Here is a 50,707-nt window from a genome sequence, read left to right on the forward strand (position 1 = left end):
TGGTGCTTGGCATGATCCCGGATGTGCCTTTGGACAAAGTGCAATCAGCTGGCAATGCCGCGGGAACAGGGGCGCGGATTGCCCTCTGTAACCTTGCTGCGCGCCGCGAGGTCGAAGGGTTGGTCCGCGAGATCACCAAGGTCGAAACCGCGATTGAACCAAAGTTTCAAGAACATTTCGTGGCCGCCAACGCCATCCCACATGCCACCGATCCCTTTCCCGAGCTTTCGACCCAAGTCACCCTGCCTCAGGTCAGCTTTAACACCGGTGGTGGCGATGAACCGGGGGGGCGTAAACGGCGTAGACGTCGGGGGTAACCTGATCGCTAATCATTTGATCGAACCCGCCTTAGGGCGGGACGATCCCCGACCAATCCGCTTGCATTTTTCGGCGCGCAAGGGATTGACCACATTTCCCAAATCGCCTAGCACACAGGTCTGAGCGAGCGGGTATGGTGAAAAGGTATCACGGCAGCTTCCCAAGCTTTAGTTACGAGTTCGATTCTCGTTACCCGCTCCAAAATCCCCGGCCTGTGCTTTCGCCGATCCTCAAAGAGATTGTGCATTCTTTTCCAATTGCTTATTGGGCAATTTTAAAGTCGAAACGGAACTATTGCCCCGCTTCGGCCTTCTCTTCAAGCTCAAGCCACTCCTCTTCGGCCGACGCCAAGGCAGTTTGGCGTTCAACCAAAGCCTCCGTGGCCTTTTTGAATTTCAACGGCTCTTTGTGGAACAAATCCGGGTCGGCCATGAACTCTTCAAGCTTGCCGATCTCGGCCTCCAAACGCTCCATTTCACCCGGTAACGCCTCCAAACGATGCTTGTCGGTAAAGGACAACCCTTGTGGTTTATCAACGGGTTCCGAGGACTTGGTGATGTCCTTCTTGGCCTTTGGCTTGTCACCCGCCTTGCTGGCGGCCTCAGGAGTGGGGTGTTTTTGACGCTGGTAGTCGCTCCACCCGCCTGCATAAACAACCGCCTGCCCGCGCCCCTCCATCGCCACGGTGGTTGTTGCGACTCGATCCAGAAAGTCTCGGTCGTGGCTAATCAGAAGCACTGTACCGTCATAGTCATCCAGCAGCTCTTGCAATAAATCCAACGTCTCGACATCAAGGTCATTGGTCGGTTCATCGAGCACTAGTATGTTGCTTTCACGCGCCATCAGTTTGGCCAAAAGCAACCGCGCCTTTTCGCCCCCGGACAAGGATCGAACCGGCGCGCGGACCTGACGTTCATCAAACAAAAAGTCCTTGAGATAACCAACCACATGGCGCGGTTCGCCGCGGACCATGACTTGATCGGCCTTGCCGGACACACCGATTTCCTTGTCGCCAGCCAGACTATCCCAAAGCGAAACGTCGCCATCCAATTGCGCACGCGCCTGATCAAAGACCGCTGGGATCAGGTTTGTGCCAAGTTTGACAGTCCCATCATCCGGGGTCAGCTCGCCCATCAGAATATTGATCAAAGTCGTTTTGCCGACGCCATTAGGCCCGACAAAGGCAATCCGGTCGCCACGTTGAATGGTCAAATCAAGATTGCGCACAATTTGCTTGTCGCCAAATGCGTGCGTTATACCTTTGGCATCAATAACCTTTTTGCCGGATTTGGGCCCCGCCGATAGCGCCATAGCCGCCTGCCCCTGTCGCCGAATCTGACCCGAGCGTTCCTTGCGTAGGTCTTGTAAGGCCCGCACGCGGCCCTGATTTCGCTTGCGTCGGGCCGAGATGCCTTCGACCGCCCAACGCGCCTCGGCCTTGATCTTGCGATCCAGCTTGTGGCGCTGCATGTCCTCGTCATCCCAGGCCTTATCGCGCCACGCCTCAAAGGCGGCAAATCCCTTTTCCTGACGCCTGACTTGACCACGGTCAATCCAAAGGGTCGCACGCGTGAGTTCCGTCAAGAAACGCCGATCGTGCGAGATCAGAACAAAGGCCCGGCGGGTGGATTTCAACTCATCCTCAAGCCAGCCAATCGCCTCAATGTCCAAATGGTTGGTCGGCTCGTCCAAGAGCATCAAATCGGGTTCTTCGGCCATCAAGCGGGCCAAGGCCGCGCGGCGACGTTCCCCGCCCGACGCGGTTTCAACCAAACGATCCGGATCAAATTTCAAACCCTCACCGGCGCGCTCAACTTTGTACATCTCAGATGGGTCGAGCTTGGCAGAAGCAAATTCACCCAATGTGGTGAACCCAGAGATATCCGGATCTTGCTCCATATAGCCAACCGAGGTGCCCAAAGGCACAACGCGGTCACCGCGATCCGGTTCAACAAGGCCTGCCATCACCTTTAAAAGAGTGGATTTTCCTGACCCGTTGCGCCCGACAAGCGCCACACGGTCCCCCGGTTGTACATTGAGGGAAAGATCATCGAAAACCGGTTCGCCGCCAAAGGTCAGGGAAACACCGGAGAGTTGCAGAAGAGGAGATACAGCCATGTCAGAGCGCTAGGCAATGGCGCGCCTAAGGTCAAGGCTTGGCGCACCCAAATTCCATGCATGGAATTTGCAAAACGCGTGCACGCGTTTTCAGTGCGACGCGGCAACCGCGCGCAAGAGCCTTTTTCGCGCTTCCGGGATTGTCGCTATTTCCACCCCAGTAAAGACGTGGAGCGTGTTCATCTCCTGGTCAACAACCGCATGATCACTCACCCAGCCCCCCATTAAAAGGTAGGTCCGCAACAGTGCTGGCATTTGGTGGATCGCGCGTTTCGCATCCGGTTTGACCGAATTTTCCTGAGCTAAAGTCACACTCTTTGGCGATTTGATTTGCGGGTTCAGGTGCCGGGGGGCAATGTGGCGGTCATTCAAAAGAGCAAAGGCATCGACATAGGCCGCTGGGTCTGTGCCAGGAAAAGACACACAGCCAAATAACAGTTCAACCCCGGTGGCATCGACATAGGTCGTCATCGCCCCCCAAGCGACGCGCAAAATATCAGGGTCGCCATGATCCGGGTGGACGCAGAACCGACCCATCTCAACCAGACGACCGTCAAACTCTTTTAGTTGCGCCAGCCCGTAAAACTGGGCGGCATAGCTTTGTCCAATGTCACGTCCGTCACGCAAGGACAAAAAGCGAAAGCAACAGACAAGCGCACCGGTTTCCCGCTCTTCAATCAAAACGTGATCACACAGCGCATCAAAGTGATCGGCATCAAAAGCACCCGGACGGGCAAAGGCCAATCCTCGCAACCGCTGAACCCTGTCTATATCGGCTGCTGTTGCGGCTTGGCGCGCTAAATACCGTCCTTTGATCAAATTGATCATCTTCCGCACCGCCTCGCCTTAGCCTTTGATCGACACCCCTATGGTCGCAGGAAAGTAGCGCCGGGGCTTATCGCCTCTCAACCACTTCTGCTATCGAACAACCGAACACGCGCGATTAGCCGCCAAAGAGCTGATCGGTGCTTAGGCCACCAATATTGCCAAACAATTTGCGAATAAAGCCGATGTCACCGTCGCCCGATTGCGTCACACGCCGGTTCAACGGCACAACCTGCCCGTCTTCAAGGCCATAGGTGACGAGGTTATCAACCACCCCCGCCTCATCAAACGTGATGGCAAGAACCTCACGGGTGACCACCTCTGGGCGTTTCCAGGCAAAGTGGCGCACTTCGGATTCAATGTAATAATAGCCGCTGTCGCGAAGAACCCCCGACGCTGTGGGCACCCCAATGACATCCTCAACAGACGCGCGCGTGTCGATCCCCGGCACGATTTGCTGAAGGTCTTCTTCGGGAGGCATATAGCCATGGGACCGATACCGCGAGGTGCATGATGCAAGCGCCAAAAGCACCAACCCTGCGATCGCGAGTTTCGCTGTTCTCTTCGTCCCGTGCATTCCGCCCCCTTGCTTTGGCCTGCTACGCCTCCTATTCCGCTTACATAAGGAATGCCCGTCATTCAAGCACAGGAAAACCCGACCAGATGCCGCCAAAGCACCCAACAGCCCCACAAATACCTGTTTCTGACCTCCGGCAGACAGGCTCCACCCCGTTTTTGTTGGAGCCAAATGCCGACGAACGCAGCGCTTTGGCTGAGGATTTGAATGCTCTGTCTTTGCGAAAGCTGCGCTTTGTGGGCGAAATCACGCCACACGGTCGCAATGCTTGGCAACTTAAGGCCGACCTTGGGGCCACGGTTGTCCAATCCTGCATTGTGACGCTTGAGCCGGTGACAACGCGAATCGACACAGAGGTCACGCGCCGTTTCGTTCCCGCCCATAAACTGAACACTCCAGAACCGGGCACCGAAACCGAAATGACCGACGAAGATGATATCGAGGAATTGGGTGAAACCATCGACCTCGACGCGATTCTCGCCGAGGCGCTTTCGCTGGCGATGCCGGCCTACCCTCGCAAAGACGGGGCCGAGGTCGCAAACGCGCAGTTTTCCGCCGATGGCGTGACCCCAATACAGGACGAAGAGATGCGTCCCTTTGCTGGATTGGCCTCATTGCGCGATAAATTACAGAAAGATGACAGTGAAAGCTGAGAATCATCTTGCTCTTTCAGGCGTTCTGCGTATTTTCGCGCCTTCATGAGAACACAACGCTTGTGTCTGCCCTACGCTTAGCGCTATGAGGCCGAACACATCGGGATAATCAGGGCAGGCCACAGCCTCCCCTCTTACGGTAAAGAAGGTTGAGACATGGCTGTCCAGCAGAACAAAGTATCCAAATCGCGTCGCAACAACCGCCGTGCGCATGATGCGCTGGTTGCTGCAAACCCTAACGAATGCGACAACTGTGGTGAGCTTAAGCGCCCACACCACGTTTGCCCCTCTTGCGGCCACTACGCTGAGCGCGAAGTGATTGCCCAGGCCGACGAAGTCGAACTGGACGAAGACGCAGCATAAACAACCTGTCAGGCCACCCTGTATGACCTCTCTGAAGGATCATAGCGTTTTGCAAAACGGGGCTGGCTCGGACCGGATCGTTATTTCGGTTGACGCCATGGGCGGCGACCGTGGGCCGGCGGCAGTTGTCGCCGGCATTGCACAATCTGCGCAAAAGAACCCGACGCTGGATTTCATCCTGCACGGACCTGAGCAAGAGCTCCAAAAACTGGTCAAGAAAAAGCGCGACCTTGATGGTCGCTGCGTCATTCGTGATGCCGAAGGCGTCGTGAAAATGACCGACAAGCCAAGCCAAGTGATGCGCAATGGCAAAGGCACCTCGATGTGGTCCGCCCTGGAGGCCGTCAAACAGAAAGAGGCGACTGTTGCCGTCAGCTGTGGCAACACCGGTGCGTTGATGGCACTGTCGATGATCCGACTGCGCAAGTTGCCCGGCATCAATCGCCCCGCTATCGCGATACTTTGGCCGTCGCGCAATCCATCCGGGTTTAACGTAATGTTGGACGTGGGGGCCGATATCCGCGCCGATGCTCAGGATTTGCTGCAATATGCGCTGATGGGCACGTCTTATGCGCGCAACGGTCTCGATCTAGAACGCCCACGCGTTGGGCTTTTGAACGTCGGCACCGAAGAAAACAAAGGGTTTCCTGAGCTCAAAGAAGCCTTCAACCTGATCGCGGCCAACGCAGATCGCGCCCAGTTTGAATTTGTCGGCTATGTCGAAGGCGGGGACATTCCAGGTGAGCGCTGTGACGTGATTGTCACCGATGGATTTACCGGAAATATCGCCCTGAAAACCGGCGAAGGCACCGCCAAGCTGATTGGTGACAACCTCAAAAACTCCTTTTCACATTCGCCGCTGTCCCGATTGGCTGGTCTCATCGCCCTCCCCGCTTTGAAACGGTTCCAGAAAAAAATTGATCCGCGACGCGTCAACGGTGGAGTGTTTTTGGGCCTAAACGGCACTGTGGTGAAATCCCATGGGTCGGCCGATGCCACTGGTGTGTCCGCGGCGGTAAAACTGGCCTTTGAGCTGGCACAAGCCGGTTTTGGCGACAGGTTGGCGGCACGGGTTGCGTCTGCTGCCGAGCTCGCCCAAAATGACGCGGCGGCAGACGACCGCGACGCAGAGGACAAGAGCAAGACATGACAATTCGCGCCACCGTGATCGGGGTTGGGCATTACCTGCCGGACCGCATTGTAGAAAATGCGGAGTTTGAGAAAACACTCGACACAACGGACGAATGGATCAAAAGCCGATCTGGCATTGAACGGCGCCATTTTGCCGCCGAAGGTCAAACCACATCCGATCTTGGCACCCGCGCCGCACAGGCGGCGTTGGATGATGCCGGGCTGGCGGCCAACGACATCGACGCCATCATTCTTGCCACTTCCACCGCTGATTTAACCTTTCCGTCGGCGGCAACGATGATTCAGACCAGCCTTGGTATGACACGCGGCTTTGCTTTTGACGTCCAAGCCGTTTGCGCCGGGTTTGCCTATGCTTTGGCCAATGCCAACGCTTTAATTGTCTCGGGTCAGGCCAAACGAGTTTTGGTCATCGGCGCGGAAACCTTTTCACGTCTGATGGATTGGACCGATCGCGGCACGTGTGTGCTATTTGGTGACGGGGCCGGTGCTTTGGTGCTTGAGGCACAAGACGGCCAAGGGTCCAACGCTGACCGCGGCATCCTGTCGACCGATCTAAACTCTGACGGGCGCTACAAAGACATTCTTTATGTCGACGGCGGTGTCAGCACCCATAGCACCGGTCATTTGCGCATGCAGGGCAAAGAAGTCTTCCGCCACGCGGTGGAAAAGCTGGCTTCGACGGCCAATGCCGCGATGGACAAGATCGGCATGACAGCGGATGAAATAGATTGGATTGTCCCCCATCAGGCCAATATTCGCATCATCAACGGCACCGCCAAAAAGCTTGGTCTAAGCCGGGACAAGGTTGTTGTAACGGTGCAGGACCACGGCAATACCTCGGCGGCATCGATTCCCTTGGCGCTCTCGGTTGGCAAAGAACGCGGTCAGATCAAGCCCGGCGACCTCATTGTGACCGAAGCGATTGGCGGCGGATTGGCCTGGGGGGCCGTTGTTTTACGCTGGTGACGCTTTACGTGCCTGATAAAGCACTGCTTTCAACCTATTGATATTGACTTGGCTTTTATGCCTCGCCTAATCTCCTGTGAAAACCGGGAGGGATGAACATGGGCGAAACGACCCTGACACGTATGGATCTTAGCGAAGCTGTCTTTCGCGAAGTTGGTCTGTCACGCAATGAAAGCGCCGATCTTGTCGAAGCAGTGCTTCAACACATGTCGGATTCGCTTGTCGAAGGTGAGCAGGTAAAGATTTCCTCTTTTGGAACCTTTTCCGTGCGCGACAAAGCGGCCCGCGTTGGTCGTAACCCAAAGACCGGGGAAGAAGTGCCGATCCAGCCGCGCCGTGTTTTGACGTTCCGTCCCTCTCATTTGATGAAAGACCGCGTGGCAGCTGGTAACAAGAACTGAGGCCTGACTTATGGCGAAGTCCCGGGACGCGTTTCGCACCATTTCCGAGGTTGCGGAATGGTTGGAAACGCCCGCGCATGTGTTGCGCTTTTGGGAAAGTAAATTCACCCAGATTAAGCCGGTAAAACGGGCTGGCGGGCGGCGATACTACCGCCCCGCCGATATGGAATTACTGGGTGGAATCAAACAGTTGCTGCACGAAGATGGGATGACCATCAAAGGTGTGCAAAAGGTGCTTCGCGAACATGGTGTGCGCCACGTATCGTCATTGAACGCAACCAGCGTCGATGAGGACGGTGTTGTGCCTTCGACGGACATTATCGAAGACGCGCCCTATGTCGAGGTCGAGGTCCCCGATTCCGTGGTGGCCTTTCCTGGTACCGAAGCCGCATCAGAACCGTCGACCCCCGCTCAAACAGCCGATATGTTTGAGACACCCGAGCCTCAAGAGGCAGCGGAGGGTGACGTCGCTGAGGTGGAAGACGCACCCCCTATGTCGGCGGATGCCCTAGCTGGCATTGACGGCACGGCTGTGCAAACGCCCAACGCTCCAGAAGCAGAGCCATCGGTTCCCCAGTCCGAGCCGGAGGAACACCTAGAGGTGCAGGCTGAAAACGCCGACACTTTGGACGAATTCGACCCGGCCCCTGAGACGGAGGTTGATTCGCAAAGCAGCCTACCGGATGAGGAAGCCATTCAGGACGGTGTGGAAGACGAAACACCGCCTGCCCCTCAACAAGAGGATGAACAGGCCGAGTCGCCTGAGGAATCTGAGCCAGAACAAGACGCGCCAATAGATTCGGGCGTTGAAGTAAACAAATATCTCCCGACAGGAGACCAGCCCCCTACTGACCCAGTTGTCTCCGAGCAGACTGTCTTGGACGAGGGGGATGACGAGAACGGCAAAGAGGACATTGACCACACGGAGATGGCGTCGCCTCCTCAGACAGTGGCACAGGATGCCGACGAACCGGAGGTTCCGGCAGAGGACGACACAACGACAAAGTTGGCCAACCCTGATCCAGTTGCAGCAGTGGAGCCCGATGAGGCAGACACCGGCGAGGTCGACAGGCTTGCCGACGTCACGCCAGAAACTTTGATTGGTGCCCCTGACTCTTCGATCCCGAACGTTGAGATACACGCTCGCCCGGCTCTGTTGTCTCTTCTCTCTCAAATTGACTCGCTGTCTCAACAGAAGGCGCAGGCCCTGCTCCCTCACTATGCCGCCTTGCGCGACATAAAGACCAGGCAACAGTCAAACTAACGGCAGTCATGCACAGATTTTCGCAAACAAGGGGTTGCCCCTGCTTGGAAATCCAGTATGACACTCCGACAAGTCGGGCTATGGCGCAGCCTGGTAGCGCGTCCGTCTGGGGGACGGAAGGTCGCAGGTTCGAGTCCTGCTAGCCCGACCAATTTGCTACCAAATCCTCCCTCAACGTGGTCGAAACCGACCAAACTGTTGAGGGGATGGATATTGTGCAAGACAAATGGTGTCCAAGTTTTCACGGGGCAAATAACACTCAACTTTGAATGGTTTTGCATCGTATTCTTGATTGCGATGAAAAACACTGTATCGTCTTGTCATAAAGTGATGGAATTGAAAGCAAAAGGCGGCAAGTGAAATTGCCGATGCATTATATGGGCCATCTCTATATTGCTGATGACAATGAAGAATTCGCAGATTACCTTGCGACTGTGGCCACCCGTGAAGGGTGGAACGTTACCATTTGCAGCAATGGCGTGAAACTGCTGGAAAAACTTCGTTCCGAAAAAGGCGCAGCATTCGCTTTGGTTGATATTAACATGCCAGAAATGAACGGCATTGAGGTCATTGACGATATTGTCGATATTGATCGCCCCTTGCGTATTCGCTTTATCACCGGCGGCAGTGATGTGACGCTCTTGGCGGCAAAAATGATTGCTTCTGCGCGCTCTCTTTCGGTTGGTCGCAGCATTTTCAAACCGGTGACTCTTGATGCCTTCCGCAAGTTGCTTGCCGAAGAAGAGATTGAGCTTGCCTCTCTCTTGACCAAGGCACAATCAACCTAACAACTCAGTCACGTTAACCATTTCGCCTGTTTGGAAACAGTGTGTTAGCTGACATTTTGTTGACGTTAACCTAGCATTTCCTATGATTTGCAACAAGGGTAGCTCAGGTTTTCTGAGCTTTGGGGCTGATCGTGCTGCTTTCGCGGCGCGTCTTTGGATAACTATGGTCTTCAGCCTTTTTGATAACGTCCACGCGCGAGGCCGAGTATGACATCCGAGTTTCAGTTCGAACAAAAGCCAAATTCACCCTCCAATGTGGGCACCCCGTATCAGGATGTAACGGCGCAATATGATCGAATGTTGCAGAGCCCCCGTGGCGGTACTTATGATTTCACCTTACAGGCCAGAGATTTAGCGCGTGTATTGGTCAACGGCACGCTGTTGTTGGATAATCACAACGCGATGAGCAATGGCCATTTGACCAAACAAGTCGATCTCGCCCCCGGAAATCACCATATCCAATTGCGCTATCACGACAATGAAGGCGAGGCGACCCTGCGGTTTTGCATTGGCGACGCCATGGCCAAGACCAACCTTCTAGAAATTTCGCAATCCGGCAGCAAAGCCACGATCAGCTAAACACAATGATTACCGCGCCAAATGCGTTAATCAGACCTGTTGCTTTCGACCTGGGCTTGCTATTCAACTCGCCAAGTCAACGGGAGGCGCGATATGACCGGTGTTTTGGCCAGCCAGCAGATTGAAACTCTGATCACCAGCGGGGCGCTCTCTGCGGAGGTCGATTTTGTCGAAGGACAGGTGCAACCCGCCAGCCTTGATTTGCGGTTGGGAACCCTTGCCTATCGCGTCCGCGCCTCTTTCCTAACCGGCGAAAACCGCAAGGTTGCTGACCGGTTGGGTGAATTTGAAATGCACCGGATCGACCTCTCTAACGGTGCGGTTCTGGAAAAGGGCTGCGTCTACGTGGTTCCATTGATGGAACACTTGGCACTCTCCAGCGACATTCAAGCCATCGCCAATGCCAAAAGCTCTACCGGCCGGTTGGACCTTTTGACCCGTGTTATCACCGACGGCGGCGTTGAGTTTGACCGTATTCCAGCAGGGTATACCGGCCCTCTCTATGCCGAGATTTGCCCGCGCTCTTTCTCCGTCCTTGTTCGGCCCGGAATGCGGCTTAACCAAATCCGTTTTCGCCAAGGCCAATCGGTTCTAAGCGATCAAGAGTTGAGCGACCTTCACAAAAGCGACGTTCTGGTTGCCGGTGGTCCGGCGGTAATCAGCGAAGGGTTGGGTTTTTCCGTCGATCTTGAACCCGGCAATGGCAACCTCGTTGGCTATCGCGCCAAACCGCATACCGGCGTCATCGACCTTGATCGCATTGGCGAATATGACCCCAAGGATTTTTGGGATGAATTGCGCACCGATGGTCGCCAGCTCGTCCTTGATCCCGGTGCTTTTTACATATTGGTAAGCCGCGAAGCCGTCCATATTCCGCCCGGTTATGCGGCGGAAATGGCCCCCTATTTGGCAATGGTTGGGGAATTCCGCGTGCACTACGCTGGCTTCTTTGATCCCGGATTTGGGCATGCTGCGGCCGGCGGAACTGGTGCGCGTGGCGTACTCGAAGTACGTTGCCACGAAGCACCCTTCGTTTTGGAACATGGGCAAACTGTTGGGCGGTTGGTCTATGAACGGATGTCAGAGGTGCCTGAGACACTTTATGGCGCAGGCATTGCCTCGAACTATCAGGGGCAAGGCCTGAAACTTTCCAAACATTTCAAGGCGTAACCCTAGGCCTCTGACTGGTTCTGTTCCTTGCGGGCCCGGCGCGCACGGCGTTTTTCGCGGATCGCTTGCCGTTCCCGGCGCGCCTTGCGGATGTCCTCGCGGCTAGGACCCTCTTCGCCGCTTACCTCTGACACCATGTCGTGCTCAGAATGCGCTGCCTCTGGCATAGCGGCCGGTTTGCGCATCTTTTCCACTTGTTTAAAACCCGCATCCACGCCGGTTTTAACCGCCTTGCGCACAAACATGCGCGTCACCATGTTTACAATCTGGTTGGCATTCATGCTCGGATACCCTCCACGCTTTTCGCCAATATACCATATATAGAAGAAATTTGTAGGAGTTTATCAAGACCTGCACCAAGATTGGCCGTCGGACTTAATCCTCAAACAGCTCGCTTTGACCTTCGTCAGTCTCTTCTTCGGCATCAATATCGCCGTCACCCATTTGTGGCATACCGGAAGAGAGCGGGCGGCTTTCCAAAAGGCCAGCGGCGCGCAGTTCCGCCAAACCGGGAAGGTCGCGCGCACTTTCAAGGCCAAAGTGATCAAGGAACTCTTGTGTCACGACAAATGTCACCGGACGCCCCGGTGTCATACGGCGACGACCAAACCGAATCCATTCCATTTCCAACAGTTGATCAATTGTGCCACGCGACACCCCAACACCGCGAATTTCTTCGATCTCGGCGCGGGTTACCGGTTGATGATAGGAAATAATCGCCAAGGTTTCGATGGCGGCGCGGCTGAGTTTGCGCGTCTCAACCGTTTCGCGTTGCATCAAGAAACCAAGATCAGCGGCCGTGCGCAGCGCCCAAGCGTCACCAACCTTGACCACATGCACCCCCCTACCCTCATAACGTTTGCGCAGATGAACAAGCGCCTCAGCCGCATCGCAGCCATGGGGCATCCGGTCATTCAGCTCTTTGACCGACACGGGATCGGCGCTGGCGAAAAGTATGGCTTCGACCATGCGCTCTTGTTCGCCCATCGGCGGGGCGTCAAAAAGGCTGTCCGTTGCAGGCTCAGGCACGGTGTCACTCACGCGGGGTCTCCCTGCGGCGTAGTTGAATGGGGGCAAAGGTTTCCGATTGCTGTATCTCGGCCTTGCCCTCTTTGACAAGTTCAAGAGAGGCGGCAAAGGTCGCGGCGGTGGCCGAGCGCCATTTAACCGGATCATCATCCCAACCTTCTGGCAAGTAAGACAAAATATCTGTCCACTGACCCGAGAACCCGATCATGCCTCGCATCCGGTCCAATGCCATTTCCATGGTAAACACCTTCTCGCGATCCATGACAAAGGGTCGGAATTCATCCTTGGTTCGGATTCGGGCATAGCCCTGCATCAGGTCGATCAGCGTTGCAGTGTATTTGACTTTGCGCACCCGCTCCATGTGTTCGGGAATGCCGCGTACAAAGAAATCACGCCCCTTTTGATCGCGCGCCATCAACTTGGCGGCGCAATCGCGCATGGCTTGCAAACGTTCCAATTGAAAAGCCAAATGCGCGGCCAAATCCTCACCCGATGGCCCCTCTTCGGTCGGATCAGGCGGCAGTAGCAAGCGTGATTTCAAGAAGGCCAACCACGCCGCCATCACCAAATAATCCGCCGCCAATTCAAGCCGCAAGGCCTTGGCCTCTTCGACAAAAGCCAAGTATTGCCGCGACAGATCGAGAATGGAAATCTTGCGAAGGTCGACCTTTTGGGTACGCGCCATCGACAACAACATGTCCAACGGCCCCTCATAGCCCTCAACATCTATGACAAACGCCTCGGCGGCGAGGCGGTCATCAACGGTGAGCGGAAGCTCTGGCGAGTCGGTTTCTGTCATCTGCGTTCTGGAACCCGGCGATGCGTGGCGTTAAGGGATCAACGCCTCAAAGTCAGCGTGCAGCGCCGCGATGTCAACATCTACGGGGGCTTGACGTGTCGCAAGCGCCGCCTCGGCGCGAGTTTGGGCTGTGTCGGTCATCTGTCCGACCCGATCCATAATTGCGACCATCTCGGCAAGCTTGCCATTGCAGTGTAAAACCGCGTCGCAACCCGCCGCAATCGACGCGGCGCTGCGTTCGGCAACGCTGCCCGACAGGGCCTCCATCGAAATATCATCCGTCATCAGAAAGCCGTCAAATCCCATATCACGGCGGATCAAATTGATCATTTTCGTGGATACGGTCGCGGGTTGCGGATCAATCTGTTCGAACACCAAATGGGCGGTCATGCCAAAGGGCAGATCGGCAAAGGGCGTGAAGGCGGCAAAGTCAACGACGTCCAATTTTGCACGATCTAGGTCAATTCGAGGCAGATCAAGGTGGCTATCAAGCTGCGCCAGCCCGTGACCGGGGATGTGCTTCATCACCGGGAAAACGCCGGCGTCTTGGTGTCCTTGGGTGACGGCCCGACCGATCTCAATGACCGTTTGCACATCAGAGCCATAGCACCGATTGCGTAAAAACTTGTGAGTTCCCGTCCGCGCAACGTCGAGCATCGGGGCGCAGTTGCCGTCGATACCATGGGCGCGTAGTTCGCGACCGATGATATGATAGCGCAGGCGCATGGCCTGTGCAGCATGCGCGCCAAACCGCGCCACGTCATCAAGCGGAGGAAGCCATTCGGTTGCCAAAGGCGCACGAAGCCGTTGCACACGACCGCCTTCTTGATCAATGAAAATCGGGGCATTCCATCCGACACTGTCCCGAATGTCAGACGTCAGGGCCCGAACTTGATCCGAGGTGTCGATATTGCGGGCAAACAGGATGAAGCCCAAAGGAGAAGCCTCTGTGAAGAAACGCTTTTCCTCTGATGATAGGCTTAGACCTTCGCAACCAAAGATGGCCGCGCCGCACCGGTTCATTTAGTCACAACCGGGATGCAATCCACGTTTTGGGCCATAAAGGCGGCGCAGAACCGGCGAGAATCCGACAGATCAGCAAAGCCATGCACGCGCAGGCGATAGAATTCGCGCCCGCCGCGTTTGGCCTTTTCGATCACTCGGTCTTTTCCCGCCAGGTAATCGCCAAAACGCCCATCAAGACGCGACCATTCCTTGCGGGCCCCATCGGGTGAATTGAAAATCCCAACCTGTACAAGACGTGTGCCTGCCGGCAGTGCCGCCGCCTCTAGTTCGCGTGTGCTTCCATTGGTTGCAGACGCCGCCGCCGGGGCGGCATCCGTTGCGACAGCCCCCCTCAGAGCAGCCGTTTTCAAACCAGCAGGGCGCAGGCGCGGACGCAAGGAGCGTTCCAAACCCGGCGGCAATTCTTTTTTGACTGCTGCGGCCAGTTCCTGTTCGACGGTCGAGGGTGCCGGCTCTGTGACCGAGGCGACAATCGGAGCAGCTTCACCCGGTGCCAAAGCACTCAGTGGCGCGGCTTGGGCGGCCAATTGATTGGCCAGCGCTTGGATGGGATCAATATCCTCAGCCGGTTGCGCCAAGGCCGGGGCAGGTTCAATTTCCATGATTTCAGCCTCGCGCGCCAGGGAAGCCTCCATTGGCATCGGGCTTGGATCAGTCTCAACAACCAAGGCACCAGTGGCCACATCCTCAGACGCCAAACCAGCGGGAACAGGTGCCAAAACCAGACGGTCCGCAGGACCTTCGGCGGCCCCCTGCCCGGCGACATTGTTCACGGCAAGCCCCTGATGATCGGCCATTGTGCCACCCGGGTCTTCCGGGGCGACACGCATTGGGCCTGCCATGGCTTGCACGATCGGCACACCGCTAACATCACGCGCCATCACGCGGTAACCCCAAACGCCAACTCCAACGATCAGCGCGATCGACGCTGCTGCGCCCATCCATGTCGCTAGGTTTGCAACTTTGCCAGAAGCGGGGGCCGCATAACCGCCCCCATCATAGGTGTAATCTGCCATTTTGCCTCGTCTTCCCAAGGCGATACATTGTCGCCCCGGTGGTCTGCTGTCGTGTTGATTTGCGTGTTTTGCGGTTCAAAACACGCGGCCTGTGTGACCCGACGAGTGCGTCTTTTAGCGCATTTCTGTTGCCGGGGTTACGCCCAAGATACCAAGACCGGCGGAAATAACAACTGCCACGGCCCGCGCCAGCGCAATTTTGGTCAGTGTGACATTGGAGTCATCCTGCAAAAAGCGCAGTTCGGTTTCTTTGTTGCCGCGATTGTAGTGCCCATGCAGATCCGAGGCCAACTCTTGGAGGTACGTCGCGATGCGGTGCGGTTCGTGGACACGCGCAGCAATTTCGACCTGACGCGGCCAATCCGCAAGCTTTGCAATCAAGGCAATTTCAGCCGGATGCAGGTTGGTTTGATCGACCGCAGCCAATGTCGCGTCATCCGTTGCGACACCCTGTTCGGCGGCGTTGCGCAGCACAGAGCAAATGCGCGAATGGGCGTATTGCACGTAAAACACGGGGTTCTCGCTGCTTTGCTCGACCACTTTGTCGAAATCAAAGTCCAGCGCCGCATCCGATTTGCGGGTCAGCATATGGAAGCGTGCCACATCAGCCCCGACCATTTCGACCAGATCACGCAGGGTGATAAAGGTCCCTGCCCGCTTCGACATTTTGAACGGTTCACCATTTTTGAAAAGCTTCACCAATTGGATCAGCTTGATATCGAGCGGAACCGTACCGCCGGACAGCGCCGAAACCGCCGCCTTCATCCGTTTGACATAGCCCCCATGATCGGCCCCAAAGATGTCGATCAGCAGGTCAAAGCCACGCTCAACCTTGTCGTAGTGATAGGCGATATCAGGCGCGAAATAGGTCCAAGCCCCATCCGATTTCTGGATCGGACGGTCAACATCGTCGCCATGCTCAGTCGATTTGAACAATGTCTGTTCGCGCGGTTCCCAATCTTCGGGCTTTTTGCCCTTTGGTGGCTCCAAAACACCGCGATAAATCAGATCCTTGTCGCGCAAACTATCGATGGCAGCTTCAATCTTGCCGGTGCCATAAAGCGCTTTTTCAGAAAAGAAATGATCCATCTCGACGCCCAACGCTTTGAGATCGGCGCGGATCAACTCCATCATCGCATCGGTTGCATAGACACGTACATCCGCCAACCAGACATCTTCGGGTTGGTTCAAATAGGCATCGCCCACCTTGTCTTTGAGCGCCTGACCAACCGGAACGAGATAATCACCCGGATAGGTTCCGTCTACGAATTCAACCTCTTGGCCGTGGGCCTCAAGGTAGCGGAGGTAAACCGAGCGCGCCAAAACATCGACCTGCGCACCGCCATCGTTGATGTAGTATTCGCGGGTCACGTCATAGCCGGCAAAATCCAGCAAAGACGCCATGGCATCGCCAACAATCGCGCCGCGGGCGTGGCCGACATGCATCGGACCGGTTGGGTTGGCCGAGACGTATTCGACGTTAACCTTTTTACCGTGGCCCATGGATGAGCGGCCAAAATCCGTGCCCGAGGTCAAGATTGCCTTTGGAACCCCCTGCCAGATCGACGTCGCAAGACGCAGGTTCAAAAAGCCCGGCCCGGCCACATCCGCACTGGCGATCCGGTCATCTTCGACCAGTTTCGCGGCCAAAGCCTCGGCAATGTCGCGCGGCTTTTGTTTGGCGGGTTTGGCCAACACCATCGCGGCATTGGTCGCCATGTCACCATGGGCCGCATCGCGAGGTGGCTCAACCGTCACCGGGGCGAGGTTGAGGTCCGCAGGAAGCGCGCCCTCGGCTTGCATCGCATTGATCGAAGCGAGCACCAGCTCGCGAATATCTGTAAAGAGGTTCATCTATCGGCTCCGAAACTTGGGGCTGCTCTATCATGACTGGCGGCGGGGTCAAATGGCTGGTTTTGGGTGTCAGGCCTGACCGTTTGCTAAATCCGGTCGTGGCGGACCAAATGCCAGCACTTGCGCCCCAGTGACATCACGCAAGGTCTCTTTGGGACCAAGCAGGCGCAGGCCACCGCCCTTGCCAAGAACCGCCACCGGGATCGCGTCGGGATGTTCGGCCCGCCAATCATCGGCGCTGAATTCTTCGGTTAGATTGGTGGAGCGGAACACCCAGCCTTCGGCCATTTTGGCGTTGAGTTCAAAGAAGGTCTCATCACCGCAAATGGCGCGCCCGCCCAAGGTTACCGGCAGCGCATGTCGGGAACTGGTTTCCCGGACACGGCGCAGCTGGAAAACGTTAGAACGGCCAAATTCTGGGGCAAGGTCGGTGGCCACAAGCGTGTTGTAGGCATCGTTATCTGTGGCGCTGATCAATGTATCAAAAGCGACCAAATCCAACCGATCTTCGGCAGCCTCAGATAGGATATCTCCATAGTAAACCGGCACCCCCGCCTCGCGGGCGCTGCGCAAATGGGCGTGGTTGGGATCGGCCAACAAGACCTGAAGGTCGAGCTTTTCGAGGGCCTGTGCCAAGGCAACCGACCAACGCGATCCTCCCAAGATCAAGACCCCCGGCGTCGTGCCCGCCGTTAGGCCCAAGGCCCGCGCCACAGGAGTGAGGGTAAAGCCATGCAGAACCACGGTCGCCAAAACCAAGGCAAACGCCAGTGGTGCAATCCGTGCGCCGTCGACAATACCGAGTTCCGCCAATCGTTCACCGAATAACCCGGCGACGGCCACCAAAACCACGCCGCGTGGGCCGGTCATCGCCACCAAAAGCCGCTCTTTCCATGGCACATTGGTAAAGGCCAAAGCGGCCAAAACCGGCAAGAGGCGGGCGATAAAGATCACCGCCAAGACGAACAAGGCCGCGCGCCAATCCAGCGCCGCCAATGTTGCCGCGCTCATATTCGCCGACAAAAGGATGAAAACGCCCGAGACCAACAGGACGGTTGCGTGTTCCTTAAAACGGCGCAGCTCAACGTAGCTTGGCAGGTCCGAATTGGCGATCCAAAGGCCCATAATGGTCACCGCGAGCAATCCGCTTTCGTGTAGCACAGCGTCTGAGGCTGCAAAAACGGCAATAAGAACAACAAAGAGCACCGGGATCTTCATGTACTCCGGCACCCAGCCGCGCCGGAAAGACTTGGCTATCCCCCAGCCGCCCAAAACGCCGAGAATGCTGGCAAATCCGATCCCTAAAACCAACTGCTGCGCTGCATGTCCAGCGCTCTCGGCGGAATTTAAGACAACCACAACCTCAAAGGCGAGAACAGCCGCCAAAGCGCCGACCGGATCATTTACGATCGCCTCCCATTGCAACAAGGCGGCGGGGCGTTTTTGCAATCGCGCTTGGCGTAGCAACGGCGCAATCACGGTAGGACCCGTGACGATCATGATACCGCCAAACACCGCCGAGGAGGCCCAGCCCAAACCGGCGACGTAATGCAGCACCAACGTGGAGGCCAACCACCCAAGCGGCGCGCCAACGATGACCAATCGGCGCACACCTTTGGCAGCATCCGAGAGGCTATGAAGGTTCAAGACTATGCCGCCTTCGAACAGGATAATCGCCACGGCAATGGCGACCATGGGTTGCAACATATCGCCAAATTGTTCCGCCGGGTTCAAAACACCCAGACCCGGGCCAACCGCCAAGCCTGCAGCAAGCATCAAGACAATCGCCGGAAGGCGTAGACGCCACGCAAGCCATTGGCTTCCAACCCCTAAAACGCCAACCAGCGCCAATGCCACCACCGGGTCAAGACCCGTACCTGAGGAAACCGCCATGCTCTGCCCTGTCATTGTTCGCGCTTATGCTTAACGCAGCTCAAGCGCCCAGTCGATCACCATCCCGGATTTGACGCCACGCGACACCGGATGACACAGCATCAAAATGGTGTCTGTGGCCGAAACAAGCCTTTGGCTTGACCAGTCTTGGTTGCCCTGCGGCAACCCAACGCCTAACATACGAACCGGTTTGTTTTCATTGGAAAATCGTTGCAATAGCGCTTCGTATCCTGTGCGGAGACTACGATCTTGGGGCTTCGGGACAGCCATGACACCAAGGGTCCGACCAGCGAGCATTCCCTCCTTTAGGGCCGCCGTTAAGCCGGTGCTCCGCGCAAAGGCATCGGAATTCTCGGTGTCGACTGCCGCCTCCATCAAGGGCAAGACATCTATATAGATATGGATGGGCTGACTTTCCCACGCCTCTTTGAGCAGACGTAAAATATCGCGCCAACCAGAATGCATGGCCAATGGCTCGATCTTGCTGGGATGGCGGCTTGCCAGCGCACGCAGCGCCAAATCGTCCACGCCAATCGCCACCACTGTCGCCCCAAAACCCGCCAACCGCGTGCAAAGCGCCGCGCCCAGAGGATGTTCGGCCCCCGCGATCACAGCAACTTTGTTTTGAAAGCGTGACACCCCTAACACTCACTCTACCTCAAATTGATTTCGACGTGTGTGACACATCGATTAACCTGGGGGAAGAGCGCTTTGACCATCTCGATCAAGAACATGGGTTCCCGTTAGGTCAGCATGTTGTTGCAAGGCAAAACGATCCGTCATCCCGGCGATGTAATCTGCCACCAACCTTGCCCGGCTGGTTTCATCCTCAAGTGCCGCCGCATCCCCCCGCCAACGCTCAGGAAGCATCGTCGGGTCGGCCATATAGGCCGGAAACAGATCATTTAGCGCAATGGTCACTCTGCGACGTTGCTCCATCACAGAGGGCGCGCGATACATATTTGAAAACAAAAAGGTTCGGATCTCTTTTAACTGGCTCCAAAGCCCATCCGAAAAGGCAATAACGGGGCGCCCCAATTCACGAACCTCTTGCGCCGTATCACAGCCCGACGCCTGCAATCTGGTGCGCGACTCGGTCAAGACATCCGTGACCATAACCCCAAACACCCGGCGCAAGGCCTCATGGCGGCGGCGATAGGCATCAATGTTTGGATAGGCCTTGTCGACCTCTGCATAAGCATCGCCAACAATTGGCAAATCTATTATCTGCTCTTCAGTAAAAAGCCCCGCCCGCAAGCCATCATGCAAATCATGATTATTATAGGCAACATCATCAGACAGAGCCGCCACTTGCGCCTCGGCGCTGGCATGGGTGTGCAGCTCAAGATCATGCAAGGCGTTGTATTCGTCCAACGCATAGGGAATGTCTCCCTCAACCGGGCCATTGTGTTTGGCAATCCCCTCAAGCGTGTCCCATGTTAGATTGAGCCCATCGAATTCCGCATAGTGACGTTCAAGCGACGTCACGATCCGTAGGGTTTGCGCGTTGTGATCAAAGCCGCCAAAAGGCGCCATCAAAAGCGCCAAAGCATCTTCGCCGGTATGACCAAAGGGGGTGTGCCCAAGATCGTGGGCCAAGGCGACGGCTTCGGTTAGGTCCGTGTTCAGGTCCAGCGCATTGGCAATTGTGCGCGCCACTTGTGCCACTTCGATCGAATGGGTTAGGCGCGTGCGATAAAAATCGCCCTCATGTTCCACAAAAACTTGGGTTTTATGTTTGAGCCGACGGAAGGCCGAACAATGGATAATCCGGTCGCGATCCCGTTGAAAACAGGAGCGATGGGCGCTCTCTTCTTCGGCATATAGACGTCCCCGGACCCGATTTGGATCACAGGCAAATGTTGCGCGCATGGCGGGCGCTCCTTGTCGCTTGTCCCAAGCCGCCATATATTGCATTCAACGCCCGAGATAAACCACGAGGATTGCAATGCAATTGCCACCAGTAGTGACCCCCCGCGCCTATGAGCGCCTCTCCGAGATCGGTGCCGCAGATGACGGCAAGGCCTTGCGGGTCGCGGTTGAGGGCGGCGGATGTAGTGGATTTCAGTATGAAATCAAACTGGACGAACCGGCGGGCGACGACCTTGTCCTTGAGGCCGATGGCGAAAAGGTCGTTGTTGACCCGGTATCGCTGCCGTTTCTGGCCGGCGCGACGATTGATTTCAGCGACGAGTTGATCGGTGCGCGCTTTACCATAGAAAACCCAAATGCCAGCAGCTCTTGCGGCTGCGGCACGTCTTTCTCTATGTAATCAAAGGCTTGCCTCTATTCTGCCGGGTAAATCCGCGCCTTTCCCATAGACGGTGACGCGCCGGATTGCTCCGACGCGTTTTGTAGGGCGAGTTTTCTGCGAGCCAAGCTTTCTTCGACCACCAGCCAAAGACCTGATGCGATAACCAGCATGACACCCAATATCGTTCCGGTTCCGGGGAACTCGTTGAAGGCCACCATGCCGATCGCAACCATCCAGACAAATTGTAGGTTCATCAGCGGTGTCGCCACATAGGCAGGAAGCAATCGCAGCGCTTCGGCGACCACATAGCGAGCCCCAAACAAAAAGACCGCGTAACCAACAATCCAACCTGCATCAACCAATGTCATTGGCCGCCAGACAAAGGGCAAGGCCACGCCCATGGCAACCATCAGCGCCAGATTGGGCCAGAACACTTGCGCCAAGGGCGCGCGTTCGACTTTGGCAATCACCCGAGCCAACAGCATAGACGCCGTCCCGGAAAGGGCCGCAAGAAACGCCCAAGCATGGCCGGCTTGTGCGCCGCTCACGCCACCTGGGATCAGGAAAAACACACCACAGGCGCCGATGCTTAGGGCGACCCAAGCCAAGGGGCGCGGGCTTTCCCCCAACATCGGCCCGGACATCGCCGCCGCGATCAAAGGCATGAGGCCAATGAACAAAAAGACGTCGGCAAATGGCAATAGCAGGAAGGCTTTGAAAAAGGCCAAAGCGGCGATAACCGTAAGAACAGAGCGCCCCACCATGGCCTTGATAGAACTGATTTTAAGCGTTCCACCGCCCGGCATCCGCGCCGCGCCCGCCGCCATCGCGACAACAAGGGCCGAGGACAGGGCAAAAAGTTGCGGGGCCTCATAGCCACCGGCGATGAATTTTGTGATACCGTCTGCAGCGGCCATCATACCTGTATATATAATGACCAAAATTGCGCCGAGTGTTGTCGCCTTCATGCCCGACCTGCCCGGGCAAACCCTTCGAAAAATGCATCAAAATCAGAACTGCTTTCGGCAGCAATATCAAGAACGTCGCGGGCTTCTGGCGAAAGCTGTGGGGCCATCCGATGGCGCATGACTTCCCAATCCGTGCTACGCGCATCATCAAGCGACAACATCACCTGACTGATTTCACGCAACGCAGTTGGTCGTTGATGGCGCTCAAAACGCATCCGCCCGTCACCAAAGGACTTGCGTAAAATCGGAGCCCCGGCAACGGCCTGATGCCAGTTGCAGACGAGGAATTCATGGTAATCATCGTTCAGCGGCACATGGTCCCCCTCATCGATCTCAAATCCCGCTGTTTCACATGCTAGCCACTCCGTCCAGATGGAGGGCGGAACCACGCCAGCATAGCGCAAAGCAATACATATTTCGGCCAACAAATCAGCATTCTGATCCAGAAAAGCGGTCAGTCCGGCGAAATGCAAGCTTAACTTTCCTTCTACGTCAAGTTTCGGGTCACGTCGACCATACTCGCTCAGGTAGAATGAAATATGTGTCAATTCATACGCAGCTTTCTTGTTGGGAAGCGTAAAAGTACGCGTTCTTGCCGCAAAATTGCGCAATCTATCATCCAAACCAGCATCTTTGACCGATTCAACCCCACGTCGAATCATCAACCGGCGCGCTTCGGCACGTTGCAAATCGGACAGCTCTGCCATGGGCAAGCGTTCGGATTTGGCAAAATCCACCATACGTTGTGCTTTGTCTCCCGGCATTCCCAGATCCTCAAGGTCTAGGGCAAGAGACAACAAAAAGCGGTAATATTGTGGGAAGAATTGTAGCCGTTTTTCGGCCTGTTCATAAAATCCTTCGTAAACCTGAAGGGCCTGGGAGGACACCGGTTGGCCGGTGCATTCCAGAATATTCAAAAGTTCCGCGTTTTCCTTGAGCCAAAACACATCCTCTCCGATGCGGCGAGATTGGGAAAAGCAGCCCAGAAGCGCGGCGACCCGCGCCTCCAGAGGCAGAATCCGGGTCGGTACGTTGAGCGCGACGACATTTGTCATGATAAGAACTCCTCTTGTTCTGAGAGGCAGAGCAGCAAACGCCCTACCCGGATTCTGAAGCCTTTGGCCTAGAAATTAGGCAGTGACCGGGCCGGACCAGGATGTGAACGCTTCGACATTGTCACCGGCTTCGGTGCTGTCACCAACGGGGCCGCTCCAGGATGTGAACATTTCGACGCTGTCACCCGCATCAGAACTGCCGCCTGTGGGGCCGGACCAAGATGTGAACATCTCAACATTGTCACCCGCTTCGGTGTTGCCACCCGCTGGGCCGCTCCAAGAGGTGAACATTTCGACATTGTCACCTGCGTCGGTGTTGCCGTCGGCCGGACCGGACCAAGACGTGTACATTTCAACCGCATCACCGGCGTCTGTGTTGCCTGCGGATGGGCCAGACCACGAGGTAAACATCTCTACGTTGTCACCAGCATCTGTGTTTCCGCTTGCAGGACCGCTCCAAGACGTGAACATTTCAACGGCGTCACCTGCGTCTGTGTTGCCCGCGGATGGGCCGGACCAGGATGTGAACATNNTCGACCGCGTCGCCGGCATCAATGTGACCATCCGCTGGGCCAGACCAAGACGTGAACATCTCAGTTGCATCGCCGGTAAACGCACTTGTTTCAGCTTTGGAAACAGTTTGTTCAGAAATCATGTGCTTGTGTTGAGCTGACATTGGAATTCTCCGTTTTGAGAGTTGCGTGTTGTTGCCCCCCAAACCTGCCACTCTACCGTGTTTGCATAATAGTTAATTCCCGTTAAGGTTGTGCGCAAAATGAGTTATCCACATGAGCTTTGGCATTTAGCTAACTCGTGGAAAATGTTTATAAAAGTTGTCCACATTTTAGTTTTTCTTGTGGATAACTATAAACTTTGCAATGCAACACTTATTTGCAAATTTTACAGATCACGAATCGCATTGATTCCTTGCACCCGCCCCCCGCTTTCAGCGATAGAAAGACAAAGGGAGAGCGCGCATGAAAATCGCCACGTTTAACATCAATGGTATCAAGGCGCGGTTGCCCGCGCTTCTCGATTGGCTGGACGATGCGCAGCCAGATGTGGCACTGCTGCAGGAAATCAAGTCAGTTGATGACGCTTTTCCGCGTCAAGAGTTTGAGGATCGCGGTTATAATGTGGAAACCCATGGGCAGAAGAGCTTCAACGGCGTTGCGATTCTGAGCAAACTGCCGCTAGAGGACGTCACCCGCGGCCTTCCCCACATTAACGAAGATGACGAATCAGACGAACAAGCGCGCTGGATCGAAGCCACGGTAATGGGTGACCGCGAGGCGATCCGGCTTTGCGGATTGTATCTGCCCAACGGCAACCCCTGCCCCGGTCCAAAATATGATTACAAGTTGAGCTGGATGAAACGTCTTGAGGCGCGGGCCCAACAGTTGCTTGATGATGAAATGCCCGCGCTTATGGCCGGGGACTATAATGTCATTCCTCAAGCCGAAGACGCCGCCCGCCCGCAAGACTGGACCGAAGACGCCTTGTTTCGCCCCGAAACCCTCACGGCCTTTCGTCGCATCCTGAATCTTGGCTTTACCGAAGCATTCCGCGCCCGCACCCAAGGACCAGAGCACTATAGCTTTTGGGATTATCAAGCCGGCGCTTGGCAGCGCAACAATGGCATCCGTATCGACCATTTCCTTTTGACCCCACAAGCTGCGGACATGCTTGTTGCGTGCAAAATTGACAGCGCCATTCGCGGCCGTGACAAACCGTCTGACCATGTTCCTGTCTGGGTCGAGCTCGACATTTAAACCGGCACATCGCAATCCGCGACCAAATGCGGGCCAGTCCCAGACCTTGTGTGCCTTGCGCATGGGGGCACATCGCACTACTTCTGTCAGGAAAGCGAAACAAACCGGAGGCCCATGCTCAATGCCGATGCATGCCCAAGAAATCGAAGACCTGCTGCGCGAAAGCTTTCCTGATGCGGAAATCCAGGTTGCTGGCGAAGACGGTGTTCATATGTCTGCCATGGTCGTCGACGAAAGCTTTCGTGGCAAAAACCGAGTTCAGCAACAGCGCGCTGTTTATGCGGCGCTCAAGGGCAAGATGGATGGCGCTGCCGGTGAATTGCACGCGCTGGCTCTAACCACCAAAGCCCCGGAATAACCGATGTCCAGCGTGATGACATATCTGTCCAGTGTCTGGCCAGTTCTGGCCAGTTTGACGATTGTTGGGGTTATCACCTACGGATCCATCATGCCTTATGTTCGCAAGGATCGCCAAAGGCGACTTGAAGAGGAAAACCAAGATGACTGATGCAAAAGCCAAAATTGATGAAACCGTCAAAGCCAATGACGTTGTTCTTTATATGAAGGGCACCAAGGACATGCCGCAGTGTGGCTTTTCCAGCCGCGTTGCCGGTGTGCTTAACTATATGGGTCTGGAATACACCGACGTGAACGTTCTTGCCGACGAGGACATCCGTCAGGGCATCAAAGACTATTCCGACTGGCCCACAATTCCCCAGCTTTACGTCAAAGGCGAATTTGTTGGCGGTTGCGACATCATCACTGAGATGACTCTCTCTGGTGAGCTGGACACGCTTCTGGATGACAATGGCCTTGCCTATAACAAGGAAGCGGCTGACAAAATCCGCGAAGCCAACGCCTAAGGTTTAGAGACAGATCAAAAAAGAAAAGCGCCCCGCAGGTGGGGCGCTTTTTGTTTGAGAGATCAGACCAACAAGCCTGGCAGTTAGGCCAGCTTTTCTTCCACCGAACTGGCCACGGCCTCGGCTTGCGCGGCGAGTTCCGCCAACCCATCGGAAACGTTCGACGGGATCACCGGAACCTCGACTTTTTCGGGCATCGGTGGGGGCGCGCTTTTGAGTTCATCCAGTTCGGACTGAATGGCCGCCATCTTGTCCTCGGCTTCGCGCAGTTTTTCCTCAAGCCCGGCGGTTTTATCCGCCAACATCAGGCCCGACATCAACAACATGCGCGGCTCTGGCATCCGCCCAATCTGACCCACCAAAACGGCGGCCTCTGCATCAAGCAGCTTTGCCGCCGATTGCAGATATTGTTGTTCGCCTTCTTGGCAGGCAACTTCAAACGAGCGGCCACCGATGATGATTTCAACTTCGATCTGAGACATTAGGCGTTCTCCTCACCGGCGGCATCGGCCAAAAGCGGCTCCATCGCCGCCAGAACGGCATTTGTTTCGGCGGCATCGGCGGCCTGCGTCGCCCTCAGGCTTTCCAGCTCGGCCAGCATCGCCTTGTTGATCAAATGCGGTTCACCAACCCCTTGGGCATTGGCCTCACGCAGGGCGGAAACTGTTTCCTCAAGCGCCGCGTTAGAGCTGCGCAAGCGTTGCAATTCTGCGTCCAGCTGCGCCATGCTCTCGCGTTGCGCCTGAATTTGCTGTGCAAGTTCCGCATCATTGCCGCCATCGCCACTTGGTTCGGGGCTCGCTTCGGACTGGCGGGCTGTTAATACTTTGAGCCGCTCTTGCAGCTGGGCATTGGCGATCTTTTCGTCTTCCAACTCTTCACGTAGGGCTTCAAGTTCGGCGTTATCAACGGCGGCCTCTTCGGGCGCGGCAGCCGGTTCTTCGACGGCGGGCGCAACGGGTTCCTCGGTGGCCTTTTCGGCCTCGAGTTGCGAAACCGCAGCTTGCGCCATTTCGGCGGCGTCTTTTGCAGCGGCCAATTGTTCGGTCAAAACCGCCGTTTCATCTTGTGCGACCCTTAGCTTTTCAGCCTCAGCCGCCGCCGCTTCACGAGAGACATTGGCCTCAATCTGAGCCGCCTTGGCATCCTCTTGGGCAGCAACCAAGGCCGCCTCAAGCTCTGCCAGCTTGTTGGCCGCCTCCGGGTCCGCTTCGGCCACCGGGGCGGTATAGCCCTCAACCTGTTGCGAAATCCGCTCTAACGCCCGCGTAATCCGGCCGTGCAATTCATCGATTTGGGTCATCCTGCCCCCCTAGCCTGCTTTGAGCCCTTTTTAGCGCTATCATAAACGAATCGCGCTTTGGCTCGCTTGGCAAAAAGTTTAACAAGCGCTTACGGAAAAAGCGCCCCCTATTAATTCCAATGTCTTAGGCGGAAATAGGCCTGTTTGTCCACATCACCGCGCGACAGGCATGCTTGCACTTTGCCCCAACGCTGTTATTGAGCGCGCAATCCCCTATCTGGCCAAAGGATCGAACCCGGTGGATATCCAAGAGCTCCGTACAAGCAATCCCGAACATTGGATGCGTGCAACTGCTATCCGTGCTCTCGCACTGGATGGGGTTGCTGCTGCAAACTCCGGTCACACAGGTATGCCGATTGGCATGGCTGACGTGGCAACCGTGCTGTTTTCCAAGCACCTAAAGTTTGACGCGCAAAACCCCGAATGGCATGACCGTGACCGGTTTATCCTGTCGGCGGGCCACGGCTCGATGCTGATCTATTCGCTGCTCTATCTCTGTGGCGACCCCGAGGTTACATTGGACGAGATCAAGAATTTCCGTCAGTGGGGCGCGAAAACCGCCGGTCACCCGGAAAACTTCCTTCTCAAGGCTGTTGAAACCACCACCGGCCCCTTGGGTCAGGGTATTGCAAACTCGGTTGGCTTTGCCATGGCCGAAGAAATGCTGCGCGGTCGTTTCTCCAAGAAAATCGTTGATCACCACACCTATGTCATCGCCGGTGACGGTTGCCTCATGGAAGGTGTCAGCCAAGAGGCCATCGCCCTTGCGGGTCGCTATGAGCTTGGCAACCTGATTGTCTTCTGGGACAATAACGACATCACCATCGACGGCAAAGTGTCTCTCTCTGATCGTACCGATCAGGTTCAGCGCTTTAAGGCGTCTGGCTGGCATGTTCAGGAAATCGACGGCCATGATCCTATTGCCATCGACGCCGCCATCATCGCCGCCAAAAAGGCTGGCAAACCGTCGATGATCGCCTGCAAAACCCACATTGCTTTGGGTCACGCCGCACAGGACACGTCAAAAGGTCACGGCGCATTGACCAACGAAGAGCAGAACGTCGCCGCCAAAGCCAACTGGGGTTGGGACGCGGGCGTGTTCGACATTCCGGCCGAGATCAAATCCTGGTGGGAAGGTGTTGGAGCGCGTGGTGCGTCTGAGCGTGAAGCTTGGGAAGCCCGTCTGGCCGAGGCCTCGACCGCCCGTCAAAACGAATTCGAACGTGTGATGACCGGCCAAGCGCCCAAGAAGCTTTCGGCCGTTGTCAAAGCTTTGAAAAAGCAGATCAGCGAAGAGCAGCCCAAAGTCGCCACGCGTAAATCGTCTGAAATGGCACTGAGCGTGATCAACCCAATCATGCCCGAAACCTGTGGCGGCTCGGCTGACCTGACCGGGTCCAACAACACCCTGACCGCAGATCTTGGCACCTTTGACACCGACAACCGCAAAGGTCGTTATGTCTATTGGGGCATCCGGGAACATGGCATGTCGTCGGCAATGAACGGAATGGCGCTGCACGGCGGCATTCGCCCCTACTCCGGCACCTTCATGGCCTTTACCGATTACGCCCGCCCTGCGATGCGTTTGGCGGCTCTGATGAAGGTTCCAACCGTGTTTGTCATGACCCATGACAGCATCGGCCTTGGCGAAGATGGCCCAACCCACCAACCGGTTGAACATCTGGCAATTTCGCGCGCCACGCCAAACACTTTGGTCTTCCGCCCATGTGATACGGTTGAAACCGCCGAAGCCTGGGAAGTTGCCATGCGTCAGACCGGCACGCCGTCGGTTCTATCCTTGACCCGTCAGGGCTTGCCGACGGTTCGCAAAGAGCACAAGAACGCCAACCTTGTCGAAAAAGGAGCCTATGTTCTGGCCGAGGCCGAGGGCAAGCGTCAGGCGATCATCATGGCGACCGGTTCCGAAGTTGAAATCGCCCTTGCTGCGCGTGATCTGCTTCAGGCCGAAGGTATTGGTACCCGCGTGGTGTCCATGCCGTGCTGGGAGCTGTTTGAACAGCAGGACGAAAGCTATCGTCGTCGCGTTCTGCCCCCTGCCGGTCCGGTGCGTGTTGCCGTCGAAGCCGCAAACCGTATGGGTTGGGATCGCTGGCTTTGTGGTGAGCGTGGCAATGCCAAGAAGTCGGCCTTTGTGGGTATGGACGGCTTTGGTGCCTCCGCCCCGGCAGGCACGCTTTATGAAAAATTCGGCATCACAGCCGAAAACGTTGCTGAGCAGGTTAAATCCCTGCTGTAAGCAGATGAGAGACGTTAAAGAAAAGGCCGCCTCTTTAGGCGGCCTTTTTTGTTGTCGTGTCTGGTTTGGGGGTCAATGACGCGTTGCGCCCTGCCCCAGCCCATTCAAAACCGCCCGTGCGGCACGAAGTCCCGGATGTTCGCCCCCAAGGCCGAGCCGCTCCATGGTTAGGCGCATCGCCTCTTGTTGGGTTCCCGATGCGTCAAGCTCGTGCAACACCGCATCGGCGATAGGCCCCGGCAAACAATCCTTGCCGATAAACTCCGGTACGGCGCGGGTTTCAGACACCAGATTGACCAAAGTCACCGTATCGACAAGCATCATTCGCCCGATGATCTGACGGCTGAGCCAGCTCATGTCATAGGCGATCACCATTGGAGTGCCCGCCGCCGCAAGCTCAAGCGACACCGTTCCCGACGCCGCCAAAGCCACATCGGCGGCGCGAAATGCGGCCCGCTTGTCTGATCCATCATCCTGTCGCGGATCGATGACCAAGGGTGCACCCGGCCAATCGCTCACCGCTTCTTGGACCGCGTCAACCACGTTGCCCGCCGCCGGAAGGACCAATCGCAGGTCAGGCCGTTTTTCATGCAGCAACGCCGCCGCTTGCGCGAAAATAGGCATCAAACGCCCGATTTCTGACCTTCGCGACCCAGGTAAGACCAAGGCCATCGGCCCCTTTATTGCGTGTTTAACGCGAAACGCATCGGCCTCGGCCTGTGTGGCAATCTGGTCCGTCACCACCGGGTGACCGACAAAGTCACAATCCATGCCAGCGGCCTGCATGTATGGCGGCTCAAAGGGCAGCAGCGCCAAAACCTGATCCACATGATGTGCCATTTTGCCCGCGCGCTTAGGACGCCACGCCCACACCGTCGGGGCAACATAATGCACCACGCGAACATCGCTCACTTCTTTGACCAACTTGTTCACCCGCAAGGAAAACTCAGGCAAATCAATGGTGATCAAAACATCGGGCTTGTCGGCGATCACTGCATCTGCCGTTTCGCGGATACGCGCCTTGAGATGACGATATTCCTTGAGAATTTCCGAGACCCCCATGACGCTGATCTCATCCATGGGAAAGAGGCTGTCCAAGCCCTCTTTCTCCATCAACGTCCCACCAATGCCGCGAAACTCGACATCAGGCACCAGCTGGCGCAGGCCTTGCATCAGCGCTGCGCCAAGCTTGTCGCCCGAAGCCTCGCCCGCTGTGATGAATACCCGCATTTATTGTGGCCTTTCTCTGATCCAAAGAAACAAGCCTTCGGCATCAAGCCGGCGCAGGGTCTCTTCGAAATTCAACACCATCACGCCGTCCGCTTCGATCACAATACCAGCCAATCCCGCAAGAGCGGTGTTGCGCGCCGTATCCGGGCCGATTGTTGGCAGGTCGGCACGGCGCTCCTGACCGGGTTTGGGGGCCTTGTAAAGAATGCCGCCCTTGGCCTCTTGCCCCGCGGCACGCAGCATCGCATCAGTGCCCGCCTCACCTTCGCGGGCAGGAATACCGCTTCGTGCGACGATACAGGCTTGACCCAAATCGTCACGAGCCTGATCTGTGCTGACATCATCACCAATACGGGCCAAACGTTCGGCATCTGGAGAAGGTTGTGAGAGGCTCGGGACACCGGCATCTGGCAACAGGCTCGGCACGGCCTCATGGGCAGCGAGCACCTCAAAACCAGCATCCTCAAACATCGCGATCACAATGCGCAACGCGCCGTCGTCGCCACGCCGCATGGCCCGAAAAATGCGCGGCACCATCAGCAGAGTGGCCAAGTCCAATTGCCGCCACTCAAACTCTGGGCGGCGGATTGCACCACACATACAGACTTGCGTCACCCCCCGCGCCTTGAGCCAGCGCAGCAGGCCACCAACCTTTTCCAGCCGAAAGACATGGTCCGGAATTAAATCGGTCGGAGCAACATGTTCGAGAGCGCAGACAATAGGACGGGTCGGCAGAGTTTCAGCCACCACCGTTGGCAATGCGCCCCGTCCTGCGATCAATGCCAACATATGTGTTTTAGCCCGGTGTTAAAAAAGAACGATCGCTGTCGCCAAGAATAAAGGCCACGATTTCGGAGACATAGTCGCTGTCGGTTTCTTCGCCCAAACGGCGCGCGCGGTCCTGAAAGGCCCCCTCGCCCTGCGCCAACATCTGAAATGCCGCCCGCAAGGCGGTGATGTCACGACGCGCAACGCCGCGACGTTTCAAACCAACAAGGTTCAAGCCGTCAAGCTGACCGCGCGGCCCTTGAACGAGACCATGCGGAATGACGTCATTTGTAACCATGGTCACCGCGCCGATAATCGCACCACGGCCAATGCGCACAAATTGATGAACGCCAGAGAGGCCGCCAACAATGACCTGATCCTCAAGCACACAGTGCCCGGCCAGCGCGACGTTATTGGCAAGGATCACATTATTGCCGACATGAACGTCATGGGCGACATGACTCGAAGCCATGAAAAGACCGTCATCCCCAACCTTGGTAAGACCGCCGCCCCCCGCCGTGCCGGTGTTCATTGTCACATGTTCACGAATGCGATTGCGCTTGCCAATCACAAGACGCGTGTCTTCACCGTCAAACTTTAAATCCTGAGGGATTTCACCAATCACCGCGAATGGGAAAATGACGGTCTCTTCACCAATCTCGGTAAGACCTGTCACCACCACATGCGATTTCAGTTCGACCCGTGGCCCAAGAACAACCTTTGGACCGACATGACAAAACGGCCCGATGACACATCCGTCACCGATCTGCGCGCCTTCCTCGATTATCGCCGAAGGGTGAATTTGCGCGCTCATGCAGGCAAATCCATCATTGCGGTGAATTCACATTCCGCCGCCATTTCGCCGTCGACCTGGGCGACACCGGCAAATTTCCAGACTTTGGCCCCAGGTTTGCCACGCACGGTCGTCAGGTTCAGACGCAGCTGATCACCCGGAACAACCTTGCGGCGGAATTTACATTTGTCGATGGACATAAAGTAAACCTTCATCTCCTTGTCGGCCATATCCATCGCTACACCCACCATCACGGCGGCAGTTTGCGCCATGGCTTCGACAATGGTTACCCCCGGCATGATCGGCAGTCCGGGGAAATGGCCCTGAAAATGCGGTTCATTCATGGTGACGTTCTTGATGCCAGTACCAGATGAAAAGCCATTGATGTCCTCAACTCGATCTACCAACAAAAACGGGTAGCGATGTGGAAGAATACGTTGGATCAGTTGGATATCAGCGCTCAGCAGCGTGTCAGTCATGAAGCTTGCCTTTGTTTTTCTATTGCCCCTCCCTACCAATCGCCGCGCGTCGGGGCAAGTCGACCTCAGGGATCAGACGGCTCTTGTTGGAAAAGGGCGTTGATCTCGGAAATCACCAAATCGGTGACATCAATCGCAGAGACCGATGCAAAAACATTGCGTTTTTCCAAAACAACAGCCGCATTTGTTTCCTGCATAATGCGATTCAAAATGGGTCCGACAGAGGTGAGAAATTCGCGTCGCGCCCCGTCTTGGCGTTCACTGAGGTCGCGGGCCTTGGTATCTTGTTCGCGGCGCAGCTTTTGCACCTTTTGATCGAAAGCATCAGCCAATTCGCGGAATGCCGCAGGTTCCATGGCCTTGCGCTGATCCGTCAAGAGCAACTCTTCGTCACGCAGTTCGGCTTCGATTTGTCGGTTTTCGGCGGCAATTTCTGCCCCCAAGCTCTCTAATTCGGTCGTAACATTCTGTCCAAATGCGCTTTGACCAAAGGCCCGGTCGAACTCAATCACCAGAACCGGACTTTGAACCGTTCCAGTGTCAAAGCCCCCCGATGTGCTCTGCGCATTGGCCCCAACAGTCCAAACCGACAGGGCCAAAAAAGTTGCTGCGATGGTCAAAGCGCGCTGCACGCGACTAGAACTGCTTTGAAACCGAAATATTGAAGTTGAGCGGTTTGTCATATTTGCTCTTCTTCACCGCTTCCGAGAAGTCGAGACGAAGCGGACCAAGAGCGCTGTTCCAGAAAACAGAGACCCCAACGACGTGGCGCAGATCAAATTCGTCCGAAACAACCTTGCCTCCTGCGGCTTCGGCCAAATCGTCGTAGCCGTCATTGACGCCCCAAACCGACCCGACATCATAAAACACACCACCGGTCAGACCATATTCCTCGGGAAGACCGAGAGAGAAGTCCGCCTCGAAACGGGCAACCGCATAAAAGTTGCCACCCAATGGATCATCAATTCCATCTGAATCACGAATTTCACGCGGACCTATGCCATTGCTTTCGAAACCGCGCATGATGTTGGGATTGATGCGGAAACGATCGGTCGCCCGACTTTCATTTTTAGAATAGTTGAGCGATCCCCCCTGAAACGACGCCCGCAAAGTGACTTCTTCGTTCCAGATTTTGGTTTGCGCCACAGCCCGCACATTTGTTTTAACAAAGGCCGAGTTGCCCCCAACACCGGATATGTCTTGTCCGAACTCAAACCGGAAGCGGTTTGTCGGGCTCAAGCCTGCACGGATCGTATCATAGGTATAGGTGTAGCCAATTGAGCTATCATACCGCGGACCAAACTCTGCTTCTTGCAAAATAACAGCACCGACTTCTTCATCTTCGTCCTCGTCAACACGCGGGGCCCCAAGGTCGGAATAGTCTAGTGTATAGCGCAGTTGCAGGCGACCATTGTCAGAGACCGGAAACGCCAGGAACGGACGGAAGATACCATTTGAGGTGTCATATTCCGCATTGTCGTTATCGGATTCAGAGTAGTTCCCAATGAAACCGAACTCTAAATCGCGTCCAAGGAATGCCGGTTCACTAAAGTTCAGATTGAAGCTTCTGGTCGTAGAAGACGTATCAAAGGAGAAACCGAATTTTTGACCCCGCCCTAAGAAGTTTCTTTCGCTAAAGGACAGGTTCACACCAAAACCGTTATTGGTGGAATAAGACCCGCCAAACCCGATCGAACCAGTGGGACGTTCTTCGACATCGACATCAACAATCACCTGTTGTGGTGTCGATCCCTCGCGCGCTTGCACTTCTGCTGTTTCAAAATATCCCAACGCCCGAATGCGCTCAGCGCTCTCGCGGACGGCGCGCGGGTTGAACGGGTCACCCTCAGCCAGCAAGAACTGTTGGCGCACAACGCGATCAAGAGTTGTGGTGTTCCCTTCGATATCGATGCGTTCGATAAAGATGCGTGGTCCACGCGTCAGTTGCAGCTCGACATCCAAAGTCAAATCACGATCATTTCGTGTGATCCGTGGCTCGACACGCACAAAATTCAAACCTTCGCGAATTGCAAAAGTTTCGAGTCGCGCGATTTCATTTTCGATCAGCGCCGGAGAATACACCTTGCCTGACCGCAGCTTGAGCTTCTTTTCAAACAGCTCAACATCCACTTCTGGCAAATCCGAGGTCACCAAAACCTCTCCAAAATTGAACTGCTGCCCCTCTTCGACATTGAAGGTGACAAAATAGCCGTCACGTTCCTGCGCCAGCTCAGAGTTCACACCGGTAATGCGGAAATCAACATAGCCACGCGATGCATAGAAATCGCGCAAAAGCTGTTTGTCGAATTCGACCCGATCTTCGATGTAGGTGTCTTTTTGGATAATCGCCCGAAGAATGCCGGCCTGCTTGGTTGCCATGACCCTACGCAACCGTCGGTCTGAATAATTCGAGTTGCCAGAGAACCCGATGCGCTCGATTTCAGCAACCCCGCCTTCAAAGACTTCAAAGACCAGATCAATACGGTTGTCCCGGCGCTTGATCACTTTTGGAACGACGCGCGCTGCAATGCGGCCCTGCTGGTTGTAGGCCTCAGAAATCCGCTGGGCATCTGCCTCGGCAACCCGTGGGCTAAAGACGCGACGCAGCTGGGTTTCAACGATCCCAGATAGGATTTCGTCCTTGAGGCGTTTGTTGCCTTCAAACTTGATTTTATTGACGGTTGGGTATTCAACAACTTTGATAACAAGCTTGGAGCCCTGTGGAATTATATCCACGGTCTCAAACAGACCTGATCCCAAAATGCGTTGATACGCATCGTTTAGCTCTCCGGCAGAGACAGATTGACCACGGGCGATCCCGGCATAGGAAAGGATGGTCGATCCCTCGATCCGTTCGTTGCCCTCGATCGAGACGCTATTGAAAACAAAGCTTTGGGCATAAGCGGTTTTAGGCAGGGTGGCAGCCCCGACCCCCGCAGTTAAGCCAATCGCCAAGGCCACAACCCTGGCAGCCCGTGACACTTGGTTTCCCCGCTTAAAACTCAGCGGCGCTTTACGCGCCGAAATGACTTTTGCCATCTTAACAATCCACTCCGACATCCCTCTGAAAGTGAGTATCGGGAATGAGTGCCCTTGTCAAAAGGGCATGGCGGGCATTTGCCAGTGTTTTTGTAGAAAGTCCCCTACGGCTGGGGGATTATTGCGCCAGCGTCCCAAGATATGCGCCGAGGAACAGCGCAAAGACGATGGTACAGACATATAGCAACCGGTCCCAGTTGATGGAGACCAGCAAGCTGACACTGCGATATCCTGCTTGAAGAGTGCTCATGGATTCGGTCCTTTCATTTACAGAACCTGAATACATGGAGAATCGGGCGGGATTAGGGCACCCGCCCGACCATTTGTAGCCCTAGCAGAACAAATCGCTGCTTAGTCCGATCATCATCACGCCAATGATAACAATAAACCCAACAACCACGTAACGATTTAAAAACGTGTAGCTGGCGCGGAACCCTGTCAGGATCTCGGCGGTGTGCAGCAGAATATAGCCCCCATCCAAGGCGGGCACTGGCAACAGGTTCAAGAACCCGATCGCGACAGACAACATTGCGACCAGGCCAATAAACTCGGTCAACCCCTGCGAAGCTTCGTCACCGGCGGCTTCTGCAATGCCGACTGGGCTAGACAGATTACAGGTGCTGATCTGTCCGGTTGCCATGGCCCAGACCGCCGATCCGGTTGAGCTGATAACGTGCCACAATTGGCTGGCTGACCCGCTCATGGCGTCGACCAAACCGGGGCTTTCGCTTGCTGGTGTAAAGGCAATCGCACTCCCTAGCCCGATACGGTAAAAGGTCTTGAACCCGCCTTCTGGCTGCGGTTCGTCCTGTTTTTTGGGCGTCAATTCGGTGTCGAACTCTTGGCCATCACGCCAAATCGTCAACGTCAGACTCTTGCCCTCGGAGGCAAGAACAGCCGCTTGCAATTCGACAAATGCAAAAATGGGAGCACCATCAACGGCAGTGATCACATCGCCTTTTTCCAACCCCGCGTTCACCGACGCAGACCGTGGAAAGACCCGCCCGACAAGGGACGGAAAGATGTAGGGACCAGACACCACCGTTTCACCACCATCGCGCAAGACGGTATAATCAAGCTGAGGTTTTTGCGGCAGTGCTTGCAGAAAGTCCGAATAAGCTGCGCTGTCATCAACGCGCGGCGTGTCAATGCCTTCGATTTTCAGAACAACATCCCCGGTTCGCAACTCCTGCGCCGTTGGTAGCTTTTGCAGCTCTCCCACTGTCAGAGGGTCAGACGTGATGCCGCTGGCCATAAACAATCCGGTGAACAGAAAGAACGACAGGATAAAGTTGAATACAGGACCAGCCGCATAGGTCGCAACCTTGGCGGTATAGGACGCGCCGTGAATAGTTGTCTTGAGCAATTCTGGTGTGAGATCGGTCTGGGACAAAAGCTTGCCCTGATCAATGAGGCTTTTTTCGTCTTTTGTGGGTTCGACTTCCCCACTCAACAAAGCCTGTTCACGCATCACATTACGAAAGCGTACAAACCCACCCAACGGCACCGGGGCGATCTGCCACTTGGTTCCGTGTTTGTCTCTGCGCCACAGGATGCCATTCCCCATCCCAATAGAGAAGGTTTCAGCAAAGATGCCGAATTTCTTGCCCACAATGTAATGGCCAAATTCATGCACACCGACGACAATCGACAGGGCGATCACAAAGGCCACAAAGCCAATCAATCCGGTTCCAAGAAAGTCAAAAAGCGAATTTACATCCACAGCAGCTGCCTCTTTGATTTTACGTGCCGGTTGTCCGGCTGTTTATTGCGACATAACCCTGTCCGCACTTTGCCGCGCCAGAGCATCCGCCTCAGCGACCTTATCAAGGTTAATCTCGGCAGGATTATGGCTGGCAAAGTGAGAAAGGTCACTCAATACCTCTTCGACAACGACAGCCATTCGCGGGAACGTGATTTGCTCTGCTATAAACGCATCAAGCGCACGTTCCTTGGCGGCGTTGAACACCGCGCCCATCAAACCACCGGCTTCCATGACCTCGCGTGCCAAACGCAAGGCGGGCCAACGGGTTTCACAAGGGTCGCGAAAGGTCATTTGGCCCAGCTTGATCAGATCGAGCCGTTCCACAGGGAGCGATTTGCGGTGCGGATAGTGCAAGGCAAACCCAATGGCATGGCGCATATCCGGGGCACCGACATGGGCCATCAATGCGCCATCGTTAAAGCCAACAAGCGCATGGATCATCGATTCCGGGTGGACAACCGTTTCAATCTTATCCGCCGAGACACCAAAATACTCTTTGGTTTCAATCAGCTCCAAGGCTTTGTTGAACATGGATGCGCTATCAATGGTGATGCGCTGGCCCATGTCCCAATTGGGGTGGGTCGCCGCTTGGGCCGGGGTCGCTTTGGCAAGATCTTCGATTGGCCAATCGCGAAAGGCCCCGCCGCTCGCTGTGATGACAATGCGTTCGACGGTGGCCAAATCTTCGCCAATCAGGGCTTGAAAAACAGCACTGTGTTCGCTGTCGACCGGAAGGATAGTTGTGCCATGCGCTTGCGCTGTTCGCATGATCAATGGCCCAGCACAGACAAGGCTTTCCTTGTTGGCCAAAGCCAAGGTCGCGCCGGTTTGCAAGGCCCGCAGCCCCGGTTCCAAACCTGCCGCACCGACAATGGCCGACATCACCCAATCGGCCGGACGGCTGGCTGCTTCGATCAAGGCCTGCCGACCGGCCGCTGCCTCTACACCAGTTCCGGCCAAAGCGTCACGCAATTCCGCAAGGCGATTTTCATCAGCAGTCACAGCGATTTGCGCGCCAAGCTTAATCGCATCGGATGCCAGTTGTGCAATGTTGCGTCCACCGGTTAGCGCCACAGTGTCATAGGCGTCCGGCTCACGAGCGATCAGGTCTATCGTGCTTTGCCCGATAGACCCCGTTGCGCCAAAAATGGAAATACGTCGCGTCATGGAGGTTAGAAAACCATATAGACAAGTAGGACCATCGCAGCCCCAACCACGCCATCAAACCGGTCCAGCAGTCCGCCGTGGCCGGGGATGAGGTTGGAACTGTCTTTGACGCCAGCCCGACGTTTCAAGGCACTTTCGGCGATGTCGCCAAGTTGGCTTCCAAAGCTCATAATCATCGCAGTCAAGATGAAGAGAGGCCCATAATGCCCAGTCAGATAACCCAAAAGCCCGATGACCCCGGCGGCGAGCCACCCGGCGATCACCCCGGACCAAGTTTTCTTGGGGCTAAAGCGTGGCCAGAACTTGCGCCCGCCAATGGACTTCCCGGCGAAATACCCCGCAACATCGGTCGCGATGACAATGGCCAACAAGAACAAAACCGATTTGGGTGACGCCATAAACAGACCCGCTAAAAGGTTGCCAGTCAGCAAAACCGCCAAAACATAGGGCGCAAAGAGGTGCATGTCTCGCTTGACACAAAGGGTCAACAACGCAGCAAGCACCAATGTCGCACCAAAGGCATATTGCGCCAATATCCCCATGAAAATCGGATAAGTGGTGTAAACCATTGCCGTTGTCGTCGCAGCCATGATCTCAGGCAACATGGGGAAACGCGGTTCATGCATACGCGCCAATTCCCAAACCATCAGCCCGGTCGCTATCGAAATCAGAATAGCAAAATAAAACGAGCCAGCCCAAGCCGCCCCTATGGCGAGAGCCAACATAACGATGGCTGAAATCACCCGAGGCCCTAGATCACGCCACTTGTCGGTCATGCGTTTACCCCTCCAAACCGTCGATCACGTGCCCCATAGCCATTGATCAAGCGGGCAAATTCCTCGGCGGTGAAATCCGGCCACAAGGTGTCGATAAATTCATATTCCGCATAGGCCGATTGCCACAGCAAGAAGTTCGAAATCCGAGCTTCGCCGCTTGTACGAACCACAAGGTCCGGATCTGGTAAAACGTGGGTATCCAGATACTTAGGAAGGGTTTCTTCATCCACATCCGCAGGATCGAGTTTGCCGTCGTGAACGTCCTGCGCCAACCGGCGTGTCGCACGGGTCACCTCATCGCGCCCACCGTAGTTAAGAGCAATCGTTAAATTGGTTCCGGTGCATTCCTCAGTGATCCGTTCCAGATCGTCCATCAATTGGATGAGCTTGGCATCCAAACGCACCCGGTCTCCGATAAAACGCACCCGGACATTGCGGTCCCTCAGGGCTCGGGTTTCTTTGGAAATATAGCGACGAAACAAACTCATCAAGCCGGCGACTTCGACTTGGGTGCGCTTCCAGTTCTCTGTCGAAAACGCGAATATCGTCAAGTATTTAACACCGACATCGGGGCAAGCTTCGACCACTTCGCGCACACGTTTTGCACCAGCATGATGCCCAAACAGACGCGGACGTCCCCGATTGGTCGCCCAACGGCCATTGCCGTCCATGATAATCGCCACATGGCGCGGGCCAGTGCCGTCACGGAGCGGTTTTGCCATTGCATCGTCCTTTGTTTATTCAAAACACTTGCTTTGGGCGACCCTGCCCCCAAAAACGCGAAAGAGGCAGCCTAGCGCCGCCTCACGCTCAAAGGCGGCGGATTAGACCGCCTAGCCTCTTAGATCTGCATGATCTCTTCTTGTTTATTTTCAAGTGCTTCATCGACCTTCTTGATGTATGCATCGGTCATTTCTTGCACTTCGCCTTCCCAAAGTTTCTGGTCGTCTTCTGACATCCCGTCATTTTTGGCTTTCTTGATCTGATCCATCCCATCGCGACGCACATTGCGCACAGCGACCCGGGCATGTTCAGCGTACCCACCGGCCACTTTGGTCAGCTCACGGCGTCGCTCTTCGTTTAACTCAGGGATCGGCAGCATGATAATTGTGCCGTTAAGTTGCGGATTGATGCCCAATCCGGATTCGCGGATGGCCTTTTCAACTTTGCCAACCAACCCTTTGTCCCACACATTGATGGTGACCATGCGGGGTTCTGGAACGTTCACTGTACCAACCTGATTGATGGGCGTCATGGAGCCATAGGCATCCACCATCACCGGCTCAAGCATTGAAGCCGATGCGCGACCGGTCCGCAACGAGGCGAATTCCGTGCGTAAATTGGCCATAGCACCGTCCATACGGCGGGCAAGATCATCAGTGTCGAGTTCGAAATCTTCGGACATGGGCCCTCGGTCTTCTTCTTGTTTTCGATTGCTTTGGTTCTATGCGCTCGCGTTCAGAATGTATAGGCGAGATGACGTTTCATTTGCCTGCTGGCTGATTTCTTTGGGGGAATGTGGCCCCTCCCCGTCGCAAAATCGCCATGCCGAAAGGGTTCATTTACCTAATTCCGTCATCACTAACCCCACCGACATACGAGCTGAAACAACCCAATGCACATCTGCCTCATCCTCGCCCCCGGCTTTCCGATACTCACCTATGTAATGTTGCGTGAAGTTGTCAATCGCGCCAATTCCTTGGCCGGGCGACCATTGTTTACCATCGAAATTAGAACAGTGACCGGCGCGCCCGCACCCTCGGTCGATGGCCTTGAAATTGCCCCCGACCGCACAGATTGGGAAGATCCACCGGGTTGGGATTTGGTGGTGATCTGTGCCGGGGATCAGCCTTTGAAACGATTGCCCATGGGACTGCGCGGTTTTTTGCTACGCGCCCAAACCGCCGGAGGAACATTGGCCGGGTTTGACGGCGGCATCACCGTATTGGCCGCTCTTGGCCTTCTAGATGGGTATCAGGCGGTCATCCCAATTGCCCCCTCCGAAGAAGAGGTCGAAATTCTGGGCCGTGTCGCCCCCTCTCAGCAAATATTTTGCTTTGATCGCGGCCGCTTGACCGCCGCAACGGGACTTGCCGCCGGTGATGCGATTTTGGCGTGGGTGGCCCGCGTTCATGACCCCGATATCGCGCGTAAGGTCTCAGATGCTTTGTCGTTGGGGCGGTTCAGAAGCGACGGTGATGCCCGCCACTTGCCCCAGGCGCAAGACCCGGTCCTATCGCGCATGCAGTCGATCATGGTCACACATCTTGGCGATCCTCGCCCGATGGATCAAATCGCCTCAGATCTAGACCTGAGCCCAAAACAGCTGCGGTTGAGATGTCGCAAAGGGCTTGGTCAAACCCCTACTCAAGTCTATCTAAAACTGCGCCTTGAGCGGGCCGAACAACTCGTGCGCGACACCGTGCTAAGCGTCGAAGACGTGGCACAGGCAACCGGCTTTGCGTCGCCATCCGCCTTTACCCGCAGCTTCAAATCCCGCTATGGCGCACCACCGCGTATCATGCGTCAAAACGCCTAAACGCTTAACCGGTAACCCGTGTGTAGGTGCCTTTTCCGGCCAAAATTCCGCGAAACCCACCGGGTTCGTCCAATGGGAAAACAATCAAGGGCAGGTTGTTGTCACGGGCCAAAGCAATGGCAGATGCGTCCATAACCTTAAGGTTCTTGGTCAGCACCTCATCAAAGGTCACGTTGTCGTAACGTTTGGCATCGTCGTGTTTTTGCGGATCTTTGTCATAAATCCCATCAACGCCATTCTTACCCATAAAGATCGCCTCACAGGCCATTTCATTGGCCCGCAAAGCAGCCGCTGTATCAGTTGTGAAATAGGGGTTTCCGGTGCCTGCCGCAAAAATGCAAACCCGCTTTTTCTCAAGGTGGCGCACGGCGCGGCGGCGAATGTAGGGCTCGGCGACTTCATCCATACGGATCGCGCTGATCACACGACAAAACACGCCCATTTTCTCCAAAGCGGATTGCATGGCTAGGGCATTCATGACCGTGGCCATCATCCCCATGTAATCGGCCGTGGTGCGTTCCATCCCTTGCGCACTGCCGGAAAGACCGCGGAAAATATTGCCGCCACCGATAACCATGCAAATCTCAACGCCCATATCGTGAACAGATTTCACCTCGCGGGCGATCCGCTCAACCGTCGGTGGGTGCAGGCCATACCCCTGATCCCCCATCAAGGCTTCGCCGGAAATCTTCAACATTACACGATTAAAGGTGGTTTCTGCTGTGTCGCTCGCGGTCATGTTGCGCTCCGTCATGACTGGGGGATATGATCGGGCGCATATTTGGCGCAAAACCGGGCTGGCCGCAATGGCCAGCGGTGGAAAAACGGCCAAGATTTGAGGCAGACGGAGCATATTGCATGAGCGCGCAAGGCGATGACGTCATCGCACAGCTTGACCCGGCCAAGCCGGTCTTGATCGCAGGTCCAACGGCCAGCGGCAAATCGGCTTTGGCTTTGGCCATTGCCGAAGCACAAGGCGGTGTGATCATCAATGCCGATGCCATTCAGGTTTTCGACGATTGGCGCGTTTTGACGGCGCGCCCATCATCCGAGGATGAACACCGCGCTAAACATTTGCTTTACGGTCATATTCCAGGAGATCAAGAGTATTCGGTCGGCCATTGGCTGCGCGAGGTTGCGCCACTGCTCAACAGCTCTGAGCGCCCGATTATTGTCGGAGGGACTGGGTTGTACTTTAGCGCGCTGACCCAAGGGTTGGCCGATATTCCGGCAACCCCACCCGACGTTCGGGCCGCGTTTGAAGCACGGCTGGCACAGGATGGCTTGGCCGCTTTGGTGGCAGAACTGGATGAACAAACCCGCACCAGAATTGATCTACAAAATCCGGCGCGCGTTGGCCGGGCTTGGGAGGTGTTGCAAAACACCGGGCGCGGTATTGCCGACTGGCAAGACAGCACCCCGCCGCCCTTGTTGCCACTAGACCAAACCCATCCGATTGTTTTTGACGCGCCCAAAGACTGGCTCACTCCCCGAATTGAACGTCGGTTTGGCCTGATGATCGAGCAAGGAGCCTTGGACGAAGCGCGCGCCAATCTCGACGATTGGCACCCCACCCTGCCGTCGGCCAAGGCCATTGGAGCCACCGAATTGATCACCCATCTGCGCGGAGAAATGACGCTGGAAGAGGCCTGTGAACGCTCAACGATTTTGACGCGGCAGTTCGCCAAACGCCAACGCACATGGTTCAAGGCCAGAATGAAATCATGGGCGCTTTTCTCTCCACAGGAGATAGGCGCATGAAACCCCCGGCGTTTTTGACCAAACCGATGCCACCCGCCCCCACCGTAGCACCGGTGGCATTGGATCAAATCCGTCCGTCGCTCCCCATCATCGAACAGGATCCAATCAAGGCGGGCTCCCTTGCATTGCTTACCCAGGTCAGCCCATGGCGTTACACTCTGTTGCATGACCGCCCTGACAACGTTTTGATTTACCTAACACGCGGGCAAGGCGTGATATTAGTCAACGGGGTGCGACGCGGTTTGATGGCCAACCAGGCAATGTATTTGCCCGCCGGGACCTTGTTCGCCATAGATTTCCCCAAGGCTGCCCAAGGGTTGATGATGCAAAGTCCCGCCGGGTTAACCAGCCGCATGCCGCGCGAATGCTTGTACCTACGGGTGCGGGACAGTCTCGCACAGGCCGAAATCATCTCGGAAATAGACACGATGGGCCGCGAGTTGATGCACAACCGCCCCCTGAGAGACGAAGCGCTTGAGGCACATGTCCGATTGATCGCCGTTTGGCTGCATCGCCAAGTTCAAGCCGGTGCCTGCGAAGCCTTTCAAGACAACGCGGCCTGCCGGTTAACCCAACGCTTTGCCCAACAGGTCACCCGAGACTTTTTTCGCCCCATGGGCGTTGCGGATTTTGCCGAACAACTTGAGGTTTCGCCAACGCATTTGACCCGTGTCTGCCGGAAATCCTGTGGCAAGACCGCTGCGGATTTTCTGGCCGAGCGTAAGCTTTACTCTGCGCGGCTCGCACTGACCGAAACAAAAATGCAGATCAAGGACCTCGCCTTTGCTCTCGGGTTCTCATCTGCGGCTTATTTCACCCGATTTGTTCAAACCCATTCGGGCCTATCGCCCTCCTCTGTGCGCCGCCAATCCTTGCAAAACCCGCGCCTTTAGCGTCTTTCAAAATTACGAATTGCTATTTTCAAACCTTGAAATAGACGTTTTGACCACAGGGCAATGTAGCGTTTACGACGTCAGGCGTCGAATTCAATCATTGACCTTACAAGATATCTCGGGCGCTATGGAGCCAAGGGGTGTCATGACAGCTATGCAATCCGAGGACTCGCTTCGGTTTAGCCGTTAGATAGAAAAATCGACATCCTACATAAATGAATAAGTCTTAGGGAGAAGACGATGACTTTCCACTCACCAGCCAACGGCGCCCATCCGGTAGCAAACATGTATGCCGCCGAATTCAAAAACGGTGATATGGACCGCCGCGAGTTTTTGGCCCGCTGTACAGCATTGGGTTTGACGGCAACCGCGGCCTATACGCTCGGCGGATTGACACAGCCAGCCATGGCCGATGGTCACGCGCAAAAAGGCGGCACAATCCGGATGCAGATGGAAGTCCGTGCCCTCAAAGATCCGCGCACCTATGACTGGACCCAGATCGCGACCTTTACCTCGGGTTGGCTTGAGTATCTGATCGAATACAACAATGACGGCTCTTTCAATGGTATGCTTTTGGAGAGTTGGGAAGCCAATGAAGACGCCACCGAATACACGCTCCATGTCCGTAAAGGTGTAAAATGGAACAACGGCGACGATTTCACCGCCGAAGATGTCGCGCGCAACATTGCCATGTGGTGCGACAAGGAGGTCGAGGGCAACTCGATGGCTGGCCGTATGTCGAGTATGATCGACCCCACCACAAACAAGGCTAGCGACGGCGCAATCACCGTCGTTGACAGCCATACCGTCAAGCTAAAAACCAACGCGCCGGACATCACAATCGTGCCCGGCATGGCCGATTATCCAGCTGCCATCGTGCATTCAAGCCACAACCCGGCCACCATGTATGAGAACCCAATTGGCACCGGTTTCATGAAACCCGAAAGCCTCGAAGTTGGGGTCAAAAGCGTATTGGTGCGCAACGAAGACCACGAATGGTGGGGCTATGCCGCGGGCAAAGGCGGCCATGTCGACCGGATCGAATTCATCGACTACGGAACCGACCCGGCGGCCTTTGTTGCGGCCTTTGACTCAGAGGAGATTGATCTCAACTGGGAATCGGTGGGCGAATTTGTCGACGTGTTCGACGGTCTTGGGCTTGTCCGCTCCGAAGTTGCCTCGGGCTTTACCATCGTTATCCGACCCAACCAATTGGCCGAAGATGGCGATGGCAACAAGATTTATGGCGACAAACGTGTGCGCCAAGCCCTTGCCATGGCGGTCGACAATGCGATCTGTTTGGAACTGGGCATGTCCGGTTACGGTATTGTTGCCGACAACTGCCATGTTGGTCCGATGCACCCCGAACATGACGCCAGCGTCGCCCGTCTTCCCCATGATCCAGCCAAGGCCAAGGCCTTGATGGATGAGGCCGGCATGGGCGACTATGAGCATGAGCTGCATTCAATCGACGATGATTGGCGCAAGAACACCACCGATGCGGTGGCGGCTCAGCTGCGCGACGCGGGTATCAACGTAAAACGAACGGTTCTTCCCGGCTCGACCTTCTGGAATGATTGGGTGAAGTACCCGTTCAGCTCGACCAACTGGAACCACCGTCCGCTTGGCACCCAGGTCTTGGCGCTGGCCTATCGCTCGGGTGAGGCCTGGAACGAATCTGGCTTTGCCAATGCCGAATTCGATTCCCTTTTGGCCGTAGCCAACTCTATCGCGGATGCCGATGCGCGCCGTGCCGTGATGGCTAAAATTCAGGCAATCATGATCGATGAAGGCGTAACGTTGCAACCGTACTGGCGCACCGCTATTCGCCACACGCGCGAAGGCCTTATTGGCGTGGACAAGCACATCTCGGACCTTCCGCAACTTTACAAATGGGCGCTCGAAGCCTGATCTAAGTATATTTAGGGCGCGCCTTTTGGGTGCGCCCTTTTTCGTCCTGAGCCAAAACAAGAGACGCATGCGCCCGATATTTCGGTCAGATTTGTGTCCAGCCACCAACAGGGGCACCTATGGGACTATTCATTCTTAGGCGTGTCGGGGTCATGATCCTGACGGCGCTTTGCCTAACCTACATCGTCTTCTTTCTAACCAACCTCTATCCGAACCTCGAAAAATTGGCCAAAACCCAAGGCAATTTTCGCATGTCAGATGAGGCTGTTGCCAGCTGGTTAGGGGATCGCGGCTATTTGCAATCCACACCCAAGAAATACGCAGAATGGATAGGTCTCGTGCCTTCCTTTCGGCATGTGGACGAGGATGGCTCGGTCAAAGGCCGATGTCTCAAACCCGGAATGAAGCCCGAAGACGCACCCCAATATTGCGGGATCCTGCAAGGCGAATGGGGCTGGTCCTCGGTCTCCAAGGCCCCGGTAGTTGAGGTTTTGGGCCCTAGGCTTGCCAACACCGGTTATTTGATGATGTGGGTGATGATTGTCATGGTCCCCAGCGCCTTGATCATTGGTGTTTTGGCCGGGATGCGCGAAGGGTCGGCAACCGATAGAACCCTTTCCAGCGTGTCGATCCTCTCAACGGCGACGCCGGAATATGTCTCCGGTGTGATCTTTATAGCCTTGCTGGCCTCCTCTAAATCACCGCTGAACCAGTGGTTGGCGTCCAATGATTGGATTGAGGGCAAGGCGCTCTTCAAAGGCTCTGCTGCTAAGGCAATGGAAAGCCCGTCGCTTGAAAATTTCACCCTGCCGGTGTTGACCATCGCGCTATATGGCATGGGCTATATCGCCCGCATGACCCGTGCGTCGATGGCCGAAGTCATGACGGCGCAATACATCCGGACCGCCCGCCTTAAAGGGGTGAGCTTTGCCAATGTTGTGATCAAACACGCGTTGCGCAATGCGCTTATCGCGCCGTTTACGGTCATCATGTTACAAATCCCTTGGCTGTTGAACGGGGTGGTCATTGTTGAAACCTTGTTCCAGTACAAAGGCTTGGGATGGGAACTTGTCCGCGCGGCGGGCAACAATGATATCGAAATGCTTTTGGGGATTTCGGTGGTTTCGGTGGTCGTTGTTCTACTGACCCAGCTGATTTCCGATATCGGCTATGTCTATCTCAACCCTCGCATCAGCGTAACATAAGGAGGCGCTCATGGATCCGTTAAGCTGGGGCGCCATTGTCACGCAAATCTTGATCCAGTTCACCCCAGTTTGGGTGGCTCTGATTGTCCTATTCGTGGTCTCAATCCGCTACAAACGGCGACTTGGACTTTATGGAAAACTCTTTGACAGTCTGGTTGGCATGATCGGCTTTGCGCTGGTGATGTTCTGGGTCTTTACCGCGATTTTCGCCGGGGTTTTTGACCTGATCAGCACCCATGACCCGATTGCGCAGATCTCAGGCATGAAGAACAAAGTGCCCGGCACACCGGTGCGTGGGGCCGAAGAGGGCGAGTTTGCCCATTATTTGCTGGGGGGAGACAAGCTCGCGCGTGACGTGTTTACCCGTATGGTTTTGGGCAGCACCGTGGTGATTGCTATTGCGCCGCTGGCAACTCTATTTGCCTTTATGGTCGGGATCACGCTTGGACTGCCGGCGGGTTACTATGGCGGGCGACTTGATACCGGACTTAGTTTTCTGGCCAATCTTATTCTCGCCTTTCCGGTTATCTTGCTTTTCTATCTACTGGTCACGCCTGAGATTGTCGCAACCGGATTGCCGCAATATATGGCCGTGGTTTTATTTGTCTGTCCCGTGGTGTTTTTTGCGGTGCTGATCCATTCGCGGTTTCGAACGCAACCAAGCAAAAACATGTTTTGGCTGGCAGTTGTCTTGGTACCGCTGGGTCTATTGTACCTGTCGTTGATCAATGAGAGCGGATCCAAAATTGACTTCTGGCCTCTGGATATGTTCGACATCCCTGGCGGCACGCTTGTGGTTTTTGTGTCGGTGGTCTTTGTCAATTCACCCACCGTGTTCCGGATCGTGCGCGGGCTAACGCTTGATATCAAAACCCGTGACTATGTCGCCGCTGCGCAGACACGGGGCGAGCGCCCGTGGTACATTATGCTTTGGGAAATCTTACCCAATGCCCGTGGTCCGCTGATCGTCGATTTTTGCTTGCGCATTGGCTATACAACGATCCTTTTGGGAACCTTGGGGTTCTTTGGGCTAGGGTTGCCGCCCGAAAGCCCCGATTGGGGATCAACCATCAACGAAGGGCGCAAGCTTTTGTCGGTATATCTGCACCCTGCCCTTCCGCCTGCTTTGGCTTTGTTAAGTTTGGTTCTAGGGTTGAATCTATTGGCTGATGGTTTGCGCGAAGAATCTTTGCGCGATTGATGAGAGGGACGGACCGGGGGCCCGCCCCGGACCCCCGGAGTTTATTTGGCAAGATGAAAGCCCAAGGCCCCATCCTGCCGCCCGCGAGGGAGACGCATATGACCTATGACTATGATGGACCGATTTTGGAGATTGAAAATCTGTCGATTTCCTTTTTCACCCGGCTGAGGGAAATTCCGGCGGTGATGGATTTTTCCGTCAATGTCATGCCCGGAGAAGCGGTTGGGTTGGTTGGGGAATCTGGCTGCGGAAAATCCACCGTCGCGCTTGGGGTCATGCAAGATCTCGGCAACAATGGTGAGATTGTTGGTGGCACAATCAAGTTCAAAGGTCGCGACCTTAGTTTGATGAGTGCCGAGGAGCTGCGCGATATTCGCGGGTCTGAAATCGCGATGATTTACCAAGAACCAATGGCCAGCCTGAACCCGGCGATGAAGATCGGCAAACAATTGATGGAAGTGCCGATTGTGCACAAAGGCGTGTCTAAAGAAGACGCCTATGCGCGGGCCTTGCAGGTTGTGACCGATGTGAAACTGCCCGATCCAAAGCGCATATTGGACAGCTATCCGCATCAGCTTTCTGGCGGGCAACAACAACGTATCGTGATTGCGATGGCTTTGATGGCGGAACCATCGTTGTTGATTTTGGACGAACCCACAACTGCGCTTGACGTGACGGTTGAGGCAGCCGTTGTCGAATTGGTCAAAGAGCTTGGCAAGAAATATGGCACCTCGATGCTGTTCATCTCTCACAACCTTGGATTGGTTTTAGAGACCTGTGATCGGCTTTGCGTCATGTATAGCGGCGAGGCGGTTGAAACCGGCTCGATTGAGGCGGTGTTTGACCATATGCAACACCCCTATACGCAGGCGCTCTTTCGCTCTATTCCCCTTCCGGGTGCGGACAAGACTGCCCGTCCCTTGGTGGCTATTCCTGGCAACTTTCCGCTCCCTCATGAACGACCGCAAGGGTGCAATTTTGGCCCGCGTTGCGATTATTTTGAGGCGGGCCGCTGTGATGCGGCGGACATTCAAATGGCTCCTGCACAAGGGGATCGCCATACATCACGGTGTTTGAAGTTCACCGAAATAGATTGGAACGCCCCGATTAGCCATGGAGAAACCGTCGATAAACCCCAGCCTGGTCCGGTGGTTTTGAAGATGGAGAATCTGCGCAAGTATTACGAAGTTGCCGCCAATGCGCTTTTTGGAAACTCGGGTGAAAAGAAGGTCGTCAAAGCCAATGAAAGCCTCAGCTTTGAGGCCAGAGAGAGTGAAACACTTGCAATCGTCGGCGAATCCGGCTGCGGAAAATCCACATTTGCCAAAGTTTTGATGGGGTTGGAAACCGCGACGGACGGTCAGATTCTATTGGACAACCGCGAAATTCAGAACACTCCGATTGAGTGGCGCGACACCGGTACAATCGCTGATGTTCAAATGGTTTTTCAAAACCCCTTTGACACTTTGAACCCGTCAATGACCATTGGGCGACAGATTATTCGTGCGCTTGAGATCTTTGGCGTTGGCACGACGGATGGTGAACGGCGGGATCGCATGTTGAAGCTGCTTGATTTGGTCAAGCTCCCTCGTGCCTTTGCCGATAGGATGCCGCGGCAATTGTCAGGTGGTCAAAAACAGCGCGTTGGAATCGCGCGGGCCTTTGCGGGGGACGCCCGCATTGTTGTGGCGGATGAACCGGTGTCGGCCCTGGATGTTTCGGTCCAGGCCGCGGTGACTGATTTGTTGATGGAAATTCAGCGTGAACACAAAACGACGCTGCTTTTTATCAGCCACGACCTGAGCATTGTACGCTATCTCAGTGACCGGGTGATGGTGATGTATTTGGGGCATGTGGTCGAACTTGGAACAACAGATCAAGTCTTTGCCCCGCCATATCACCCCTATACCGAGGCGC

Annotated in this window: 52 protein-coding genes, 2 tRNA genes and 1 pseudogene (1 of these 55 running past the window's edge); 25 read left to right on the plus strand and 30 right to left on the minus strand. The window is 55.5% G+C overall.

Going from position 1 to position 50,707, the window contains the following annotated elements:
• A protein-coding gene (locus AC5EFR_RS05135) for an ASKHA domain-containing protein (protein WP_493574884.1) crosses the window boundary here: on the plus strand, positions 1-317 show its final stretch. The gene continues 1,738 nt to the left of window position 1, outside the view; the window shows 317 of its 2,055 coding nt (coding positions 1,739-2,055); the start codon falls outside the window, past its left edge; its stop codon occupies positions 315-317.
• Between the two features lie 128 nt (positions 318-445).
• A tRNA-Gly gene (locus AC5EFR_RS05140) sits at positions 446-519 on the plus strand.
• Between the two features lie 90 nt (positions 520-609).
• On the opposite strand, the gene AC5EFR_RS05145 is transcribed toward AC5EFR_RS05140, so the two are convergent.
• The 3 genes from AC5EFR_RS05145 to AC5EFR_RS05155 all read right to left on the minus strand — a co-directional run bounded on the left by AC5EFR_RS05145 (position 610) and on the right by AC5EFR_RS05155 (position 3,838).
• Entirely contained in the window at positions 610-2,436 is a 1,827-nt protein-coding gene (locus AC5EFR_RS05145; RefSeq protein WP_493574885.1) for an ABC-F family ATP-binding cassette domain-containing protein, read from the minus strand.
• Between the two features lie 90 nt (positions 2,437-2,526).
• Positions 2,527-3,264, minus strand: a complete 738-nt coding sequence (locus AC5EFR_RS05150) for a GNAT family N-acetyltransferase (RefSeq protein WP_493574886.1) — start codon at positions 3,262-3,264, stop codon at positions 2,527-2,529.
• Between the two features lie 115 nt (positions 3,265-3,379).
• The gene (locus tag AC5EFR_RS05155) at positions 3,380-3,838 is read right to left on the minus strand and encodes an outer membrane protein assembly factor BamE (RefSeq protein ID WP_493574887.1); all 459 of its coding nucleotides are present in this window, start codon (positions 3,836-3,838) and stop codon (positions 3,380-3,382) included.
• Positions 3,839-3,996: 158 nt separating this feature from the next.
• Between AC5EFR_RS05155 and AC5EFR_RS05160 the strand changes: the two genes are divergently transcribed.
• The 10 genes from AC5EFR_RS05160 (at position 3,997) to AC5EFR_RS05205 (ending at position 11,174) form a co-directional block, all read left to right on the plus strand.
• Complete coding sequence (locus AC5EFR_RS05160; RefSeq protein ID WP_493574888.1) at positions 3,997-4,491, plus strand: YceD family protein; 495 nt, start codon at positions 3,997-3,999, stop codon at positions 4,489-4,491.
• A 156-nt stretch (positions 4,492-4,647) separates the two neighbouring features.
• Positions 4,648-4,854 (plus strand): 50S ribosomal protein L32, encoded by a 207-nt coding sequence (gene rpmF / locus AC5EFR_RS05165; RefSeq protein ID WP_097804076.1) that lies wholly within the window; start codon positions 4,648-4,650, stop codon positions 4,852-4,854.
• Between the two features lie 22 nt (positions 4,855-4,876).
• The gene (gene plsX / locus AC5EFR_RS05170) at positions 4,877-6,004 is read left to right on the plus strand and encodes a phosphate acyltransferase PlsX (protein WP_493574889.1); all 1,128 of its coding nucleotides are present in this window, start codon (positions 4,877-4,879) and stop codon (positions 6,002-6,004) included.
• Positions 6,001-6,972 (plus strand): beta-ketoacyl-ACP synthase III, encoded by a 972-nt coding sequence (locus tag AC5EFR_RS05175; RefSeq protein ID WP_299921572.1) that lies wholly within the window; start codon positions 6,001-6,003, stop codon positions 6,970-6,972. The genes plsX and AC5EFR_RS05175 overlap by 4 nt, the downstream gene beginning before the upstream one ends.
• A gap of 98 nt (positions 6,973-7,070) precedes the next feature.
• Positions 7,071-7,373 (plus strand): integration host factor subunit alpha, encoded by a 303-nt coding sequence (gene ihfA, locus AC5EFR_RS05180; RefSeq protein ID WP_299921570.1) that lies wholly within the window; start codon positions 7,071-7,073, stop codon positions 7,371-7,373.
• Between the two features lie 10 nt (positions 7,374-7,383).
• Positions 7,384-8,637: a MerR family transcriptional regulator gene (locus AC5EFR_RS05185; RefSeq protein WP_493574890.1), complete on the plus strand. Its 1,254-nt coding sequence runs from the start codon at positions 7,384-7,386 to the stop codon at positions 8,635-8,637.
• A 74-nt stretch (positions 8,638-8,711) separates the two neighbouring features.
• Positions 8,712-8,788, plus strand: a tRNA-Pro gene (locus AC5EFR_RS05190).
• A gap of 205 nt (positions 8,789-8,993) precedes the next feature.
• On the plus strand, positions 8,994-9,425 hold the full coding sequence (locus AC5EFR_RS05195; protein ID WP_493574891.1) for a response regulator: 432 nt from the start codon (positions 8,994-8,996) through the stop codon (positions 9,423-9,425).
• A gap of 207 nt (positions 9,426-9,632) precedes the next feature.
• On the plus strand, positions 9,633-10,004 hold the full coding sequence (locus tag AC5EFR_RS05200) for a PA14 domain-containing protein (protein ID WP_493574892.1): 372 nt from the start codon (positions 9,633-9,635) through the stop codon (positions 10,002-10,004).
• A 93-nt stretch (positions 10,005-10,097) separates the two neighbouring features.
• Entirely contained in the window at positions 10,098-11,174 is a 1,077-nt protein-coding gene (locus AC5EFR_RS05205; RefSeq protein WP_493574893.1) for a 2'-deoxycytidine 5'-triphosphate deaminase, read from the plus strand.
• A gap of 2 nt (positions 11,175-11,176) precedes the next feature.
• Here AC5EFR_RS05205 and AC5EFR_RS05210 read toward each other — a convergent pair whose 3' ends face one another.
• The 9 genes from AC5EFR_RS05210 to AC5EFR_RS05250 form a co-directional block, all read right to left on the minus strand.
• The gene (locus tag AC5EFR_RS05210) at positions 11,177-11,455 is read right to left on the minus strand and encodes a hypothetical protein (protein WP_493574894.1); all 279 of its coding nucleotides are present in this window, start codon (positions 11,453-11,455) and stop codon (positions 11,177-11,179) included.
• Between the two features lie 94 nt (positions 11,456-11,549).
• Entirely contained in the window at positions 11,550-12,161 is a 612-nt protein-coding gene (gene scpB / locus AC5EFR_RS05215) for an SMC-Scp complex subunit ScpB (protein ID WP_493574930.1), read from the minus strand.
• A gap of 46 nt (positions 12,162-12,207) precedes the next feature.
• A complete protein-coding gene (locus AC5EFR_RS05220) occupies positions 12,208-13,002 on the minus strand; it encodes a segregation and condensation protein A (RefSeq protein WP_493574895.1) in 795 nt (264 codons plus the stop codon).
• 30 nt (positions 13,003-13,032) lie between these two features.
• Positions 13,033-14,025, minus strand: coding sequence for a beta-N-acetylhexosaminidase (gene nagZ, locus AC5EFR_RS05225; protein WP_493574896.1), 993 nt, complete (start codon positions 14,023-14,025; stop codon positions 13,033-13,035).
• On the minus strand, positions 14,022-15,044 hold the full coding sequence (locus AC5EFR_RS05230) for an SPOR domain-containing protein (protein WP_493574897.1): 1,023 nt from the start codon (positions 15,042-15,044) through the stop codon (positions 14,022-14,024). Before AC5EFR_RS05230 ends, nagZ begins: the two co-directional genes overlap by 4 nt.
• 114 nt (positions 15,045-15,158) lie before the next feature.
• Entirely contained in the window at positions 15,159-16,898 is a 1,740-nt protein-coding gene (argS, locus tag AC5EFR_RS05235; RefSeq protein ID WP_493574898.1) for an arginine--tRNA ligase, read from the minus strand.
• Positions 16,899-16,967: 69 nt separating this feature from the next.
• Positions 16,968-18,791, minus strand: a complete 1,824-nt coding sequence (locus AC5EFR_RS05240) for a cation:proton antiporter (protein ID WP_493574899.1) — start codon at positions 18,789-18,791, stop codon at positions 16,968-16,970.
• A 30-nt stretch (positions 18,792-18,821) separates the two neighbouring features.
• Complete coding sequence (locus tag AC5EFR_RS05245; protein WP_493574900.1) at positions 18,822-19,430, minus strand: hypothetical protein; 609 nt, start codon at positions 19,428-19,430, stop codon at positions 18,822-18,824.
• Between the two features lie 51 nt (positions 19,431-19,481).
• Positions 19,482-20,663 (minus strand): deoxyguanosinetriphosphate triphosphohydrolase, encoded by a 1,182-nt coding sequence (locus tag AC5EFR_RS05250; protein WP_493574901.1) that lies wholly within the window; start codon positions 20,661-20,663, stop codon positions 19,482-19,484.
• 76 nt (positions 20,664-20,739) lie between these two features.
• Between AC5EFR_RS05250 and AC5EFR_RS05255 the strand changes: the two genes are divergently transcribed.
• The gene (locus tag AC5EFR_RS05255) at positions 20,740-21,063 is read left to right on the plus strand and encodes a HesB/IscA family protein (RefSeq protein WP_493574902.1); all 324 of its coding nucleotides are present in this window, start codon (positions 20,740-20,742) and stop codon (positions 21,061-21,063) included.
• A gap of 14 nt (positions 21,064-21,077) precedes the next feature.
• On the opposite strand, the gene AC5EFR_RS05260 is transcribed toward AC5EFR_RS05255, so the two are convergent.
• The 3 genes and pseudogenes from AC5EFR_RS05260 to AC5EFR_RS05270 form a co-directional block, all read right to left on the minus strand.
• On the minus strand, positions 21,078-22,013 hold the full coding sequence (locus tag AC5EFR_RS05260) for a DMT family transporter (protein WP_493574903.1): 936 nt from the start codon (positions 22,011-22,013) through the stop codon (positions 21,078-21,080).
• Entirely contained in the window at positions 22,010-23,068 is a 1,059-nt protein-coding gene (locus AC5EFR_RS05265; protein WP_493574904.1) for a DUF6902 family protein, read from the minus strand. Before AC5EFR_RS05265 ends, AC5EFR_RS05260 begins: the two co-directional genes overlap by 4 nt.
• Positions 23,069-23,143: 75 nt before the next feature.
• A pseudogene (locus tag AC5EFR_RS05270) lies at positions 23,144-23,599 on the minus strand (hypothetical protein); the annotation flags it as partial.
• A gap of 446 nt (positions 23,600-24,045) precedes the next feature.
• Here AC5EFR_RS05270 and xth point away from each other — a divergent pair.
• The 4 genes from xth (at position 24,046) to grxD (ending at position 25,703) form a co-directional block, all read left to right on the plus strand.
• On the plus strand, positions 24,046-24,840 hold the full coding sequence (gene xth / locus AC5EFR_RS05275; RefSeq protein WP_493574905.1) for an exodeoxyribonuclease III: 795 nt from the start codon (positions 24,046-24,048) through the stop codon (positions 24,838-24,840).
• A 121-nt stretch (positions 24,841-24,961) separates the two neighbouring features.
• A complete protein-coding gene (locus tag AC5EFR_RS05280; protein WP_299933588.1) occupies positions 24,962-25,198 on the plus strand; it encodes a BolA/IbaG family iron-sulfur metabolism protein in 237 nt (78 codons plus the stop codon).
• Between the two features lie 3 nt (positions 25,199-25,201).
• Positions 25,202-25,348, plus strand: a complete 147-nt coding sequence (locus tag AC5EFR_RS05285; RefSeq protein WP_493574906.1) for a hypothetical protein — start codon at positions 25,202-25,204, stop codon at positions 25,346-25,348.
• Positions 25,341-25,703, plus strand: coding sequence for a Grx4 family monothiol glutaredoxin (grxD, locus tag AC5EFR_RS05290; RefSeq protein WP_493574907.1), 363 nt, complete (start codon positions 25,341-25,343; stop codon positions 25,701-25,703). The genes AC5EFR_RS05285 and grxD overlap by 8 nt, the downstream gene beginning before the upstream one ends.
• A gap of 83 nt (positions 25,704-25,786) precedes the next feature.
• Here grxD and AC5EFR_RS05295 read toward each other — a convergent pair whose 3' ends face one another.
• Positions 25,787-26,185, minus strand: coding sequence for a cell division protein ZapA (locus AC5EFR_RS05295; RefSeq protein WP_299921531.1), 399 nt, complete (start codon positions 26,183-26,185; stop codon positions 25,787-25,789).
• Positions 26,185-27,006, minus strand: coding sequence for a coiled-coil domain-containing protein (locus AC5EFR_RS05300; RefSeq protein ID WP_493574908.1), 822 nt, complete (start codon positions 27,004-27,006; stop codon positions 26,185-26,187). The genes AC5EFR_RS05295 and AC5EFR_RS05300 overlap by 1 nt, the downstream gene beginning before the upstream one ends.
• A 238-nt stretch (positions 27,007-27,244) precedes the next feature.
• Here AC5EFR_RS05300 and tkt point away from each other — a divergent pair, with 238 nt between their 5' ends.
• Positions 27,245-29,263 (plus strand): transketolase, encoded by a 2,019-nt coding sequence (gene tkt / locus AC5EFR_RS05305; protein ID WP_493574931.1) that lies wholly within the window; start codon positions 27,245-27,247, stop codon positions 29,261-29,263.
• A gap of 72 nt (positions 29,264-29,335) precedes the next feature.
• Here the strand turns inward: tkt and lpxB are convergent, their stop codons facing one another.
• From lpxB to frr, 12 genes are all read right to left on the minus strand, one after another.
• Positions 29,336-30,493, minus strand: coding sequence for a lipid-A-disaccharide synthase (lpxB, locus tag AC5EFR_RS05310; RefSeq protein WP_493574909.1), 1,158 nt, complete (start codon positions 30,491-30,493; stop codon positions 29,336-29,338).
• The gene (locus AC5EFR_RS05315) at positions 30,494-31,282 is read right to left on the minus strand and encodes an LpxI family protein (protein WP_493574910.1); all 789 of its coding nucleotides are present in this window, start codon (positions 31,280-31,282) and stop codon (positions 30,494-30,496) included.
• Positions 31,283-31,289: 7 nt separating this feature from the next.
• A complete protein-coding gene (gene lpxA, locus AC5EFR_RS05320; protein WP_493574911.1) occupies positions 31,290-32,075 on the minus strand; it encodes an acyl-ACP--UDP-N-acetylglucosamine O-acyltransferase in 786 nt (261 codons plus the stop codon).
• Entirely contained in the window at positions 32,072-32,533 is a 462-nt protein-coding gene (gene fabZ / locus AC5EFR_RS05325) for a 3-hydroxyacyl-ACP dehydratase FabZ (RefSeq protein WP_493574912.1), read from the minus strand. Before fabZ ends, lpxA begins: the two co-directional genes overlap by 4 nt.
• 65 nt (positions 32,534-32,598) lie before the next feature.
• Positions 32,599-33,165: an OmpH/Skp family outer membrane protein gene (locus AC5EFR_RS05330; protein WP_493574913.1), complete on the minus strand. Its 567-nt coding sequence runs from the start codon at positions 33,163-33,165 to the stop codon at positions 32,599-32,601.
• Positions 33,166-33,169: 4 nt separating this feature from the next.
• Positions 33,170-35,572, minus strand: a complete 2,403-nt coding sequence (gene bamA, locus AC5EFR_RS05335; protein WP_493574914.1) for an outer membrane protein assembly factor BamA — start codon at positions 35,570-35,572, stop codon at positions 33,170-33,172.
• 118 nt (positions 35,573-35,690) lie between these two features.
• A complete protein-coding gene (locus AC5EFR_RS05340; RefSeq protein WP_493574915.1) occupies positions 35,691-35,822 on the minus strand; it encodes a hypothetical protein in 132 nt (43 codons plus the stop codon).
• 81 nt (positions 35,823-35,903) lie between these two features.
• A complete protein-coding gene (gene rseP, locus AC5EFR_RS05345; protein ID WP_493574916.1) occupies positions 35,904-37,295 on the minus strand; it encodes an RIP metalloprotease RseP in 1,392 nt (463 codons plus the stop codon).
• 42 nt (positions 37,296-37,337) lie between these two features.
• Positions 37,338-38,504 carry a 1-deoxy-D-xylulose-5-phosphate reductoisomerase gene (gene dxr, locus AC5EFR_RS05350; protein ID WP_493574917.1) on the minus strand — a complete coding sequence of 389 codons (1,167 nt, stop codon included), beginning with the start codon at positions 38,502-38,504 and terminating at the stop codon, positions 37,338-37,340.
• Positions 38,505-38,509: 5 nt separating this feature from the next.
• Positions 38,510-39,280: a phosphatidate cytidylyltransferase gene (locus tag AC5EFR_RS05355; protein ID WP_493574918.1), complete on the minus strand. Its 771-nt coding sequence runs from the start codon at positions 39,278-39,280 to the stop codon at positions 38,510-38,512.
• Positions 39,277-40,002, minus strand: a complete 726-nt coding sequence (uppS, locus tag AC5EFR_RS05360) for an undecaprenyl pyrophosphate synthase (protein WP_493574919.1) — start codon at positions 40,000-40,002, stop codon at positions 39,277-39,279. Before uppS ends, AC5EFR_RS05355 begins: the two co-directional genes overlap by 4 nt.
• A gap of 119 nt (positions 40,003-40,121) precedes the next feature.
• Positions 40,122-40,685: a ribosome recycling factor gene (gene frr / locus AC5EFR_RS05365; protein WP_493574920.1), complete on the minus strand. Its 564-nt coding sequence runs from the start codon at positions 40,683-40,685 to the stop codon at positions 40,122-40,124.
• 261 nt (positions 40,686-40,946) lie between these two features.
• On the opposite strand from frr, the gene AC5EFR_RS05370 reads away from it, so the two are divergent.
• Positions 40,947-41,819 carry a GlxA family transcriptional regulator gene (locus AC5EFR_RS05370; protein ID WP_493574921.1) on the plus strand — a complete coding sequence of 291 codons (873 nt, stop codon included), beginning with the start codon at positions 40,947-40,949 and terminating at the stop codon, positions 41,817-41,819.
• Between the two features lie 4 nt (positions 41,820-41,823).
• On the opposite strand, the gene pyrH is transcribed toward AC5EFR_RS05370, so the two are convergent.
• Positions 41,824-42,573 carry a UMP kinase gene (gene pyrH, locus AC5EFR_RS05375; RefSeq protein WP_493574922.1) on the minus strand — a complete coding sequence of 250 codons (750 nt, stop codon included), beginning with the start codon at positions 42,571-42,573 and terminating at the stop codon, positions 41,824-41,826.
• Between the two features lie 104 nt (positions 42,574-42,677).
• Here pyrH and miaA point away from each other — a divergent pair, with 104 nt between their 5' ends.
• The 6 genes from miaA to AC5EFR_RS05405 all read left to right on the plus strand — a co-directional run.
• The gene (gene miaA, locus AC5EFR_RS05380) at positions 42,678-43,580 is read left to right on the plus strand and encodes a tRNA (adenosine(37)-N6)-dimethylallyltransferase MiaA (RefSeq protein ID WP_493574923.1); all 903 of its coding nucleotides are present in this window, start codon (positions 42,678-42,680) and stop codon (positions 43,578-43,580) included.
• On the plus strand, positions 43,577-44,473 hold the full coding sequence (locus AC5EFR_RS05385) for a helix-turn-helix domain-containing protein (protein ID WP_493574924.1): 897 nt from the start codon (positions 43,577-43,579) through the stop codon (positions 44,471-44,473). Before miaA ends, AC5EFR_RS05385 begins: the two co-directional genes overlap by 4 nt.
• A gap of 240 nt (positions 44,474-44,713) precedes the next feature.
• Positions 44,714-46,384 (plus strand): ABC transporter substrate-binding protein, encoded by a 1,671-nt coding sequence (locus AC5EFR_RS05390; RefSeq protein WP_493574925.1) that lies wholly within the window; start codon positions 44,714-44,716, stop codon positions 46,382-46,384.
• Positions 46,385-46,503: 119 nt separating this feature from the next.
• Complete coding sequence (locus tag AC5EFR_RS05395) at positions 46,504-47,589, plus strand: ABC transporter permease (protein WP_493574926.1); 1,086 nt, start codon at positions 46,504-46,506, stop codon at positions 47,587-47,589.
• 10 nt (positions 47,590-47,599) lie between these two features.
• On the plus strand, positions 47,600-48,790 hold the full coding sequence (locus AC5EFR_RS05400; RefSeq protein WP_493574927.1) for an ABC transporter permease: 1,191 nt from the start codon (positions 47,600-47,602) through the stop codon (positions 48,788-48,790).
• A 98-nt stretch (positions 48,791-48,888) separates the two neighbouring features.
• On the plus strand, positions 48,889-50,707 hold a 1,819-nt coding region (locus tag AC5EFR_RS05405; RefSeq protein ID WP_493574928.1), incomplete at its 3' end, for a dipeptide ABC transporter ATP-binding protein.

The organism is Pelagimonas sp. (assembly GCF_058892305.1).

Bases quoted from the DNA above. Each gene is read 5' to 3' on its own strand.
- AC5EFR_RS05145 (WP_493574885.1), bottom strand. From the start codon at position 2,436: ATGGCTGTATCTCCTCTTCTGCAACTCTCCGGTGTTTCCCTGACCTTT.
- AC5EFR_RS05150 (WP_493574886.1), bottom strand. From the start codon at position 3,264: ATGATCAATTTGATCAAAGGACGGTATTTAGCGCGCCAAGCCGCAACA.
- AC5EFR_RS05155 (WP_493574887.1), bottom strand. From the start codon at position 3,838: ATGCACGGGACGAAGAGAACAGCGAAACTCGCGATCGCAGGGTTGGTG.
- rpmF (WP_097804076.1), top strand. From the start codon at position 4,648: ATGGCTGTCCAGCAGAACAAAGTATCCAAATCGCGTCGCAACAACCGC.
- plsX (WP_493574889.1), top strand. From the start codon at position 4,877: ATGACCTCTCTGAAGGATCATAGCGTTTTGCAAAACGGGGCTGGCTCG.
- AC5EFR_RS05175 (WP_299921572.1), top strand. From the start codon at position 6,001: ATGACAATTCGCGCCACCGTGATCGGGGTTGGGCATTACCTGCCGGAC.
- ihfA (WP_299921570.1), top strand. From the start codon at position 7,071: ATGGGCGAAACGACCCTGACACGTATGGATCTTAGCGAAGCTGTCTTT.
- AC5EFR_RS05185 (WP_493574890.1), top strand. From the start codon at position 7,384: ATGGCGAAGTCCCGGGACGCGTTTCGCACCATTTCCGAGGTTGCGGAA.
- AC5EFR_RS05200 (WP_493574892.1), top strand. From the start codon at position 9,633: ATGACATCCGAGTTTCAGTTCGAACAAAAGCCAAATTCACCCTCCAAT.
- AC5EFR_RS05205 (WP_493574893.1), top strand. From the start codon at position 10,098: ATGACCGGTGTTTTGGCCAGCCAGCAGATTGAAACTCTGATCACCAGC.
- AC5EFR_RS05210 (WP_493574894.1), bottom strand. From the start codon at position 11,455: ATGAATGCCAACCAGATTGTAAACATGGTGACGCGCATGTTTGTGCGC.
- scpB (WP_493574930.1), bottom strand. From the start codon at position 12,161: ATGGGCGAACAAGAGCGCATGGTCGAAGCCATACTTTTCGCCAGCGCC.
- AC5EFR_RS05220 (WP_493574895.1), bottom strand. From the start codon at position 13,002: ATGACAGAAACCGACTCGCCAGAGCTTCCGCTCACCGTTGATGACCGC.
- nagZ (WP_493574896.1), bottom strand. From the start codon at position 14,025: ATGAACCGGTGCGGCGCGGCCATCTTTGGTTGCGAAGGTCTAAGCCTA.
- AC5EFR_RS05230 (WP_493574897.1), bottom strand. From the start codon at position 15,044: ATGGCAGATTACACCTATGATGGGGGCGGTTATGCGGCCCCCGCTTCT.
- argS (WP_493574898.1), bottom strand. From the start codon at position 16,898: ATGAACCTCTTTACAGATATTCGCGAGCTGGTGCTCGCTTCGATCAAT.
- AC5EFR_RS05240 (WP_493574899.1), bottom strand. From the start codon at position 18,791: ATGGCGGTTTCCTCAGGTACGGGTCTTGACCCGGTGGTGGCATTGGCG.
- AC5EFR_RS05250 (WP_493574901.1), bottom strand. From the start codon at position 20,663: ATGCGCGCAACATTTGCCTGTGATCCAAATCGGGTCCGGGGACGTCTA.
- AC5EFR_RS05255 (WP_493574902.1), top strand. From the start codon at position 20,740: ATGCAATTGCCACCAGTAGTGACCCCCCGCGCCTATGAGCGCCTCTCC.
- AC5EFR_RS05260 (WP_493574903.1), bottom strand. From the start codon at position 22,013: ATGAAGGCGACAACACTCGGCGCAATTTTGGTCATTATATATACAGGT.
- AC5EFR_RS05265 (WP_493574904.1), bottom strand. From the start codon at position 23,068: ATGACAAATGTCGTCGCGCTCAACGTACCGACCCGGATTCTGCCTCTG.
- xth (WP_493574905.1), top strand. From the start codon at position 24,046: ATGAAAATCGCCACGTTTAACATCAATGGTATCAAGGCGCGGTTGCCC.
- AC5EFR_RS05280 (WP_299933588.1), top strand. From the start codon at position 24,962: ATGCCGATGCATGCCCAAGAAATCGAAGACCTGCTGCGCGAAAGCTTT.
- AC5EFR_RS05285 (WP_493574906.1), top strand. From the start codon at position 25,202: ATGTCCAGCGTGATGACATATCTGTCCAGTGTCTGGCCAGTTCTGGCC.
- grxD (WP_493574907.1), top strand. From the start codon at position 25,341: ATGACTGATGCAAAAGCCAAAATTGATGAAACCGTCAAAGCCAATGAC.
- AC5EFR_RS05295 (WP_299921531.1), bottom strand. From the start codon at position 26,185: ATGTCTCAGATCGAAGTTGAAATCATCATCGGTGGCCGCTCGTTTGAA.
- AC5EFR_RS05300 (WP_493574908.1), bottom strand. From the start codon at position 27,006: ATGACCCAAATCGATGAATTGCACGGCCGGATTACGCGGGCGTTAGAG.
- lpxB (WP_493574909.1), bottom strand. From the start codon at position 30,493: ATGCGGGTATTCATCACAGCGGGCGAGGCTTCGGGCGACAAGCTTGGC.
- AC5EFR_RS05315 (WP_493574910.1), bottom strand. From the start codon at position 31,282: ATGTTGGCATTGATCGCAGGACGGGGCGCATTGCCAACGGTGGTGGCT.
- lpxA (WP_493574911.1), bottom strand. From the start codon at position 32,075: ATGAGCGCGCAAATTCACCCTTCGGCGATAATCGAGGAAGGCGCGCAG.
- fabZ (WP_493574912.1), bottom strand. From the start codon at position 32,533: ATGACTGACACGCTGCTGAGCGCTGATATCCAACTGATCCAACGTATT.
- bamA (WP_493574914.1), bottom strand. From the start codon at position 35,572: ATGGCAAAAGTCATTTCGGCGCGTAAAGCGCCGCTGAGTTTTAAGCGG.
- AC5EFR_RS05340 (WP_493574915.1), bottom strand. From the start codon at position 35,822: ATGAGCACTCTTCAAGCAGGATATCGCAGTGTCAGCTTGCTGGTCTCC.
- dxr (WP_493574917.1), bottom strand. From the start codon at position 38,504: ATGACGCGACGTATTTCCATTTTTGGCGCAACGGGGTCTATCGGGCAA.
- AC5EFR_RS05355 (WP_493574918.1), bottom strand. From the start codon at position 39,280: ATGACCGACAAGTGGCGTGATCTAGGGCCTCGGGTGATTTCAGCCATC.
- uppS (WP_493574919.1), bottom strand. From the start codon at position 40,002: ATGGCAAAACCGCTCCGTGACGGCACTGGCCCGCGCCATGTGGCGATT.
- frr (WP_493574920.1), bottom strand. From the start codon at position 40,685: ATGTCCGAAGATTTCGAACTCGACACTGATGATCTTGCCCGCCGTATG.
- AC5EFR_RS05370 (WP_493574921.1), top strand. From the start codon at position 40,947: ATGTTGCGTGAAGTTGTCAATCGCGCCAATTCCTTGGCCGGGCGACCA.
- pyrH (WP_493574922.1), bottom strand. From the start codon at position 42,573: ATGACGGAGCGCAACATGACCGCGAGCGACACAGCAGAAACCACCTTT.
- miaA (WP_493574923.1), top strand. From the start codon at position 42,678: ATGAGCGCGCAAGGCGATGACGTCATCGCACAGCTTGACCCGGCCAAG.
- AC5EFR_RS05385 (WP_493574924.1), top strand. From the start codon at position 43,577: ATGAAACCCCCGGCGTTTTTGACCAAACCGATGCCACCCGCCCCCACC.
- AC5EFR_RS05390 (WP_493574925.1), top strand. From the start codon at position 44,714: ATGACTTTCCACTCACCAGCCAACGGCGCCCATCCGGTAGCAAACATG.
- AC5EFR_RS05395 (WP_493574926.1), top strand. From the start codon at position 46,504: ATGGGACTATTCATTCTTAGGCGTGTCGGGGTCATGATCCTGACGGCG.
- AC5EFR_RS05400 (WP_493574927.1), top strand. From the start codon at position 47,600: ATGGATCCGTTAAGCTGGGGCGCCATTGTCACGCAAATCTTGATCCAG.